The 57671-nt window shown below is 48.4% G+C and carries 53 protein-coding genes and 1 tRNA gene (1 of these 54 running past the window's edge); 29 read left to right on the top strand and 25 right to left on the bottom strand.

Annotated features, from left to right (window positions below; translation table 11 throughout):
- From JW984_14960 to JW984_14945, 4 genes are all read right to left on the bottom strand, one after another.
- Nucleotides 1-889 carry the 5' portion of a penicillin acylase family protein gene (locus JW984_14960; protein ID MBN1574495.1) on the bottom strand. It extends 1499 nt beyond the left edge of the window, so the window shows 889 of its 2388 coding nt (coding positions 1-889); it begins with the start codon at nt 887-889; its stop codon lies off the left edge, out of view.
- A 54-nt stretch (nt 890-943) separates the two neighbouring features.
- Nucleotides 944-1489 (bottom strand): CvpA family protein, encoded by a 546-nt coding sequence (locus JW984_14955; protein MBN1574494.1) that lies wholly within the window; start codon nt 1487-1489, stop codon nt 944-946.
- 117 nt (nt 1490-1606) lie between these two features.
- Complete coding sequence (locus JW984_14950) at nt 1607-2680, bottom strand: DUF362 domain-containing protein (GenBank protein MBN1574493.1); 1074 nt, start codon at nt 2678-2680, stop codon at nt 1607-1609.
- Between the two features lie 148 nt (nt 2681-2828).
- Entirely contained in the window at nt 2829-3899 is a 1071-nt protein-coding gene (locus JW984_14945) for a Gfo/Idh/MocA family oxidoreductase (protein ID MBN1574492.1), read from the bottom strand.
- A gap of 249 nt (nt 3900-4148) precedes the next feature.
- On the opposite strand from JW984_14945, the gene JW984_14940 reads away from it, so the two are divergent.
- The 3 genes from JW984_14940 to JW984_14930 all read left to right on the top strand — a co-directional run bounded on the left by JW984_14940 (nt 4149) and on the right by JW984_14930 (nt 7370).
- Nucleotides 4149-5204, top strand: a complete 1056-nt coding sequence (locus JW984_14940; GenBank protein MBN1574491.1) for a succinylglutamate desuccinylase/aspartoacylase family protein — start codon at nt 4149-4151, stop codon at nt 5202-5204.
- Nucleotides 5205-5216: 12 nt separating this feature from the next.
- Nucleotides 5217-6557, top strand: a complete 1341-nt coding sequence (locus JW984_14935) for an FAD-dependent oxidoreductase (GenBank protein MBN1574490.1) — start codon at nt 5217-5219, stop codon at nt 6555-6557.
- Nucleotides 6558-6677: 120 nt separating this feature from the next.
- The gene (locus JW984_14930; protein ID MBN1574489.1) at nt 6678-7370 is read left to right on the top strand and encodes a M23 family metallopeptidase; all 693 of its coding nucleotides are present in this window, start codon (nt 6678-6680) and stop codon (nt 7368-7370) included.
- Nucleotides 7371-7764: 394 nt separating this feature from the next.
- On the opposite strand, the gene JW984_14925 is transcribed toward JW984_14930, so the two are convergent.
- Entirely contained in the window at nt 7765-8517 is a 753-nt protein-coding gene (locus JW984_14925; protein ID MBN1574488.1) for a class I SAM-dependent methyltransferase, read from the bottom strand.
- Between the two features lie 318 nt (nt 8518-8835).
- On the opposite strand from JW984_14925, the gene pseB reads away from it, so the two are divergent.
- The 26 genes from pseB (at nt 8836) to JW984_14795 (ending at nt 34393) form a co-directional block, all read left to right on the top strand.
- A complete protein-coding gene (gene pseB / locus JW984_14920; protein MBN1574487.1) occupies nt 8836-9843 on the top strand; it encodes a UDP-N-acetylglucosamine 4,6-dehydratase (inverting) in 1008 nt (335 codons plus the stop codon).
- The gene (gene pseC, locus JW984_14915) at nt 9836-10978 is read left to right on the top strand and encodes a UDP-4-amino-4,6-dideoxy-N-acetyl-beta-L-altrosamine transaminase (protein MBN1574486.1); all 1143 of its coding nucleotides are present in this window, start codon (nt 9836-9838) and stop codon (nt 10976-10978) included. The genes pseB and pseC overlap by 8 nt, the downstream gene beginning before the upstream one ends.
- A 24-nt stretch (nt 10979-11002) precedes the next feature.
- Nucleotides 11003-12061 (top strand): UDP-2,4-diacetamido-2,4,6-trideoxy-beta-L-altropyranose hydrolase, encoded by a 1059-nt coding sequence (gene pseG / locus JW984_14910; protein MBN1574485.1) that lies wholly within the window; start codon nt 11003-11005, stop codon nt 12059-12061.
- Nucleotides 12062-12127: 66 nt separating this feature from the next.
- Entirely contained in the window at nt 12128-13054 is a 927-nt protein-coding gene (locus tag JW984_14905) for a methyltransferase domain-containing protein (protein ID MBN1574484.1), read from the top strand.
- Between the two features lie 77 nt (nt 13055-13131).
- Nucleotides 13132-13971, top strand: a complete 840-nt coding sequence (locus tag JW984_14900; protein MBN1574483.1) for an NAD(P)-dependent oxidoreductase — start codon at nt 13132-13134, stop codon at nt 13969-13971.
- A complete protein-coding gene (locus JW984_14895; protein ID MBN1574482.1) occupies nt 13968-14666 on the top strand; it encodes a metallophosphoesterase family protein in 699 nt (232 codons plus the stop codon). The genes JW984_14900 and JW984_14895 overlap by 4 nt, the downstream gene beginning before the upstream one ends.
- Nucleotides 14659-15666 carry an ATP-grasp domain-containing protein gene (locus JW984_14890; protein ID MBN1574481.1) on the top strand — a complete coding sequence of 336 codons (1008 nt, stop codon included), beginning with the start codon at nt 14659-14661 and terminating at the stop codon, nt 15664-15666. Before JW984_14895 ends, JW984_14890 begins: the two co-directional genes overlap by 8 nt.
- Before the next feature lie 35 nt (nt 15667-15701).
- The gene (pseI, locus tag JW984_14885) at nt 15702-16751 is read left to right on the top strand and encodes a pseudaminic acid synthase (GenBank protein ID MBN1574480.1); all 1050 of its coding nucleotides are present in this window, start codon (nt 15702-15704) and stop codon (nt 16749-16751) included.
- Between the two features lie 8 nt (nt 16752-16759).
- The gene (locus JW984_14880; protein ID MBN1574479.1) at nt 16760-17566 is read left to right on the top strand and encodes a methyltransferase domain-containing protein; all 807 of its coding nucleotides are present in this window, start codon (nt 16760-16762) and stop codon (nt 17564-17566) included.
- 240 nt (nt 17567-17806) lie between these two features.
- A complete protein-coding gene (locus tag JW984_14875) occupies nt 17807-18487 on the top strand; it encodes a PIG-L family deacetylase (GenBank protein MBN1574478.1) in 681 nt (226 codons plus the stop codon).
- Between the two features lie 80 nt (nt 18488-18567).
- The gene (locus JW984_14870) at nt 18568-19230 is read left to right on the top strand and encodes a serine acetyltransferase (GenBank protein MBN1574477.1); all 663 of its coding nucleotides are present in this window, start codon (nt 18568-18570) and stop codon (nt 19228-19230) included.
- A 372-nt stretch (nt 19231-19602) separates the two neighbouring features.
- Complete coding sequence (locus JW984_14865; GenBank protein ID MBN1574476.1) at nt 19603-20460, top strand: class I SAM-dependent methyltransferase; 858 nt, start codon at nt 19603-19605, stop codon at nt 20458-20460.
- A 165-nt stretch (nt 20461-20625) separates the two neighbouring features.
- On the top strand, nt 20626-21369 hold the full coding sequence (locus JW984_14860) for a glycosyltransferase family protein (protein ID MBN1574475.1): 744 nt from the start codon (nt 20626-20628) through the stop codon (nt 21367-21369).
- A gap of 119 nt (nt 21370-21488) precedes the next feature.
- Entirely contained in the window at nt 21489-23228 is a 1740-nt protein-coding gene (locus JW984_14855; GenBank protein MBN1574474.1) for an ABC transporter ATP-binding protein, read from the top strand.
- 116 nt (nt 23229-23344) lie between these two features.
- On the top strand, nt 23345-23998 hold the full coding sequence (locus tag JW984_14850; protein MBN1574473.1) for a class I SAM-dependent methyltransferase: 654 nt from the start codon (nt 23345-23347) through the stop codon (nt 23996-23998).
- 98 nt (nt 23999-24096) lie between these two features.
- Nucleotides 24097-24708, top strand: coding sequence for a hypothetical protein (locus JW984_14845; GenBank protein ID MBN1574472.1), 612 nt, complete (start codon nt 24097-24099; stop codon nt 24706-24708).
- Nucleotides 24705-25568, top strand: coding sequence for a hypothetical protein (locus JW984_14840; GenBank protein MBN1574471.1), 864 nt, complete (start codon nt 24705-24707; stop codon nt 25566-25568). Before JW984_14845 ends, JW984_14840 begins: the two co-directional genes overlap by 4 nt.
- A gap of 160 nt (nt 25569-25728) precedes the next feature.
- The gene (locus tag JW984_14835) at nt 25729-26301 is read left to right on the top strand and encodes a methyltransferase domain-containing protein (GenBank protein ID MBN1574470.1); all 573 of its coding nucleotides are present in this window, start codon (nt 25729-25731) and stop codon (nt 26299-26301) included.
- Between the two features lie 245 nt (nt 26302-26546).
- Nucleotides 26547-27848 (top strand): hypothetical protein, encoded by a 1302-nt coding sequence (locus JW984_14830; protein ID MBN1574469.1) that lies wholly within the window; start codon nt 26547-26549, stop codon nt 27846-27848.
- 111 nt (nt 27849-27959) lie between these two features.
- Nucleotides 27960-28916: an FkbM family methyltransferase gene (locus JW984_14825; protein MBN1574468.1), complete on the top strand. Its 957-nt coding sequence runs from the start codon at nt 27960-27962 to the stop codon at nt 28914-28916.
- A gap of 32 nt (nt 28917-28948) precedes the next feature.
- Entirely contained in the window at nt 28949-29695 is a 747-nt protein-coding gene (locus JW984_14820) for a class I SAM-dependent methyltransferase (GenBank protein ID MBN1574467.1), read from the top strand.
- Between the two features lie 79 nt (nt 29696-29774).
- Nucleotides 29775-30983 (top strand): glycosyltransferase family 4 protein, encoded by a 1209-nt coding sequence (locus tag JW984_14815; protein MBN1574466.1) that lies wholly within the window; start codon nt 29775-29777, stop codon nt 30981-30983.
- A 211-nt stretch (nt 30984-31194) separates the two neighbouring features.
- Entirely contained in the window at nt 31195-32418 is a 1224-nt protein-coding gene (locus JW984_14810) for a glycosyltransferase family 4 protein (GenBank protein ID MBN1574465.1), read from the top strand.
- A gap of 141 nt (nt 32419-32559) precedes the next feature.
- Nucleotides 32560-32635: transfer RNA gene (locus JW984_14805), tRNA-Arg, on the top strand.
- A gap of 26 nt (nt 32636-32661) precedes the next feature.
- A complete protein-coding gene (locus JW984_14800) occupies nt 32662-32952 on the top strand; it encodes a hypothetical protein (GenBank protein ID MBN1574464.1) in 291 nt (96 codons plus the stop codon).
- Between the two features lie 292 nt (nt 32953-33244).
- Nucleotides 33245-34393, top strand: a complete 1149-nt coding sequence (locus tag JW984_14795) for a pyridoxal phosphate-dependent aminotransferase (GenBank protein MBN1574463.1) — start codon at nt 33245-33247, stop codon at nt 34391-34393.
- Nucleotides 34394-34397: 4 nt separating this feature from the next.
- Here JW984_14795 and JW984_14790 read toward each other — a convergent pair whose 3' ends face one another.
- From JW984_14790 to JW984_14695, 20 genes are all read right to left on the bottom strand, one after another.
- The gene (locus tag JW984_14790) at nt 34398-34937 is read right to left on the bottom strand and encodes a Gx transporter family protein (protein MBN1574462.1); all 540 of its coding nucleotides are present in this window, start codon (nt 34935-34937) and stop codon (nt 34398-34400) included.
- A gap of 287 nt (nt 34938-35224) precedes the next feature.
- Nucleotides 35225-35605: a NusG domain II-containing protein gene (locus JW984_14785; protein MBN1574461.1), complete on the bottom strand. Its 381-nt coding sequence runs from the start codon at nt 35603-35605 to the stop codon at nt 35225-35227.
- A 3-nt stretch (nt 35606-35608) separates the two neighbouring features.
- Nucleotides 35609-36685 (bottom strand): FAD:protein FMN transferase, encoded by a 1077-nt coding sequence (locus tag JW984_14780; GenBank protein ID MBN1574460.1) that lies wholly within the window; start codon nt 36683-36685, stop codon nt 35609-35611.
- 4 nt (nt 36686-36689) lie between these two features.
- A complete protein-coding gene (locus tag JW984_14775) occupies nt 36690-37115 on the bottom strand; it encodes a TraR/DksA family transcriptional regulator (GenBank protein ID MBN1574459.1) in 426 nt (141 codons plus the stop codon).
- 127 nt (nt 37116-37242) lie between these two features.
- On the bottom strand, nt 37243-38607 hold the full coding sequence (rimO, locus tag JW984_14770) for a 30S ribosomal protein S12 methylthiotransferase RimO (protein MBN1574458.1): 1365 nt from the start codon (nt 38605-38607) through the stop codon (nt 37243-37245).
- A 146-nt stretch (nt 38608-38753) separates the two neighbouring features.
- Nucleotides 38754-39488: an outer membrane lipoprotein carrier protein LolA gene (locus JW984_14765; protein MBN1574457.1), complete on the bottom strand. Its 735-nt coding sequence runs from the start codon at nt 39486-39488 to the stop codon at nt 38754-38756.
- A gap of 17 nt (nt 39489-39505) precedes the next feature.
- Nucleotides 39506-41767, bottom strand: a complete 2262-nt coding sequence (locus tag JW984_14760) for a DNA translocase FtsK 4TM domain-containing protein (protein MBN1574456.1) — start codon at nt 41765-41767, stop codon at nt 39506-39508.
- A complete protein-coding gene (locus tag JW984_14755; GenBank protein MBN1574455.1) occupies nt 41739-41912 on the bottom strand; it encodes a hypothetical protein in 174 nt (57 codons plus the stop codon). Before JW984_14755 ends, JW984_14760 begins: the two co-directional genes overlap by 29 nt.
- A 198-nt stretch (nt 41913-42110) precedes the next feature.
- Entirely contained in the window at nt 42111-42965 is an 855-nt protein-coding gene (locus JW984_14750; GenBank protein ID MBN1574454.1) for an undecaprenyl-diphosphate phosphatase, read from the bottom strand.
- 205 nt (nt 42966-43170) lie between these two features.
- On the bottom strand, nt 43171-43788 hold the full coding sequence (locus JW984_14745) for a 1-acyl-sn-glycerol-3-phosphate acyltransferase (protein ID MBN1574453.1): 618 nt from the start codon (nt 43786-43788) through the stop codon (nt 43171-43173).
- Between the two features lie 36 nt (nt 43789-43824).
- Nucleotides 43825-44436, bottom strand: a complete 612-nt coding sequence (locus tag JW984_14740; GenBank protein ID MBN1574452.1) for a hypothetical protein — start codon at nt 44434-44436, stop codon at nt 43825-43827.
- Between the two features lie 318 nt (nt 44437-44754).
- Nucleotides 44755-46293, bottom strand: coding sequence for a hypothetical protein (locus tag JW984_14735; GenBank protein MBN1574451.1), 1539 nt, complete (start codon nt 46291-46293; stop codon nt 44755-44757).
- A gap of 68 nt (nt 46294-46361) precedes the next feature.
- Nucleotides 46362-48284: a hypothetical protein gene (locus tag JW984_14730; GenBank protein MBN1574450.1), complete on the bottom strand. Its 1923-nt coding sequence runs from the start codon at nt 48282-48284 to the stop codon at nt 46362-46364.
- 456 nt (nt 48285-48740) lie between these two features.
- The gene (locus JW984_14725) at nt 48741-49856 is read right to left on the bottom strand and encodes a hypothetical protein (GenBank protein MBN1574449.1); all 1116 of its coding nucleotides are present in this window, start codon (nt 49854-49856) and stop codon (nt 48741-48743) included.
- 214 nt (nt 49857-50070) lie between these two features.
- Nucleotides 50071-52755, bottom strand: coding sequence for a pyruvate, phosphate dikinase (locus JW984_14720; protein MBN1574448.1), 2685 nt, complete (start codon nt 52753-52755; stop codon nt 50071-50073).
- A 131-nt stretch (nt 52756-52886) separates the two neighbouring features.
- On the bottom strand, nt 52887-54974 hold the full coding sequence (locus JW984_14715; protein MBN1574447.1) for a glycine--tRNA ligase subunit beta: 2088 nt from the start codon (nt 54972-54974) through the stop codon (nt 52887-52889).
- A 95-nt stretch (nt 54975-55069) separates the two neighbouring features.
- Complete coding sequence (gene glyQ / locus JW984_14710; protein MBN1574446.1) at nt 55070-55975, bottom strand: glycine--tRNA ligase subunit alpha; 906 nt, start codon at nt 55973-55975, stop codon at nt 55070-55072.
- Between the two features lie 201 nt (nt 55976-56176).
- The gene (locus tag JW984_14705) at nt 56177-56689 is read right to left on the bottom strand and encodes a hypothetical protein (protein ID MBN1574445.1); all 513 of its coding nucleotides are present in this window, start codon (nt 56687-56689) and stop codon (nt 56177-56179) included.
- 267 nt (nt 56690-56956) lie between these two features.
- The gene (locus JW984_14700; GenBank protein ID MBN1574444.1) at nt 56957-57322 is read right to left on the bottom strand and encodes a hypothetical protein; all 366 of its coding nucleotides are present in this window, start codon (nt 57320-57322) and stop codon (nt 56957-56959) included.
- 189 nt (nt 57323-57511) lie between these two features.
- A complete protein-coding gene (locus JW984_14695; GenBank protein ID MBN1574443.1) occupies nt 57512-57649 on the bottom strand; it encodes a hypothetical protein in 138 nt (45 codons plus the stop codon).
- Between the last annotated feature and the right edge of the window lie 22 nt (nt 57650-57671).

Here is a 57671-nt window from a genome sequence, read left to right as displayed (position 1 = left end):
CGCCGCCGCTTAGGTGCACGACGTAAAAGAGGGACGGTATCTTCGGCTCCAGGTCGGGGCTTCCGGTAAAGATCGGGGCGCCGGTCGTCGTTTTTGAACCGGAGAAGATCATCCAGTTGCTGGCAGCAATCTCCGGCGGGATCAAGGGGAGGTTTCCATTCGAGACGCCCTCTTCCCCCCCGTTAAATCGAGTAAAGTGAGATCGGGCGACCCTGTTTTCTCCGTCCAGACCGCCAAGGCTTGAGACTCGTGGGGCAAAGTCGGGAAATGAGGGAGTGATGAGATCGAGCATATCCTCTCCCGCCGCCTCGCCGATGCGGTAGAGGATCAGGTCGGTCTTCTTCGACCTGGTGAGGCTGTAGGCCATCAGGAGCCCGGTGACGACGGTGTCTTCCACAACCCATTTTTCCGGTTTGACCCTCAAGATGGCGTATTCCCTCGGCAGGCGTTTTACGGAGTCGAGATATGCGTTGACGCCGTTCGTGTACGCGATCACCACCTCCTTGTACTCCTGGGGCAGCTCCTCGTATTCGAGCCTCGCCGTCCTGTAGAATCCAACGGTTTTGAGGAACCTGTCCATCTCTTCCGTGGCCTTGCCGAAGAGGGTCGAAAGCTCCCCCCTCCCCGCAAGCCTCGTCATGTCCATCTGGAACATCCTCTCCCTCGCGGTGATGTACCCCTGGGCGAAGAAGAGGTCCCTCTCGTTTTCCGCAAAGATGTGCGGTACCCCATATTCATCAGTCCTTATCTCGACGTCCACAGTCAATCCCTCGACATCGAGCGTCCCTGAGTATTTGGGGATCGAGACGCGAAAAAATACCTGAAAAAATACGGCGGTTGCAATAATCAACACCGCCGCGACTATAAAGGCGTATTTTACTATCTTCATATTTAACTCCTTTTTGCTTGTACCAAGCTTTAAAGGATGGATTTTGTCTTGAGGCTACTGGGATACTTTACTGTCATTCCTCTCGATAGTCCGTTCGTTGAGATTCTCAAGATTTTTCTTCTGCTCCTCGATCTTTCTCTGGTAGTCGGCGGGGAGGATGTCGGTCACAACCCTTATCGATCTCACGACATAGGGAGTTATCTTTGAAGTTCTGGCCGATGCGGGAAAGAGGGTTGTCACGACTATCACGAGAACGGCAACGAGGATATAACCCTTCACGAGGCCGAAGGTCCCCCCCGCTACCCTGTCGTAAAAGGAGAGGTCGGCGGTCTTGATCATCCTTGAGACCAGCATGCCCAAAAGGGATACGACTATGGAAACGGCGAGAAAGATTACCGCAAAGCTCACGATGTTTGCAATCTGCGGATTGGTTATCAATCCGGCGAGCATCTCGGCGCCGGTGGGGTAAAAGAGGAGGGACGCCACGATCCCCAAGATGACCGCCAATAGCGAGAAGGCATCCCTTATGAAGCCCTTGATGACGCTGTAGATTACGCTCGCCCCAAGGATAATTATGATCGCGATGTCAAGGTAGTTCATACAGAAAAAAGCCTAATTGTAGAATTTGAGAGAATTCAGCCGGAGTGAAAACCAACAGACTATTCAACAAATCTTCTTCTTTAAATTCTTCTTGCTCCAACCGTCGGGCGGACAACCTTACTGGAGGAACCAGGCTATCCGCTCGAATTTCTCCTCCTTTGAATCCGTATGGAGCACGATCTTGTCGGCGCGGTTTGCCCCCAATTTCAGCTCTTCGGCTCTGACAAATGTGGGCATCTCCCAGATGGAAAACCGTTTTAGCTCCTTTGCCACTCTCTTCTGCGTTTTCAAAAGCGCCACGCCCGCGGCGTCCACCGCCACAATATCAGTTCCGGCCATCATCACGCCGGTGTAGGGATTCGGGACAAAGGAGGGGAGCGGCTGAATCCTGTTGTTGGAGTCAGGCCCGCCCCTGATGATAAGCTCCCGTCCGTCGAGGATCACGAGCTTCGGGAGGGGAATAACGGTAAGGAGCTCCGGAACCCGGTTCTGGAGACTCACCCTGTCGAAGGGGGCGATTTTTTTAAGCCTGTAGCAGTTCTTGTGGGGAATGTTGTGAAAAAGACAACGGCTCTCGTTGTCGAGGAAACCGACGTAGCTCTTCATTCCCAGGGTGAATCTCCCCAGGAAGTGGGTCTTGACCGTCCCCAGCACGATGATGTGGTCGACCTTTGCGGGAAGCCCCTTTCCCTTAAGAAACGGGTCCTCCTCAAAGAGCATCTTGGGCGCCCTGATCATGTGTCTTGTGCGCTGGAGCTCCCACTTGTCCTTGATGTCTTTGGGGAAGTAGCGGTCCCTGTAGATACAGTCGTCAAAGTCGATGAGCCTGACCTTCGTGCCGGTATCCTTTTCCACTTTTTTTGCATAAGCGGCTATAAGCTCTTCAAATCCCGTATTCTTGAATATCTTTTTAGTCTTCCTGAAGAACGCCGACTTGTCCCCTACGTAGATTGCCGACGGCGATCTCTTTATCAAAAGCTCGATCAGCGCACTTAGAGTGTCGGGGCTTGTCGTGGCAGGATACTTTCTGTCGGAGTTCAGGGATACCTTGACAAGGACCGAGTCCCCTTTATTTACGAAGTCTATCCCGCCGGCGATATCGATCAGCTTTGCAAATTTCTCTTTAAAAAAGTCCGCGTTGTCCTTTTTCTCCTTTGGTATCTTGACCACGGCTATATCGATTTCCCTCATGACGCAAAACTCCCCCGTTTATACAATTATTTTGATTACTTATCTATATAACAGATTTGGGGCGGTGTCAAAGGAATTCTACAGCCCAAGGGATTGTAGATTTACGTTTTCATGCGGATCCCTTCCAGATACTGTTGGAATCGCTCCATCAAGGCACATCCTCAGGCTTTATCTCCCTTCCCTCGGCGTGGGAGAGCTCGGCGGCGAGCGTGAACTGGGTCACCTTGACCCCCACCTCCCCGGAGAGGATCGGATCCCCGCCGTCCTTCAGGCATTTGAAAAAGTGCCTGCCGCTGTCGACGAAGGCCTGGCCCCAGTCGTATATTATGCTGTGAAAGGCCCGGGTCTCGCCGTCCCTATAGAGGACTAGCGGGGGCTCGCACAGCATATCACCGGTGCAGCCATTTATAAATATAATCCCCTCGCTGCCCACAAGCTCAACCCTGTCGTCCGTGCCGTAGTAAGCAGACCTTATATGCATGTCGTATGCATGGGTCAGGTCGTACTGGCCGTAGCGGGCGCGCTCGCCTTCCTTGTATTTCCACATTATGAAAGAGGGTGAGTCTACGATGTTGTTTGTGTAGTCTATCCACGCGTAGACCTTCTCCACCTCGCCGCCGATGTCGTAGGCCTGGGAGAACTTGTGGTACCCGTCGTCGAATACATGAAGCCCGCCGCCCCCCTTTACCTTGTCCAACCGCCAGAGCCAGGCCTCCCCCGGGATATCCCAGCCGCCCCTGCCGGTCGTCATGCTCATCCTGACGGTGATCAGCTTTCCGATCGCTCCCGACTCCACCAGCTCCCTGGCCTTCACGTAAGGAGGATAGAAAACGAAGTTCTCAAACACCTTTAAGACGACCCCCTCTTCTTTTGCGGCCTCAACCATCTTCTTCGCATCGGCCACGCTTGTGGCCATAGGCTTCTGGACGCTGATATTCTTTTTGGCCTGGGCCGCCGCCACCGTCATCGGCATGTGAAGACCGTGGGGAACCAAAAGCTCGACCGCGTCGATCTCGTCGTCCTTCAACAGCTTTTCGTAGTCCGTGTAGACCTTCTTCGCTCCCCACTCTTCCCCTCTCCTTTTTGCGACATCCTCATTGACGTCGCAGACGGCGAAGATCTCAGCGTCGTCGCTCCCTTCGTAGGCGCGGGCGTGCAGGTCGCTGATCCTCCCGCACCCCACAATCGCAAACCTCAACTTGTCTTTCTCTCCTGCCATGGTTTTTTACCCTAAAAAAAGCTTATAAAATACCTGAAGCGTAATCATACAAATCATCTCTAATATAAGTCAAGTCTTTATTGTCGTTATGGAGACTAATTGAAACTTTCCAATAAAAACCGTTTTTGTATCATTTCGCCCGATATATTTATTAGAAAAGTTTATTTTAATTTTACTTGAAATTAGCCAGTAAATGTATTAACATTTTTCTCTTGGTTTAGTTTTGGGAGAGAAGGGGGTAAAAAGGCCGTGTCAAAGGGATCGAAGCTGAAGGACAAGGCGAAAAGGGGAAAGAAGGTATCCGGGCACCTGACGATCGCCGAGAGCGCCGACCGCCAGGAGATCCGCCTGAACTATTTCGCGGTCTGGGGGACAAAGGAAGGCCCCACGCTTCTTATAAACGCCGCCGTACACGGAAACGAGGTGGTGGGCGTAGAGGTGTTGAGGGAGATGGTGGACTACATCGACCCGAAGAAGCTGAGCGGAAACGTCCTTGCCGTTCCCATAGTCAACCCAATGGCTTTTAACTCCGGGCTTCGTTGGGATCCGTACGACAACGTAGATATGAACAGGGTATTCCCAGGGAATCCGGACGGAACGATGACCGAGAGGATCGCCCACAGCTTCTTTGACATCTTCGTAAAGGAGGCAAATTACATCATCGATCTCCACTCCGCCGAGTTCCCTGACGAGCTTATCCCCCACATAAGGGTGAGGGTGGAAAATCCATCCAGGGAGTATCTTGATCTTGTTGTTTCCACGGGGATCAACGCGGTCTGGAACGGCCCCACGCTGAAGGGGATGCTCCAGACGGAGGCGTTCAGGATCGGCGTGCCCTGCACGACGATCGAGATCGGGGCCGCCGGGAAGATCACCCGAAACAACGTGGACGTTGGAACAACGGCCGTAAAGAACGTCATGTACGTCCTCGGGATGCTTGAAGGGACGGCGGAGATACCGTCTCATCAGATCGTGCTGGCATCCAACAGGCCCTGGGTGAGAAGCCCCATCGGTGGGATATTCAAGCCGGCCATAAACCTCGGCCAATTTGTCAAGAGAGGGGAAAACATCGGGGACATTATCGATCCCACGAGCTTTGAGAACCACGACCTCACGTCGCCCTTGTCGGGGGTCGTCACTGGACTGACGAATCAGCCGATAGTTCGATCCGGCACGAGGGTCACCATGGTCATCGATTTTGACAGAGACGATATGAAAAAACACCTCGTGGAATCACCTGCGCTCCCGAACTCAAAATCGAAGGAGAACGAGTATCTCATCGCCCTGATGAAAGAGCTTAATTAAAAGGATGACGACATGTCTAAAAAGAGCCTGTCAATTCCGGAAAGGGATATCCCCATTTCAATGGAGGCCGACGTGGTCGTTGCCGGCGGCGGACCCTCCGGCTTCGCTGCGGCGTTGGCTGCGGCGCGTCGGGGCCTTTCCGTTATACTGATTGAAAGATACGGCTTTCTGGGCGGGATGGCGACGGCGGGGGCCGTGGGAACAATCTGCGGCATGTACCTCCATCACCCGGACAAGATCGAGTTCATCATAGAGGGGACGGCAAAGGAGATAGCGGAGAAGCTGACCGCCATGGGGGGCGCCTTCGGCCCCTTTATAAGGGAGAGCTTTACCGCCCTGATATACAATCCCTGGCACATGAAGCGCCTCTGTGACAAACTTATAGGGGACGAGCCGAAAATCAAACTGATGCTTCACTCATACGCGGCGGACGTGATTGTGAGCGGTGACGAGATAAAAGGGCTTGTGGTGGCAAGCCCCGAAGGGCTCTTCGGGGTACGCGGAAAGATTTACATCGACGCAACGGGGGACGCCGTTTTGGCCCTGGCCTCCGGCGTAGAGATAAAGAAGGGGGACGACAAGGGAGGCGGGGCGGTCATGACGCCCACCATGATGTTTTTCGCCCAGGGGATGGATCTGGTTCGCTACCAGCAGGAGGGGATGGCCGTTTTGAACGACAGGATCAGGGACGCGGTTTCGACCGGGAAATACTCCCTGACCGTAAGCCAAGGCCTTATAATCCCAACCTTCAGGCCCGGAGAGGCGATTGTGAAGATCTCGGCCCTTACCAAAGACGGCAGGGCGCTTGACGGGAGCCTGGTGTCCGACCTGACCTACGGGGAGCTCAAGGGTAGGGCCGATGCGGAGGTCGCGGTGGAGTTTCTCAAAAAGGAGGTTCCCGGGTTCGAGAACGCCTTTCTCGCGGACACCGCCGTTCAGCTGGGCATAAGGGAGACGAGGAGGATCGTCGGGGAGTATATATTGACCGAGGACGATGTGCTTTCCGGCAGGAAGTTCGACGACTCGATATGCTTCAGCTCCTGGCCGCTGGAGAAGTGGGAGGAGGGGATGACGGAGCCGGAGCTTGTTTTCCTTGACGAGGGATTGTATTACGGCGTACCGTACCGCTCCCTTGTCCCAAAGAGGATCGTAAACCTCTTGGTCACAGGCAGGGCAATCTCGATGGATCACGGGGCGCTGGCATCGGCGAGAGTAATGGGGGTGTGCATGGCGTGCGGCCAGGCAGCGGGGGCGGCGACCCGGATAATACTGAGATCGGGCGCAAGGACACGGGATATCGACGTCGAGGAGTTGATAACGGATTTGAAGAGGGACGGGGCAAGGCTCGATTAGCCCGATTGACCAATAGACTTTATTTTATCTTCTTTAACTGCAAAGAAAACCGACGGGTGGGAGGAGAAAAAATCTCCGATACCCTAAGGGATGGGGGTCGGCCCCCTTATTGATTTAGCTATGATTTTATTTAACAGGTCTCATCGACTTCTATTACTGAAGAGCGGCGCCATACTGATCTCCATGCTGCTTCTTCTTCCGGGATGTGAAACCCTGATGACGCTCGTACCGCAGCAAAAGGGCGTTTATCATACCGTTTCTCCCGGAGAAGATCTGTGGAGAATAAGCAGTGTTTACAAGGTCGATCCAAAGACAATTGCCGAATACAACCAGATCTATAATCCCGACGACATAGAGAGCGGGGATAAGATCTTTATCCCGGGGGCGAGAAAGGTCCTGGAGATTCCGCCCCCGACGCCGGATGAGCTTGCCGCAAAGGTAAAGAGGGGCCTCTTCATATGGCCCGTCAACGGCATGGTGTTCTCCCTCTTCGGCCCCCGGTGGGGCAGGTTTCACTGGGGAATAGACATCTCCGCCCCCAGCGGGACGTCGATCGTTGCGGCGGGACCCGGAGACGTTGTCTTTGTAGGGAGGAGGGGAGGCTACGGGATCACCGTCGAGATAAGACACGACGAGCATTATACTACGGTTTACGCCCACATGAGAAAGACCATGGTTGAGGAGGGAAAAAGGGTAAAGGTCGGGGAGGTGATAGGCGAGGTGGGATGTACGGGAAGGTGCACGGGCCCCCACTGCCACTTCGAGGTACTATACGACGGTACCCAGAGGAATCCCCTCTTCTTTCTCCCGTGAGAATTCGGTACAATCACTTATATTAGAAACATCACCAACATACTATTGGAACTTGGGACTCTATCGAACAACCCACAGCCTGCCGGACGCTTTTATCCTAACATGTTTTTTTGATCCTGAATTTTAAGCGCTCTTATAATGCAGAAGAGTTTTTGTGGGATGAAGAGCGCATTTTTGTCAATCCTATAATGCTCTCCATTAACCTATTAGAGTAAATCTTATTCTCTTATCGCCTCATTGCCACTTAGTATTAACGTTGATTTCTCGGCCTGGCCCCCAATAAAGGTAGAGACTAAAAAACAGTGCATCATCAATCTCAATTCCAAGCTGCGATCTAACAGCAAGATTTTGCGATAATTCAAGAGCTCAAAAGCAAAGGGGAAAAGATGTCATGTCACACAAAGGCGTGAATGACGAAATTCGAGGTAGTAAGGTACGAAAAGAACCGATTTGAAAGTAGAAATTTAATCCCTCTTAATTGATATGGGGTATTCCACCAATATCGTATGCGGGTGAATCCAGCTTCTTTAAGAAGGAGCTTCCACGTTCTCGGATGCTGGTGAATTTCCCAGTTTATATCCGACATAAAGGGATTTTTAATGCCGAGCTTGCCGAGTTTGGAATAGATATTAGTACGAGAGCAATCGGCAATCACAAAAACGCCCCTCGAATTGAGCATAGTATACGCCTTTTTCATCATCCCGAGATAATGCCCCCAAGACTCACTGTCATAGTGGAGCTTTCTGCACCTATCATCGTCCAGGTGGTTTATAGAATTGTAGGAAATGAGGATGTCAAACTCGTGAGGTTTTGAATTGAATTCCTGAAAGGTGCCGTTTATTGCAACGCAGTTTGAAAGCTCCAGCTCCTCGATGCTACGTTTAAAGATCAAAAAGCTGTTATCTGCAGATCCCGACAACATCGGCTCCAACCCGACTATCTTGTCGGCGCCCATCAGCGCCAGATACGTCGTAAGGTGACCGATCCCGCACCCTACATCAAGTATGGACATCCCGACGGGACTGATATCCTTCAGAGCTTCATCTATCCTGTATTTGAAGTGGTCATAGCCTTTTAACGAGTAAGGTCGATAAACACTACTTCTTAATAATTCATATTTCTCTCTTATATCATTATCTTTTGCCAACTGTCATCTCCTGTTATCTGTCAGGGGAAAAATCCGGCCCTTACATGGGAATTTCGTTATGAGCGATCCATTATAAACGGAGGGGCAGTTTACCTTGATCTTACACGACGCCCCCTATCTTCTCATTATCAGGTTCATACAATATCAAAAAGGACGATGTTGTCAAGTCTTTGTGTAGATTCCCATATTTTTTAACCGCACAATATATATTATGGGAGACCCCCACCTGCACCCCAAGTATAAAATTTACAAAGTGCTTGATTAAGTAAAAAAGACGATGTATAATTTGTTTCCTTTAATGTGAGTAAAAAAGGGATTATGTTTAACGATAAAACAGTATTAATCACCGGCGGCACCGGCTCATTCGGCAAAAAGTTCGTCAAAACCGTAATTGAAAGATACAAACCCAAAAAGCTCATCATCTTCTCAAGAGACGAGCTCAAGCAATTCGATATGAGCCACGAGCTTGACAACGGTAAATATAAGTTTCTACGCTTTTTTATAGGGGACGTCAGGGATCAGGAGCGGTTGTACGAGGCATTTCACGGAGTGGACTATGTTGTTCATGCCGCCGCACTAAAGCAGATTCCCACCGCCGAATACAATCCTTTTGAGGCGGTGAAGACAAACGTCCTCGGCGGGCAGAATGTCATACGGGCGGCCATAAATCAAAAGGTCAAGAAGGTTATCGCCCTCTCCACCGATAAGGCTGCCAATCCCATAAATCTGTATGGCGCCACTAAATTATGCTCCGATAAACTCTTTGTCGCGGGAAACGCTATGAGCGGAGATTCGGGGACCATCTTCTCCGTCGTACGGTATGGAAACGTAGTGGGAAGTCGCGGCTCGGTAATCCCATATTTCTTGGAGAGAAAGAAGACCGGCGTTTTACCTGTGACCGATGAGAAGATGACCCGCTTTTCAATTACTCTGCAGGAGAGCGTGGACTTCGTCCTCAATTGCCTTGATATAATGTACGGCGGTGAATTATTCGTTCCCAAGATCCCCAGCTATAGAATCATCGATATTGTAAAGGCCATCGCCCCCGATGCAAGGACCTCGATAGTCGGGATCAGGCCAGGAGAAAAGTTGCACGAGCTCATGATTACAAAGGACGACGCCCGAAACACCATGGAGTATGACGATTTCTTTATAATTCAACCAAATTTCGATTGGTGGACCAATAAAGAGGCATTAAAAAAGGCCGGTGGAAAACGCTGTCCGGAAGGTTTTTACTATTCCAGCGGAAAGAACACGGAATGGCTTTCAATCGAGGATATCAAGGAACTTGTAAAAGAATACTGCCTGGAGCACGGTATTGAATAAGTATATCCCTTATGGAAGGCAATCTATCGACGAGGACGATATCCAATCCGTCGAGGAGGTGCTCCGCTCCGATTGGCTGACGACCGGCCCGATGATCGGGACCTTCGAGAACGAATTTGCAAAAAAAGTCGGGGCAAGACACGCCGTGGCCTTCTCCAGCGGAACAGCGGCCCTCCACGCCACCATGTACGCAATAGGGATCGAGGCCGGCGACGAGGTGATCGTGCCCCCGATGACCTTTCTTGCAACAGCCAACACGGTTGTATATCAAAAGGGAATGCCCGTCTTCGCCGACGTCGAGAAGGATACCCTCCTTATCGATCCCGCTCAAATCGAAGAAAAGATAACTCCAAAGACCAGGGCCGTTGTCTGCGTCGATTATGCCGGGCAGCCCTGTAACTATGACGCCGTTCAAGAGATAACGAATCGTCACGGGCTTGTACTCGTCGGGGATTCCTGCCACGCCCTCGGGGCCTCATATAAGGACCGCAGCGTGGGGAGCATCGCGGACCTGACCGCGTTCAGCTTTCATCCCGTAAAACATATCACAACCGGCGAGGGGGGCATGGTAACGACGGACAATCTTGAATTCGCCGAGAGGATGAGGATATTCAGAAACCACGGGATCGACACGGACCAGAAAGAGCGCTCCGAGAAGGGCACCTGGATATACGAGATGGTCGGCCTGGGATACAACTACAGGATAACGGATTTTCAGTGCGCCCTTGGACTAAGCCAGCTGAAAAAATTGGACGGCTGGGTAAAAAAGAGACGGGAGATCGCCAAAAGATACGACGAGGCCTTTAGTGAGCAGTCCAATTTCAAACCGCTAGCCGTAAGACCCGATGTCTCCCACTCATATCACCTGTACGTAATCCTTTTGAACCTCGATCTACTGAAAAAAGGAAGAGAGGAGATATTTACCGGGCTCAGATCCAGGGGGATCGGCGTCAACGTACACTACATTCCCGTTCACCTTCAGCCCTATTACAGGGATAATCTCGGAACCGGGAAGGGACTCTGCCCCGTTAGTGAAGACGCCTACGAGCGGATCATCTCGCTTCCCATCTTCCCCTCCATGAGCGACGGGGACGTGGAGAGGGTGATCTCCGAGGTAATAGAGGGCGCGGCTTGATTGTAAATTTTAGAAATATCTTCGATGGATCTATCGGGTCAAACGCTTGTTATCCGCGCTGACGGCAACACCAGAATCGGCTCGGGACACGTCATGCGCTGCCTCGCCCTGGCCCAGGGATGGCAGGACAGGGGCGGGAGGGTCGTCCTCCTCCTGGGGGAAGAGACGGCGAGCGTAAGAGAAAGGTGGAGAGGGGAGGGAATGGAGGTGGAGGTTATCTCTGCCGACCCGGGGGGAGACAAAGACGCGGTCAAAACGGCCGATTTCGCGAGGGCAAGCGGGGCCGACTGGATCGTGGTTGACGGATATCGATTCGACGCTCGTTATCAGAGGATAATAAAGGAGACGGGACAAAGGCTCCTTTTTTTGGATGACTACGGTCACGCCGATCACTATTATGCCGACATCGTATTGAATCAGAATATCCAGGCCCATGAGGAATTATATAAGAAAAGGGAGCCGTACACGGTGCTCCTCCTCGGCACGGATTATGTTCTCCTGAGGAGGGAGTTTCTTAAACGGCGGGGATATGGGCGGGAGATCCCGGAGGTTGCGAAAAAGATATTGATCACCATGGGGGGAAGCGATCCCGACAACTGTACGATGAAGGTACTGGAAGCCCTGTCGCTGCTGAAATTGAGGGACATTGAAGCTATGGTCGTGATTGGGGGAGAGAATCCCCACTATGAGGACTTAAAGTCAAGAGTCACCGGCGCCCCTTTCTCTATAAGGCTTGAGAGGAATGTAACCAACATGCCGGAACTTATGGCATGGGCGGACTTGGCGATATCGGCCGGCGGAAGCACGGTCTGGGAGCTGGCGTTCATGGGACTCCCGGCCATTATCGTTGTGCTTGTCGATAATCAGAGAGGGGCGGCACTTGGAGTTTCCGAAAAGGGCGCGGGAATAAGCTTGGGATTTTGCAGTCGGGTTGTTCCTCAAGAAATCGCGGAATCAGTATATAGTTTATTAAATAGCTACGAGGATCGTTTGTCTATGAAAAAAAACGGCAACAAGCTTGTCGATGGAGATGGAGTAAAAAGGGTAATATCCGCTCTTGTATCAAAAAAAGCTCCTATATAATTTGTATAATTATATCACTATGTATAAGAACAGAAAGTACACGGTAAGTCTTGATTGGAGAAAAAAGTGAGTTCCAATTTTGAGAAGGGCAAATACAGCGTTATTAAAGATCCTGAATACGGGTATATGAGAATAGACCCTGTCCCCACAAAGGAATATCTGGCCGACTATTATAAAAGCAGCTATTACGATCTCATAAAGAAAGGAGAGGGTGCTGAATCGATAAAACGCCTGCATGAACGCAGCGATGAGACAAAAAGCGAGGTCGAATGGCTTCAAAAAACCTTTTACAGCGATATCGATCATATACTGAGAGACCTTTTGCCGGGAGAAGACTCCAGGAGGATTTTGGAGGTGGGATGCGGTACGGGGGACCTGTTGAGCTTCATGGTCGATAAGGGTTGGGATGCAATGGGGATTGAGCCGTCCGCGGAGGCGACCGAACATTACGGGACACAAGGGAAGCTGGTCATATATAATTGCTTTTTCGATGAATTTGTAAAAGAACATGGAAACTTTAAAGGGATTTTTGACGCAATACTCCTTATGAACGTTCTCGAACATGTTCCCCATCCCGATGAATTTTTAAACATGGTAAAGTCCTTACTGAAACCGAAAAAAGGTATCGTTTGTATCAAGGTCCCCAATGATTTCTCCCTTATTCAAGAGCTGGCGACGAAAGTCATCCATGAAGATCGCTGGTGGGTCGCCATTCCGGATCATGTCAACTATTTTAATATCGACACCCTTAATTCATTCCTGCAGAAATTGGGATTTGTCGTTCTCGAAAGACTGGCGGACTTTCCGATGGAACTATTTCTCCTGTTGGGTTATAATTACGTCAAGGATAGAAGTTTAGGGAAAATGTGCCATAAAAAGAGGAAAGATTTCGAGATGTCGCTTCCGGGTGATCTTCGAAGGTCTTTCTACAGGAAAATAGTTAGCTCGGAACTGGGCCGTAATATTACCTTTTTTGCACAGATTTCGGAATGAAGCGGGAATAAGGACTTGGCAGTAAAAGGGACTTATCGGTGACGTCAACTTTCGTGATTACAGGTGCGTCCGGGTTTTTGGGCCGGAATATCGTTAAGGCTCTATCGGAGTCGTCTCCGGATTCAAGAATTATTCCCGTATATTCACCCCGTCAGGGCGGAATTGACTTGACCTTGCCCGGTGCAAAGGAGGCATTAGAGAAGAAGATTCATATTGCCGAGCCAAAAGAAGCCGTACTCATTCACGCCGCGGCCGTTGTGGAATGGGACTCGGCTGACGGCTTAATCGATAACACTTTAATGGCAATTAATGTTGCCTCATGGGCAAAGGATACGGGCATTGGTTTCTCAATATTCGTCAGTACAGTAAGCGTATATGATGATATCCCCTATGCCGATATCGCCACGCCGTGCAACCCGACGACTTTTTACGGCATCGGCAAATTGACGGCGGAGCATATATTGAGGAACATGATATCGTGGGAGCGAAGGGCTATCGTGAGATTATCAGGTATCTGGGGATGGCAAAAAAGCCCCACATTGTTCTGGAACAGGCTTTTACTGGCGGCCGTTCGTGAGGTACCGCCCGAATCGAAGCCTATCGTAAAGCGCTTCAAAAGCAGGAGAAACTATATATCTGCACGGGAGGCCGCAAACTGTATTTTGTATCTCGGGGAAAACCGTATTCCGGGGCTTTTCCTGGGGGCCGGAAGAGACGTTATAGATACACGTTTTTTCGTTGAGGCGGTACAACATTTGCCCGGGTCCAAACTGTCGGTGATATGGCAGGATGACGGCGGCTCGGACGAAGTTATTTATAAACAGAGCCCGGAGTTTGTTCCCCTTTTAAAACCCTTTTCGGAAGAGCTGATGACGATCTGGGAAAACAGGCCGGAATGGGTAGTGAATATTCAATGAGAATCGGCATTATATCGGACATTCATGGAAACAGCTTTGCATTTAAAAAGGTGATGGCGCTGCTGTTCAATGAAGCGGACAATATTTTCTTTCTGGGCGATTTATGCGGATATTATCCGTTCGTTGAAGATTGCATTTCCATTTGGGAAAGGAATCGCATAACAAGTATTTGTGGAAATCATGACATCATATTATTGGAATGTATAGAGAACGGGATCGGTCCGGGCTATGAATACGAAAAAAAGTACGGTACGGGTCTTACAAGAGCCTTAAGAGATTTATCTCCATCGTCAATATCACTATTAAAATCGTTTCCATTATCATTGAAAAAGGAAGTAAACGGGATCTCATTCAATTTGTATCACGGCACACCCTGGGACCCTCTCAATGGCCGAATATACCCGGACTATAAGGACTGGGAACGTTTTCAGGAAGTGGCCGGAGACGTGATACTGCTGGGGCATACACATTATCCTTTTTTCAAGCGATACAAAGATAAGCTCATTATCAATCCGGGCTCGGTTGGACAACCGAGAGATGGTATAAGCGCTGCAAGTTATGCGATATTTGATATTGATTCTGGAGAGGTTAAGCACAGACGTGTTCATTATGACCCAGAAATCATTATTGACGACGCCATGAAGCACGATGAGAATGTCCCGTATTTAGTCGAGGTTTTAAAAAGAAATGGCTGAGGCAATTCATGTTCTAATTACAGGAGTAGGTGGAGACTTCGGGCAGGCTCTCGTAAAGGCGTTACGGTTGAGTAAAAAGCCGATCAAGATATATGGATGCGATTGCGATGTCAAGGGCGTGGGGAGCGTTTTCGTAGACAGCTTTCACGTAGTTCCCACTGCTCATAATCCATCATATATTGATACCCTGCAAAACCTATGCGATACATACAAAATTGATGCTGTGATTCCAGGCACGGAGATCGAGATGTACACCCTCAGCGAAATAGGAGATCCTCCCATGCTGAATGGCCGTATACCTGTTATATGCCAGGAGTCTGAATGGTTAAACAAATATGGAGATAAGCTCACATGTATGCAAGCCTTAAAGGGCAGGATCGAATTGGCACCGTTTGCAGACGTTTCCAATTCTCAATCATTGGATGAACTAATAAAGGAGACCGACTTTCCGATCGTTATCAAACTGCGTCGTTCAAGCGGATCACGTTTTCTCAAAATAGTAAACGATGATAAAGAGCTTGTTTTAGCAAAGAAAGAAGCAGATTCGAAGATTGCACAGGCATTTATTGACGACTCCGAAGGCGAGTTTTCTGTAGGCGTCTTCGTTTGTGACGGTTTTACCACAGCCATAGCCTATGAACGTGATCTGGGGCCTTCAGGTGCTTCATGGTTCGCCGAAACATCATCGGATAAGTCCGTAATCGACTATGCCTTGAGAATAGCATCTTTGACTGGCTTAAAAGGAAGCGCCAATATACAGGTGCGAAAGAGCTCGAAGGGAGTCCGGCTTCTTGAAATCAATCCCCGCTTTTCAAGCCTTGTAGCTGCAAGGGCCGCCTGCGGATTTATCGATCTGGAGTGGTCCCTGGAGCTGGCCTTGGGCATAGAACCAAAAAAACCCGATCTCCCCTATAAAAAGATCAAGTTTTGCCGCTTTTTACACGAATTGATTGATTTCGGGGATGGATTTACCCCTATCGAAGAATGGTCTCCTCGCTGATTTCGTTCAAAAACCATTGAAGAGGCAAATTTAGTATGATAAAAGCGATTGAAATCAACGACAGATCGATCGGTCTCGACTTGCCCGTTTATATCATCGCAGAGATGTCCGCAAATCACAATCAGGATTTTGATCAGGCCGTCAAAATAGTAAAAGCAGCGAAGGAGGCCGGAGCGGACGCGGTCAAGCTGCAGACGTATACGGCGGATACACTGACAATCAGTAGCGATAAGGATTATTTTAAAATCAAAGGGACCATTTGGGAGGATCGCAATCTCTTCGACCTGTACGGTGAAGCACACATGCCATGGGAATGGCAGCCCAGGCTGAAAAAAATTGCCGATGATCTGGGGATAACCCTCTTTTCTACTCCCTTTGATGATTCAGCTGTTGAATTCCTCGAAGAGATGGATGTCCCGGCATATAAGGTGGCCTCCTTTGAAGTCGTCGATATACCGCTGCTAAAAAGAATAGGTAAAACAGGGAAACCGGTAATAATGTCAACGGGCATGGCGACGCTGTCGGAGATAGACGAGGCCGTGAAAACGATAAGGGAGGCGGGCTGCTTGGAGCTGGCGCTTCTTCACTGCGTGAGCGCGTATCCCGCCCCGCCGGAAGAGATGAACCTGAGGACGATCCCCCACATGAGAGAGGCCTTCGGGGTCCCGGTGGGGCTTTCCGACCACACCCTGGGAATATCCGTTCCCATTGCGGCGGTTGCGTTGGGGGCATGTATCATAGAAAAACATTTCACGCTTTCGAGGGATCTTCAAGGGCCGGACAGCACCTTCTCCCTGGAGCCCCATGAGCTCAGATCGACAGTAGAAGGAATAAGGACAATAGAAAATGCGATCGGCTCGGTTGATTACAATTTAACCGATAAGGAAAAGGAAAACCAAGTCTTCAGGCGCTCGTTATTCGTAGTCAAAGATATAAAGGCCGGAGAATTCTTCACCTCCGAGAATGTACGCTCGATCCGTCCCGGCCACGGACTACATACCAGATATCTCGAGGTGATAACAGGCCGCCGGGCGGCGAGGGATATCGAAAAGGGCACCCCCCTAACCTGGGAGCTTATAGGATGAGACGAAACATGAATGATAAAATGATTCTAAAAAAAGCAAGAAATGCAAAAATGCTTGAGGAACGCTTGGCAAAAAATATTAACTTCCAAAAAATCGATCTGGTTGAATGGATTTTTGACAAGACAGAAATCATGGAGGGCTCTAATATACTTGAATTCTGCTGCGGTGTCGGAACTCAAACACTTCATTTAGCCAATCTGGCCGGTGTAAACGGCCATATATTCGCCCTTGATGTCTCCCGGGAAGCACTGGAAAAACTATCGGGAAAAATAGAGCCCGGGCTGCGTAAAAGTGTAACGATCATCGAATCGGAAATGGATGTATTTCATATTGCTTTGAAGAATGAACATATTTCTCCGCCCTATTTTGATTTGATATTTTGTTCATATGGTTTGTATTACAGTAATAATTTAAAAGAATTATTAAAAGAAGCGAAGTCCTGGTTAAAGCCGACGGGAAAATTCGTTGTTATAGGCCCATTCGGTCCAAATAACAACCAGGTTTATGATTTTTTAGAAAAAGGTGAAGTAATAATACCGGACAGTGTGAAATATGTAAGCTCGGAATTTATGCACAGTAAGGCCATACCATGGTTTTCAAAGCATTTTGAAACCGTAAATATAAGCACGGTCGTTAATGAAGTCCGTTGGGAAGCACCCGGCGAATTTATTACATACTGGAAGAACTCCACCTTTTACGATCCCAAAAAGAAGCGAATAATAGAAGAACTATTGGACGAGCATTTCAAGAATTTTCCAAGTTTTATCAATGAAAAGTGGGTTATAATGATCGAAGCAAAAAATATGCGATCATAGTATAAATCCCCATGTTTCAGTATTTGATTGGTTGGGTCAGTAAAAGTGCTGCAAATATAGAACAATAGATTGACGAGTCATTATTTTGCCTCTAAGATAATTATATGAGAATCCTTGACGCCGAGGGATATCCCCGTGCATTCATCAACCACAAGGGTTTTCGATACGAGTTTTCCCGGGCAAATCTTTACGATGGTCGAATCGTCGCCGATGTCACTATAACTCCAATTGAGGAATAAAATGAATATCCTCGTCTTGGCCGCCCACCCGGATGACGAAGTCTTGGGTTGCGGCGCCACAATCGCAAAGCTCGCCGATGAGAAACATGATGTATTCATTGCAATCCTCGGCGAGGGCATCACGTCGAGATATCAGGATCGAGAGAAGGTCGATAAGAGTCTCCTCCGCGGAATTCAGGACTGCAGCCGAAACGCGGCCGGTATTCTCAACGCAAAGGATGTCTTTTTCTACGACCTGCCGGACAATCGATTCGATACGGTCCCTCTCCTGGAGGTCATAAAGATCATCGAAGATTTAGCGGGAAAAGTAGAGCCCGATATCGTCTTCACACACCACGGCGGTGATCTCAATATAGACCACGTTATCGTTCATCGCGCCACACTAACGGCGCTGAGGCCTGTCTCAAAAAAAGTCATTTCTCGCATCTGCTCCTACGAGGTGCCCTCTTCCACGGAATGGGCCTTTAATCAATTCGAGCCGTATTTTCGCCCAAATATGTTCGTGGATGTATCCAACACGCTTGAGAGAAAGATAGAGGCCATTAAAGCTTATGACACGGAAATCCGTCAATTCCCGCACCCCCGCTCACCGGAAGCCCTGAGGTCAATCGCAAATCGGTGGGGCAGCACGGCGGGATTGGAAGCGGCGGAGGCCTTCGAAATAATCAGATTAGTCTGTTGATACGATCTCAATAATGACATCTTATCTTTTAAAACTTTAGAGACTAGATATATTACATAAGAAGCGGTATAACCATGCGTATGTCACTTTCGACAGAGGAGCTGACCGAATATCTTGCAAGGCAGCTGAACAATTTCTTCCCCGACAGGAATGAAGTGAAGCCGATGGAGCTCTCCTCGCCTATAAAGAGTACACTCGAGCGCATAGAATACTGTTTTTCGAATATCCACTCAAAGTACTTTTTCGACGGCAAGGACACCATTTTTAATCACCTCTGCTCGGATCAGTATTCAATGTTTCTATACATGTTGAGCAGTTCTCTATATAAACAGAAGGAGACGCCCCATCTTTCGGAAAAGGTGTATTGTCTCAACAAGGCGCTGCACGCCATAGATGTCTATTATGAAGTCGAGCTCCCCGATATCTTCATGTTTACTCACTGTGTCGGAACGGTAATAGGTCGTGCAAAATACGCCGATTATCTCATTATCGCTCAAAACTGCACAATAGGAAACAATCACGGCATTTATCCCGCTTTCGAGGGAAGAGTCTTTTTATTTCCCAGGTCTTCCGTGATAGGGGAATCAACGATTGGTGGAAACACACTTGTTTCGGCAGATACTTATATATGCGATCAAGACGTTGAGGGCGATTGTATTGTTTCCGGGAGATCTCCAAACTTGGAGATCAGGCCGTCGGAAGAAAGTGCATATAGAACCTTTTTCAAATATTTTAACTTGTAACATCTATGCTTTCCCCCACTTGAACCGAACAGGTATTTCTGAAATTAATATTGAAGATACCACCGATATGGTCAAATGAGTTTGTTGAACAGCGGGATGGTTTTCCTGAATAGAGAGAGCTAAATTAAATTGGCCGCCTTGATTTTTAACTTGAATTTTGTACTAATAACAAATATAATTTGAAGGAGGCCGGGGGTCTCATTTTATATATGTAACACCGTTATTTTCGCAGTGGCCTGTTTTGGTAAAAAAGGGCGCTTCCTATTATGGAAGGGATAGTGTAAACGGCTTTTTGTGAATTTGTAAGGTTTTTTAGAGAACCTGTGTAGATAGAGGTCCATTTTCAGTGAAAGATAATTCTATATAGTAAACATGAAAAAGATTAAATTAAATGACCTTCCCAAGTGGACCCAATGGCCGGATAGACTACTGGGCTTATCCGAGTGGAAGGCCGCAAAACGCACTATAGATAAGGTAAAGAAAGAATACGACGATGGAAAGTATTCAGAGATTCTTGAATATTATATGAGTAAAGACCATCCGCTGAGCCCCGAAGAAGTCAGAATACATGAATATTCCTATTACAACCTGTATCCGGATACCAAAATCTGTATTTCAAGGGGCGAGAACCTGTTTGAAACCGATTTAAACAGTGCCCGCAAGCTGTTATATAATTTTCTTCGCGATGTTTTAAGTAAGTGCACCAAAAGAGTTGATCACATATTTGAATTGGGTTGTGGGCATGGGTACAATTTATGGCGATTGCATAAAATCGCTCCTAATATAAAATACACCGGAGGGGAGTTTTCCGAAAACGCCGTCAGCCTGGCGAATCATCTTTATAAAAGTGACCCTAATTTAAATGTAGTGAGGTTTAACTTCTACGATCAAGTCTATGAAATCCTCGAGGCATTGGAAAAGCCCGCCGTTATTTTTACATTTCATGCCGTGGAGCAGCTTCCATCTGCAAAACACTTTTTAACTGTGCTCTCGAAATACAGAGATAGGATTGATCGTGTATATCACTTCGAGCCTGTTTACGAGTTCTACGATGAAACGCTTTTCGGCATGATGCGTCGTCGCTATACCCAAATCAATGATTACAACAGGGATTTATTATTCGAACTAAAAAGTCGAGAAGATAAAATCAGAATTGTCGACCAAAAAGAAAATGTGATTGGATTAAACCCGCTGAATCCTCTATCTCTTATTGAGTGGACATTTATTTAATAAGCTTAAGCCATAAACATATTCCTATAGTTTATTACGATCCCGTTGATCAAGTTTCGGGATTTGGCGCCGTAATTACAAATCGATGAAGATGCACAGCAGGATCGGCAATGATGGAAGACTTTATTAAGCACTCGGATAAACAAAAAGATTTTCTATTCAAATATTACAAAAAGCAAATTGAGAACAGTTGCAATAATACAAGCCAGAACGGGATCGACGAGACTTCCCAAGAAAATATTGATGGATCTTTCAGGCAAATCAATGCTTGAAAGGGTCATTTCTCGTACCAAGAGGGCCGAACTTTTAAATGAAGTAGTTGTAGCAACAACCACAGATCCGGAAGACGACCTCATTGTCAATTTACTTGAGAAGGAGGGTCTTCATTACTTCAGGGGAAGTCAAGAGGACCTGTTGGATAGATATTATCAATCGGCGAAGGCTTATAAGGCGGATATAATCGTCCGTATCACCTCGGACTGTCCGATGATCGATCCCGAAATAATAGACAGCATCATTGGCGCTTATGTCAAGGGACAACCCAAAACCGATTATGCATCAAATGTTTTTCCCATCCGCACATTTCCTCGAGGTCTCGATGTCGAAGTATTTGGTTTTGATGTTCTTTCAGAGATCTGGGCAAAAGACGGTGATCCGAGGAGGCGGGAACACGTAGTCCCGTATATTCATCAAAACCAGAATGAGTTTAAAATAATAAATGTTACAAACGGTGAAGACCTCTCTTTCATGAGATGGACGGTTGATACAGAAGAAGATTTCAGGCTGGTAAAACTTATATATGACCACTTTGGTCACGACTCCTTTCACTGGATTGATGTTGTAGAATTGTTGAAGGAAAAGACTGATTGGCTGGAGATAAATCGCCATATTATCCAAAAAACAATTTAAGGCAATTTGTGACAGCTTAAAAAACTATCACTTCATTAGATTATTTTTCGAAATAGTCTCTCTGCGTAGAAATTTTTAAATTTTAGTTCGATAAACATATTAAAGTATAGATAGAAACCATGAAAACCATCTCCTTGATCACCAAACTAACATCCAAATACCCGAGGTATACCGCGGTTATCGTGGCTTTGTTATTTGTAGCCACCCTCTCTGAAAGCATCGGTATTGTGGGCTTGCTTCCGGTAATACAGCTCACAATCAGCACTGAACCAAACAACAACAGCACATTAAAACTATGGATAGATAAACTTTTTTCCTTTTTCAATTTTGAGCCAAATCTCTTATCCCTTTTAGTAATAATTGTTTTGCTGATTACATTAAAGGGTTTTCTGACTTTCATCGCTATGAGGCAGGTCGGATTCACTGCCGCCCAAGTATCCAAGGATCACCGCATCTCTCTATTTCAGGCCCTCTTGAAGACGAGATGGGAGTATTTTGTCAGCCAACCTGCGGGGTTTTTTATCAACTCCATCACCACAGAGGCGGAACAAGCGGGCAGCTCCTATGTCATGATATGCAAATTTATGGCCGACATCATTCAGATCATTGTCTATGCGGTCTTGGCCCTCCTCTTATCCTGGAAGGTTACGATTGCCGCCTTTATCTTTGGGATTGTTATTCTATTCTCTTTCGGCTGGCTGGTTGAGATGGCCCGCCAGTCCGGGAGAGAACAGACTAAATCGTTTAAAACGATCACATCATTCATAACGGATATGATTCAGGGGATAAAGCCCTTAAAAACGATGGCCATGGAAGACCGCCTGGAGCCGATCCTCGAATCGGGTGTGAATAAACTGATGAAGGCCCACCAAAAAAGGATCATCAGCAATCATGCCTTGACATCCTTTCACGAACCATTCATCGTGCTCGCGCTGGTATGCGGTATTTACGTTTTAGTCACCATGTGGAAAATGCAATTCGACAACATTATGATACTCGGGATTCTCTTCTGGCGGATGATCAAAAACATCGGGGTTTTGCAGACTAATTATCAATTCCTTGCAAGATCGGAGAGCGCGTATTGGTCTTTAAACAGAATAATAGAGAATCTAAAAGCAGAAAAAGAGACTGTATTGAATAAGGACGGTGTAACTCCCAAGCTAAAGGAATCCATTAGATTTGCTGATGTCAGCTTTTCATACGGTCAGAACAACATTCTTGATAACGTTAATATAGAAATAGAAAAAAATCGTTTTTACACATTGGTTGGGCCTTCGGGCGCCGGCAAAACAACCACTATAGACCTCATCACCGGTCTCTTGAGGCCCCAATCGGGTGATATCTGGATCGATAAAATCCCTTTGGCCAAAATCAACATGAAATCCTGGCGGCAGATGATAGGGTACGTTCCCCAGGAGATGATCCTATTTCACGACACTATATATAACAACGTTACTTTGGGGGATCCTTATCTATCAATCGGTGACGTTAATGAAGCTTTGAAAGACGCGGAATGTTGGGACTTTGTGTCTTCCCTGCCGAAAGGAGTCGAGACGGTCGTCGGAGAAAGGGGTGGGAAGCTCTCCGGGGGACAGCGTCAGCGAATCGCGATCGCAAGGGCCTTAGTCAGAAATCCTACATTGCTAATCCTCGATGAAGTTACTTCATCCCTTGATCCCAAGACGGCCATGGAGTTGTGTAATACACTTAAAAGACTGCGCTCCAAAACAACCATTATCGCAATTTCACACCTGCCGGAATTGGTTGAGATAGCGGACTACCTGTATCAGGTAAAAAACGGCAAGATCAACAGGATAAAGCTGGAAGGAAATACCTTAAACAGCTTAATGTACTTGTAGCGGGTTTTAGAAATACGACCCATTACGAACAAGAAAATTATTTGAATGCGATTAACGGAAAAAAAGGTACGCTGTAAATTCGATACGGCCATTTAAAAAATAGAAGGTTATCATGTATGACGCCAAAAGAACTGCAAATAATGATCAAGGATTACAACAAATGGATCTCCTGGCTTCGTGAAAGACAAATAGACAATAATCTAACGTTCCGATTTGACAGCCAGCTCAATTATTACAAGCATTGGAATCCGTATGCAAATATCCACGTCATCAGAGATGTCTGGTACTATTATAAGCGTTTTGTGAAGCTCGCAAGGTCGATCGGAGCGAAGAGAATAATGGACCATGGATGCGCATTCGGCGTAGGCTCCTGGATAATGGCGGTGTATGGATTTGACGTCACCGGAGTAGAGATCATCCCCGAATTTATCTCCATCGGAAAGAAGCTTTTTGAAGAGGTAAAATTCGTTCAGGCCTATGAGGGGAAGGATCTTGAAGTGGACGGCAAATTCGACCTTGTTCTGAACTGTTTTTCTCAAAGAACCATTACGGAGAAAACAATCCAATTTTACAGCAAGTATTCCGATACTTGCGCCCATATTATCGAGGGCCCACATAAAATCGAAGTCCCTGGGCGATACGTGGATAATTTGACCTATATAACATCGCCGAAATATGTTGTGAGATCGTATTCTATGAGATACTATTTGCATACTTTATTGAGGAATAGTATATTACGTAGCTTAAGGAAAGTATCTAATACAGGATAATATTTGAAACGTCATGGGGAGTTAAATTGCCTGCTTACTAAATGGTGGTGAAAACAATTCCCCCGCAATTTTATATAAAACCCTGTACATCTTCAATTATGGAAACAAGAACAACCTCTACCGATGTCTCGATAGAAATACACGCTGATTATGTAAAAAAATCATACCATACAAATATCGGGAATTTCCCTCTTCAGAGGGTGAAATTCCTCCGTGAATTAGAAGCCTACGAGAGGTTTAAAAAAATCGGTGCTGAATTCGTCCCGAATCTCATAGCCTACGATATCGATTTACAGTCGATCACATTGGAAAGGATAGAAGGTATCGATATATGTGAGATTCTTGAAAATTGTTCCGAATATGATCTTAACCGTATTATAGATCATATAATCCATATAGATTCGTTTTTATACAAGAACAACATAAACTGTCTGTATACATCGCCGAAAGAGCTAATTTATCAAGTAGAAATGGATAAGCTTTTCCTGTTGGATTTCGAGTACACTTTTGTCAACGAGTACTTCCATCAGATACTCCTTGAGAATATCTATCAAAATCCAAAAATGAAAAGAATAAACAATGTGCGCTGTCTTGACGAATTCGTCGAGTTGTCAAAAAGGCGGTTGATCGATGTCGAGAAGTATCATTACAGGAAGGTAAAAACCTACTTGCTTTCAAAACTTGGGATGATTAGAAAGAAGGGAACATGAAGACAAAGGGGCTTTGCGACATTATCGGCAGTGATTTCAAATCATATCACCTGATATCTCTGAGGAAGAGGATAAGAAACAACCTGAAGCGGCCGGAAGCAAGGCAGCCTTCGGTGTATAAGATTATAACAAAGGATAACAGGATCTATAAGCTTTTACGGGCCGAGAAGGGAAACAAAAAACTTGTCCGTATTCAAAAAAAAATGGACATCTTCAACGAACTGGACTATGTGCCAAAAATTATTTTTTCCAATGATGATGTCATTCTATTGGAATTTATTAAGGGGAGATCCCCGGATATTTCAGGAGCGGATTTTGCCCGGGCATTTGGTGAGATACTTGCGGATCTGCACAACAGAAAAGTTGGTTACAAACCGGAGGAATATTTAGCCGAAATCAAAGGGAACCTGGATTTTCTTAGAAGCCAAAATGCCATTGACGATCAGAGTGCAGAAGAAATCTGGGGGAAGTATCTCTCGATAAAACCGGATGTAATTCGCACCAGTATGGTCTACGCCGACATCAATAAGCCTTCAAATTATATTTTTACACAGGAAAAGAAACTGTTTCTGATCGACATGGGTTCTTTTCAAGAAGGCCGGGTTACAGGGGAGTTTCTCTTGGGTGGTCCGATCTACAAAGTAATAGACAGGGACGTTTTTAAGGATGCATACCTTAATTCCGGTGGAGCACGATTCATCTTTGATCACCAACAATTCATCGTTATCGGAAATCTGATTCGCCTTGCTGCATATTATCTCAAGAGTTATTCCGGTCTTCCATTTATTTTAAAAATCCAGTTAAGGGGAAGGCTGGACTATTCGAGGGAGCTCGTTGGAAGACTGAAGGAAAAGTGTTAGACTATATGTAATGTGACGATTAAAGAGTTTTATCTCGAAGGACAACAACTGCCACGCGTTTTAAAAAATGGAAATACTGAAAAAAATCAGAAAGATCCCCCTATTTCTCATAGGTCAATATAATACCAGGATTTTAAAGGTTTCACATCAAAGGAAGAATATGGAAAGGGCGCGGTCGAAATGGGAGATTATTAGGGCAAATCTCCCAGAAAATCCTGGCACAGTGCTGGACATCGGGTGTAATGAGGGATTTTTCACAATAAACGCCGCAAAAAAAGGCTGGTTCGCATGGGGATTCGATCTGCTCGAAAATGCGATAGACTATGCGGTCGGAACAGCACGAAAAGAGGGCCTGAACAACGTCTTCTTCTCCGAAGGTGGAATAACCCCGGAAAACGTCAAGAAATTTCCAAAATTCGACGTGATCTTCCTGTTATCGATCTTTCAGGAGATATGCTCAAAATTCAGCATAGAAAAGGGATATGAGGTATTCGACGACCTTTTGAAGATATGTAAAGGCAGGCTCTTTTTTGAGCCGAGCAGTATCAATAGAAAATACTGCAAGGGAGAGAGGGTCTTTGCCGTCGATAACGATTTTGAATCGATAAATAATTGGGTAGGTCAACTCGTATCGAGATCTACGGGCTGGAAATTTCAATACATCGGGAAAACGGCATATACGGACAACGAGCCGTATCGATTCATGTTTTTGATCGAGAAGAAAGAGCAATAACACATAGCTTTGGTTAGATCCATCGGTTTTAAAAAATGAGATTGTTTACTATATTCACACCGAACTTCCTTGAGTGGCCGCTGGCGATTTGTAAAGAATTGCAGAGCAGATACCCCGATACGAAAATAAGTGGTATAGTAACATCAAACAGGGATTTATTTAACAGGGTGTCTTCACGCAACGATTTAGTCGCAACACCGCTGGATCGCCTTGACACCTTGGAACGCAAATGGTTGTCCGGCCCATTGGATGAAGAGCTGTTACTCAAGTATGAAGAGATGCTGGGGACCGAGGTACTCAGAAGGCTCATTATCGCCGATCGTAATGTGGGCTATGGTTTGGTGAGCGGTGCCGTTTCCCCCCGGGTAGAGCTCGTCAAAATAACACGGGATGTCGACATGATACGTCGATATTTGGTCGGATTGATCGATTATATCTTCAACACGCTTAAGAACATGAATCCGGATCTTGTTTTTCTTCAAGGAGTGGCCGGGTCTCTTTCATTGGCAATATACGAGATCAGTCAATTTTTAGGGCTTAAATTCAGAGTGCTCACCACCACAAGAATAAAATCCCTGTATATCTGTGACAATTCCCCCTTCTTGGAGTTGAAGAAAGTTAAAAATATTTACAGAGATTCCATTACCGATCCTAATATCCTTGAGGATTACATCTCGGCCGCCCGTGAGTACATAGAGAGTTTCCGTTCCAAGCCGACCAGTCCCGATTATTCCGAGTTATCAATTTCTTTAGCGCAAAAGAAGCTCTCTTTATTTAGAATTGCGAAGCAATTATTATCCGATTTAAAAGGAGTCGTCTACACATCTCTCAAAAAATACGAATTCCCCCTACAATCTCAAACAGCATGGCAGGTTTTACAAAGAAATTTTAAATTGAGCTTAAAAAAACGATACCTTTACAAGAACGATAAATTACTGAAACAAAAGGATTTACCTAAACGCCCTTATTGTTATTATACACTTCAAGTTGAACCGGAGGCGTCAACAATGGTCTTGGCACCGATGCATACGGATCAGATAGCGGTAATTGAATCAATAGCAAAAAGCCTTCCTATAGGGATGAACATGGTTGTAAAGGAGCACATTCCGATGCTCGGTCTTAGACCTAAAGGCTTTTATAAACGTATTAAGAATATTCCCGGTGTTTTCTTGGTTTCCCCCTTCGAGGACAATTTCGAACTGATAAAAAATGCGGATATAGTCTCGGTAATTACAGGAACAGCGGCTCTCGAGGCGATAATACTGGGCAAACCGATATTGATCATAGGTGATTCTCCAATCTTGGCGATAGGAGAGGGCGCGATACTCTGCGGGGATTTATCAAGATTGACCGGAGCTATCAAACAGGCCCTTGAAAGCCCGCCGGTGGACGATAAAAAGCTTACTCACTATATCGCCGCGATACTGTCAAAATCGTTTGAGATGCCCGCCGAGATCATTTTTGAATCATATTCAAGAGTAAAAAAAGAAAATATACATCGAAACCTGGAAACTATTAGGAAGCTATGCGACAATTTGCTTGAATAATAGCTCGTAAAGAAATAGATACTTTTGGCAATGTTTTTTGAGATAATATATAAAATGAAAAATCAATGTTTAGGGTCATCGGAATTAAGAAAACTACTTCTCGATCATCCGATGAAATGTCTTGATATCGGCAGCCGGGGGGGATTTGTCGAGGATCTGCTGCCAATGGCTTTTGCCGTTGACGCCGTCGGCTTTGAAGCGGATAAAGCCGAATGCGACAAGATGAATAAGCTGACATCGGAAATGGAAATCCCCTGGCGCTCTCTAAAATATTTGCCGATTGCACTGGGTAAAAACAAGAAAAAGCAATCCTTAAATATATACAGCAACAGGGGCTGCAGCTCACTGCTTGAGGCGGACGTCGAATTAGCCGAATCGTTTTCAAGGGGGGACTATTATCAACTCGAAAAGACTGTTGAAATAGAAACTGTATCGCTTGACAAGGTTGCAGAAAAGTACAACTTGACCGATGCCGTCTACATGAAAATCGATGTACAAGGCTCGGAGATGGATATTATCAATAATGGGAAGCAGTTACTAAAAAACAGGATTCTTGTCGTCAGAATTGAAGTGATGTTCTATCCTTTTTATATAAATCAGTGTACATTCAAAGACCTGGACGGCTCTCTCAGAGATCTTGGTTTCATTCCCATGATGTTTTTGGAGCAGCATCACTGGCGCCGTACCACAAAGGTCAAGCTCCCCCTATTGTCTGAGGGACAATTTCCCTATTCTCGCGGTCAGCTTATGCACGGAGATGTCCTGTACTTCAAAGATCCCGATATTATGCCGGACGGTACATCGGAAGAAATAGAAATACTGCTCAAGGCCTCATTTATAGCACTTGCGTATGGTTATGTGGATCACTCATTGTTTATAATGCAAAGGCCTTCTGTTAAAGAATATCTCGCTTCAAAATATGACATAGTACCCGAAAAAATGCTCGGCGACGTTTCGCGGTACTTCGCGGCTCTGCATCTCAAAAAAAAATGGAGGCTTTTATTGAGTGATTTCAAATCCCAATTGAAACAGTCAATAGGTCTGTTTCTCGCCGGGAAAAGAAAATAATCGTGAGATTAGAAATAGGATAAAATTAAAACATGCCAGACAACATTATCGATATAAATATTAAGTATAACACCCTGAAGGGCATCAATACATGGAGAAAACTATACCTAAAATTGATTTCCTCGTTCAATGTTGATTCCGTTATAGAATTTGGCAGCGGGGACCCCGCTTTCTTGTTCGAGGTCTCCAAGGTTGCCAAAGACGTTTGCGGGATTGACGCAAACCATAAATTGGAGAAAATGTATAAAGAGAAAGGGATCGATTTCCATTGCATAGATTTAAACAGTGCGGAAAATTTGGATGTAAACAGGAAATTCGATATCGCAATATGCTCGGATGTTTTTGAACATGTTTTATACCCCATAAATACGTTGAATCTAATAAAGTCCGTACTCAATAATGAAGGCTACCTGTTAAGCCACGTCCCCAATGAGTATGGTTTTTTTAGGACGATGAAAATAATGCTCGGAAAGTCTGAAACTGTTTACTGGCATAAATGCGAGGAGTGGGAAAATCCCCATCTAAGAAATTTTACCGATATTGGATTTGAGAAATTTCTAAAAACTAATTTTAAGTACAACTTAAAAATAGACGACATGAACTACAGAAGATCCCTACGTACCTTAAGCTATATCGGCGTCAAAATTCCCTACTGCTTTTTGACCGGTCCCACATATATAAGTACAAACAATGCTAGTTCATACGATAGGGCAATAAAAATCAAAAAAGAGATAATGTCGAAAAACCTGTTTAAGCCAAATATATGGGCAGATAACTGAATCGCTTTTCAAATGCAACTTGCAAATATCTCTAGTTCTCTCGCTTTTTCAAAGGTACTAAATAAAAAGAATAGTTGAAATGGAAAATAATAAAAAGAATATTTTGATTGTCGAGTCCGGAGCCGGCGCAGGCGGAACGTTTAGAATTCTTTATCAGCATTTAAAGATTATCAATCAAACAAGATTCATTCCAGTCGTAGTTTTCCTCAATGAAAATATGTATATAGAACTAGTAAAGGAATTGGGCTTTCCGGTCCACCTTTTGAATGACCTGCTTTACACACAAACCGTACCGAGTCTTGTCAGGAGAATACTGAATAAAATCTTGGTCCTTTCCGAGAAAAACGCTCCATCGTTTTATCTATTTTTTGCCCGTATTATTCACAGGCGCCTGGTTAGATCATTGAAGAAGATAGTTCGTGAGAATAGTATTGATCTCATACATCTAAACGATCAGGTCAATCGTGACCTGTTCGGTCTTTTTTTGGCGGAGGAGACGGACATCGCCTGTGTATGCAGCTTACAATCGATACAGAGCGGCGGCTTTGACGGTTACCGCGCTGAATATGCGAACAGAGTTGTAAACCTGTTTTTTGCAAACACAGACTACACAAGAAACCACTGGCTCAGAAAGGGGATTAATAAAGAGCAGACCAGGGTGGTTTATAACGCCACAGAGATAGAAAAACCGATAACTCCATTGAACTTATATTCGGCTTTTGGAATTGATAAAAAGGTGAAGTTTTCGATTGGAACCGCGGGTCGCCTGGTAGATTGGAAAAGCCAGGACCTCTTGATAAAGGCCTTCGCATTGCTTGCAAAAGCACGAAAAGATGCGGTCCTTCTTATTGTGGGCGACGGGCCTATGAGAAAGTATTTAGAGGATCTGGTTGGCTCTCTTGGAATTGACCGGGAAGTCGTTTTTACCGGTTTTTCAACAAAGGCCAGAGAGATAATCTCCGCCCTCGACATTTTTGTGCTCCCATCCCTGAACGAGCCGTTTGGTATTGTGATTGTGGAAGCCATGTTTATGGGAACGCCAGTAGTGGCCACAAATTCGGGAGGTGTTCCGGAGATAGTCAAACACGAGCATAACGGCCTTCTGGTGGAATACGGCGACGAAGAGGGTCTGGCAGAAGCGATGGAAAGGCTCATTGTCGACAAGAACCTTTGCAAGAGGATCGTAGAGAACGGATACAGAACGGTGGAGGAGAAGTTCACCATAGAGCGCTACGCAAGGGAAGTGGAGAATATCTACGAAGAAGCGCTGAAAAGCAACTTGAAATAAAGTTGATTTTGCTGCGAGTCAAAGATAGAAGTAAATTTTTTCGTCTCTTTAAAGCCCCTCTTTTGATGATTTGGATTCCGCTTGCTGTTTGGACATAAAATTGGAGAGGGTGATCTTGACGCCTTCAGACAAGCTTGGTAAAGCCGCTTTCCCGAAAATCGAATGGATATAATAGAGATTGGCGGTTATCGACCCCGAAATAGAGACTCGTATGGATAGATTGTCTCAACCCCGAATCCTGATGGTAATTTCCCAGTTCCACCCTAACAAGGGCGGGGCGGAAAGGCAGATGCTTCGCCTGTCGGAGGCCCTCGTGAAAAAAGGGGTCCCCGTCATGATCGTGGCGGGGGCCTACCCGAACGAGGAGAGGGAGACCAGTATAGGCGACACAGTTATTCACAAAAACCGTATCTGGGGGATAAGAGATAAGAGGGGCAATTACCGCCTGGGGTCGTATACCTACATGTTAACCCTCCTTCTCTTTCTTATTATTCATCGAGAAGAGTACGACATCATCCACGCCCACATAGCGGGACACAACGCCGTCTTGTGCGCGCTGGCGGCGGCCCTGCTGAAGAAGGGATTTCTGATTAAGGTCGCCAATTCGGGCCGGGGCTCCGACCTGTCAGGGCTCGAGAAGACTCCCCTCTTCGGAAATATATTTCTGAATCAAGTCAAGCGGGCCGACAGGATAGTCGCCATCAACCCAAACATAAAGGACGAACTTTTGCAATATGGATTTGACCTGGACAAAATTGTCGAGATACCCAACGGGATTATGCCCGTCACGGTCGTAAAGGGAAAGAGAGACGAGATTCGAAGTTCTCTTAAGATCGCGCCGTCTTCGAGGGTGGTCGTTTTTACCGGCACGTTCAGCGAGCAGAAAAACATCAGGCTCCTCATCGAGTCGTGGGAGGCAGTGGTCTCGCAAGTAGACGACGCCCTTTTGATAATGCTCGGAGACGGTCCAGAATATGAATACGTAAAACGAGCCGCCCGGAATATAAAGGGTGTCCTGACGCCTGGCCGCGTCTCCAACGTATATGAATACCTCGCGGCTGCCGATATCTTCGTGCTGCCCTCAAGGTACGAGGGTATCTCGAACTCGCTCCTGGAGGCGATGTGCATGGGGCTGACGGCCGTGGTGTCCGACATCCCCGGAAACCTGAGGCTGATCGCGAAGGAGGGGGAAGAGCCGAAATATATATATGAGGAGGATTCGGTTAAAATATATTCATCCGGCATAGCCGTCTCAGAGGGAGACACTAAATCTCTAACGAGGGGTCTCATAAGGGCGATAAAGGACGTTAAATCCAGCGACAATATGGCAAAAAGGGGGAGAAGAAGGATCGAGAAAGACTTCAACCTCGACAATATAGCAGACCTCTATATCGACCAATACAATACTATTCTAGGCAGAATCAAACAAGATTAAGGGTTTATGTTGATCCAATATTTCATGCAATCCGCCTTGAACAAATAGAAAAAATTTCTCTTAATCTCATATATCATTAAACGGGGTTTGACTACAGCGAGGTTTTGTGATAGATTTATCCGAAAGACAACCCAAGATTTTGCGCCCGTAGCTCAGGGGATAGAGCACAGCGCTCCGGACGCTGGGGCCGCAGGTTCAAGTCCTGCCGGGCGCACCATAACTTTTCTATCACGGGGAAACAGGATGAAGGCAAAGGCATTTTCCAACAATCAGGAGATAAAGCTGAATCCGTTTATCGAAGAATATGTCGCCGAGGTCTTTGCGGCCGCCATAAGGCCTCTCAAAGGGGTCGATAATCCCAAGGTTATAGAATTTGTTGTAAAGGGGCGAAAAATCGACATAAAGGTCGACGACAAACAGGTCGAGTTTCATGGATTCGCAAAGGTTATCGTTACAGACACCCTCATCGCAACATTAAAACACCTGAAAGGCTTTTCCGAAGAGGATGAAAAGAAAATCGTCATTGAATCCTGATTAGATCGCTTTAAGCTATTCAAGAGCTCGAAACAGCAATAGGGAGCATCATATATATATCATGACTATTTCCCCCGCCTTGAAACAAATCCCGGTCAATACCAGACAGTCGAGTTTTGAAGATACCCCTTTCGAGGGGAACGCTCCTGTTGATATTCGTGCCGAAATGTGTTATTTTCTATAAGATTGGAACGTATAGGGACATTTCGTTGTAAGTTTTAGGTCGAGTGATCAAAGGGGTTGCCATTAGCCCCCTTTTTGTCAGCACTGATTGAAACGGGAACCAAGGAAAATGGTATCAAGAAGATCGGATAGAATAACTCCCTTTATAGTGATGGAGGTGCTGGAGAGGGCCCAAGAGCTTCAGAGGGAGGGGAGAGACATCATCCACCTGGAGGTCGGGGAGCCGGACTTCGACACCCCCGAAGTGATAAAAGAGGCGGCCATTGATGCCCTTAGGGAGGGAAAGACCCAGTACACCCACAGCATGGGGCTTTTCGAGCTTAGGGAGGCGGTATCCGAAGACTATAAAATGCGCTACGGTGTTAATGTCTCCCCGGATCAAGTCATTATAACTAACGGCACCTCCCCCGCCATGCTCCTCATCTTTTCCGCCCTACTGAATCCAGCCGACGAGGTGATCCTGTCCGACCCTTGCTACGCATGCTATCCAAACTTCCTTGAGTATGTCGACGGCCATCCAAAACCGGTCGATGTCCATCAGGAGGAGGGATTTCAGTTCGACCCAGACAGGGTAAAGGGAAAAATCACGAAAAAGGTCAAGGGGATTCTTATAAACTCCCCGTCAAATCCAACCGGAAACCTCCTCTCTCCCGAGAGGATGAAAAGTCTTTCGGAGCTCGGCCCCTACATAATCTCCGACGAGATTTACCACGGCCTCGTCTACGAGGAGACCGAGCACTCAATCCTCGAATTCACCGACCGCGCCTTCGTCATGAACGGCTTCTCCAAGAGGTACGCCATGACGGGCTGGCGTCTCGGCTACGTCATATCGCCCAGGGAATTTGTCCGCCCGATGCAGAAGATGCAGCAGAACTTCTTCATCTCCGCCAACAGCTTCGCCCAGTGGGCCGGGATAGCCGCCCTTAAGAAGGGGGGGGAAGAGGTCAAGAGGATGCGCTCCATTTACAATGAGAGGCGAAAGTTTATCGTAAAGAGGCTCAAGGAGCTCGGCTTCGGAATCACTGTAGACCCGGGAGGGGCCTTTTATGTCCTGGCAAACGCAAAGTCCTTCACCAAAAACTCCTACGAACTCGCCTTCGCCATCCTGGAGGGAGCGGGCGTCGGCGTCACCCCGGGGATAGACTTCGGGAAAAACGCCGAGGGATATATCAGGTTCTGCTACGCGAACTCGATGGAAAATATCAGAGAGGCGATGGACAGGATCGAGTCGTTCCTGAAGAGCTACGATCGGCTATAACCTTTCACAAATCAAGAGGGAAATACCTCCCCTTAAACCCGAGCGCTTTTTGACCGTATCCGTTCAGATAGTAGACCGCTATCCCGTTTACGATTCCCATCGCCACGGCGAAGATCAACGAAACGGGGAGGAACAGGAATATCTCCCGGTGTCTCGCAAAGAGCACCGCCGCGATGAGCATCTGGACGAGGCTGTTTACCCACGCCCCGGAGACGCTGATACCCACGATACCCAGCCCCCTCCCCTTGAGCACGTAGAGGAGGCCCGCCATGACGACAAGGGCCGAAAATCCGCCGCATAGGCCAAAGAAGAAGGTGGGGGAGAAGAGCCTTCCCACGATGAGGGAGCCGATCAGGGTCCTGACAAGAAAAATCAGGAGTGCCTCTCTGTAGCTAAAAAAAAGGAGGACAAAGAGAATTATGATGTGGGAAAAGCCGTACCGGAGCCAGGGGACGGGCGAAGGGATGAAGGACTCCAGGGCGTAGATTACAACTGAAAGCCCCGCAAGGAGCGATATCGTCACTATTTTTCTCTCCCTCTCCACCCTTTACCCTGACCTTTCAGTTCCGACTGATTTAAAGAACTCAAAGTGAATTTAACGCAAAGTTAATATGAGTATTTCAGCGAGATGAATCGCTTCTACATTAAAAAACCCGGTTCTCCTCCGAGTTTTTAAAGAGACTATTTTATCAAGACCTATATTACTGAGGCTACCTGGCCAAAGGCCCTCCCGCCACCTAGTTCGAAATCCCGTTCCCTCAATCATGAATATATTAAAAAAACATTCTACCCCTCGGCCCGGGCTCTCAATAATCGGATGAATCAGACTATTTACCTTGTGATAAAGTCTATTCCCCTCCCTTTGGCCGACTTCCCGTTGGCGCCGATAATCCGAACCGTAACGTCATTTGCCTCACATCTTAAAACCTCCCCCTCTTTTTTTATGCGGCCCGCCTCGATGCAGTTTTTGTCCACGCAGGGGGAGTCCACGAACCTCACCCCCTTCTCGTCGAATCTTATAACCGAATCTCCGATCTTGCCGGGAACTGTGATCTCCTTGTCGAGGCCGAGTCTCACAACCCTTCGCTCCTCGCCGGAGACCTCTATCGAGACGAACGTACCCCCCGAAAAGAAGTGCCTTATCGCCGGGTAGCTTAACGCAGAGACGACGATAAGGGCGACGATGAGAATCTTGTCCGCCCTGGTGAACAAAACCTAATCCAAGTACTCCATGATTTTACTAAGGCCCTCGGTTTTAAACAGTTTTCCCTTAGGCCCTACGATCAATGCCTCGACGGAATTTTCCCCGTCGCCAGTCTTTTCGGCAAAATCCTTAACGAGTCTGAGTCCCCTCTCGGGCCCGAGGACGAAGATCGCCGTTGCCAGGGCGTCTGCCAAGGCGGTGTTTTTGGCCACCACCGTTACGGATATCGAGGAGTCGGAAGGGTACCCGGTTTTCGGGTCAATGATATGGTGATACCTCTTTCCGTTTTCGATGAAATACCGCTCGTAATCCCCGGAGGTCACTACGGAGGCATCGTTGAGTCTCAAGACGGCGATGAGTCCTTTCGGATTCCTCGGGTCTTGAATCCCGATCCTCCAGGGGTCTCCCCCTTTTTTACCTCCTCCTTTGTATCCTATCACCGCTATGTCGCCGCCGGCGTTGACGACACCGCTCTTAATCCCCAGCTTCCGAAGAACCTCCGCCGCCTCGTCCACGGCATAACCCTTGGCTATACCTCCAAGGTCGAGCCTTGTTCCGGTCTTGCGAAAAGAAACCTCTTTTGTTCCCTTCTCGACTGCCACGTTTCTGTAGTCAACGAGCTTGAGCCTCTTTCTTATCTCATCTTCATCGGGAACCCTTCCCTTCCCATCGGAGCTGAAATCCCAGAGATCGATGATGGGGGCCACCGTGATGTCGAAGGCCCCGTCCGACCTCTCGGAAACGATCCTCGACAGGTCAAGCATCTCGATTATCTCATCCGAGACGGGAATTGGGCCCAGCTCCCCTTCTTTCGCCATGCGGTTCAACTTCGATATCTCGCTTTTGGCTGTATGCCTGTCGGCGATGGTCTCAATTTCTGCGATCTTCAGGAAGGCCGACTCAACGGCCTCATAGAGGATATCCCGCCTCTCTCCCGCCTCTCCCATCACCGTTATCTCAACGACGGTCCCCAGCATAAGGCGGGTATCGGTGACTGTTACGGTCCTCCTTTTGAAATACCATACCGAGAAGAGGACTGCAACAACGATAAAGGGAAGGATATATTTCAGGATGGATTTTAACTTCAATGAATCAACTCTCTTCCTCATCAGTGGATGTAAAGGCAAGCTTCCTGTATTCTCTCTCTTCTTTAAATCCTTTCTCGCTGATTCCCGACTTTTCTATTTTCGATTTGCAGTGCACGCACAATTGAGCGAAGGGCATAATCATCAGCCGCTCTTTCGGGATTTTTGCCTCACATTCCATGCATATCCCGTAGGTGCCGTCCTTGATCCTCTCCAGTGCCTCATCGATTTCCTCGATCTTATCCATATCCCGATCCGAAATAATGATGTTAAGCTCCCTGTCCCGCTCATCACTGGCAAGATCGTATATGTCCCCCACATCTCCCTTGGTCTTGATATCGCTCTCCGATTTTATTTTTTCTTTGATTTCCTTCAGAAGTTCATGTCTCATTTCTTTAAGGATTTCTTCAATCTCTTTTAGACTCTCTGTCATCTTCCTCTCCAAAAGCCGTCATCTTTAAGTTAAAAAAATGAAACTTCGTAGGCTAAAAAAAACAGTATCGGAAAATATATACTTATTTCCACCTTTGTCAAGACAAAAAAGAAGGAGAAAATGAGATTCATTCAACTATTTTTTTGACCACTTCGCCGAAAAGGTCGTAATGACCGGCACCGGTTATCAAAACATCCACCACATCCCCGGAAGACAGCCCAACGCCTCGAATTTTTATATTGCCGTCCACCTCAGGGGCCTGCCCGTAGAATCTGCCCCTGAAAACGGCGGGGTCTTCGCTTTCGTCCTCCCCTTTTTCACTAATCCCGTCAATTAGAGCGACGACCCTCTCCCCCACGAGCCTTTCGTTTTCCGCAAGCGAAATCCCCCTCTGAAGCTCCATTATCGCCCTGTACCTCTCTTCGATGACATCCTCGGGAAGGTGGCCGATCATATTGTTGGCCCGGGTTCCCTCCTCCCTTGAATAACGGAAGACTCCGAGATTCTGAAATTTCACGTCCCTTACAAAATTGTAAAGTTCCTTGAACTCCCCTTCCCCCTCCCCGGGATACCCGACGATAAGGCTTGTCCTCAGATAGATCTTCTCTATGCGGCTTCTTATCTCATCGATGAGCGTCAGGATACCTTTTTTCTCTATACCTCTCCCCATCGACTTCAGTATGGTATCGGAGCAGTGTTGAACAGGGACATCCATGTAGCTTACGATCCGCTCCTCTCTCGCAACGAGGTCTATAAGGTCGCTTGTAATATTTTTCGGGTGGAGATAGAGGAGGCGGATCCACGGGATATCCGTCCCGTCAAGGAGCGACCTCAAAAGCCCCGGAAGCCCGTAAAGACCATTCCCGTTAAGCAGGTCCAATCCATACGAGGCCAGGTCCTGGGCAACGAGGTTGAGCTCAAAGATCCCCCCTTCCCTGAGGCATCCCGCCTCGGCGACAATATCATCAACCGGGCGGCTCCTTAGCCCGCCCCGAACCAAGGGGATTACGCAATATGAACAGCGGTTGTTGCATCCTTCCGAGACCTTCAGGAATGCGTAATGACGGGGGGTTGAGGGTATCCTCTCCATCGTGTTGCTTTCCATCATGTTGATATCCCAATCCTCGGGGGAAGAGACCACGATCCTCTCCCTGCCCAGCCATTCGAGCAGCTCTGTGTGCTTGCCGACCCCGAGGATCAGATCCACCTCCGGAATCTCCTTTGCGAGCTCATTCGGATACCTCTGGGCGAGACAGCCCGACACGACGAGGGCCTTCCCATACCCCTTTTGGCTCCCCAGCTCAAGGATCGTATCGATCGACTCCTCGGTGGCGCCTTCGACGAAGGTGCAGGTGTGGACGATCATTATATCGGCCTCGGCCGGATCACCGACGGGACAATATCCCTCCCTCTTGAGGCGCCCGGCCATTACCTCGGCATCGATGATGTTCTTGTCGCACCCCAAGGCTATAAGAAAGTAACCCTTTGACAAGATTCCCCCACGCAAAGCGAAAAGACCCCGGAAAAGGGGCCTTGCATTAATAGAGTTATACAACAACGCGAGATGAAACGGGATTTATCTCCCGGACTCGATTCACTTCGGATTCAATCCGCAAAAACAAGGAGGGTCCCAAGTTCTCAATCGTCGTTTTCCAGTATTTTTACGTCTACCTTCGTCTCCGGAGGCCCTGAGTATTCGATCTTTTTCCTGATTATCTCGACTCCCGATGGAACCTGGAAGTTGAAAAATGAGTCACTAAGGCCCTGATTTATCTTAATATCCTCAAAGGCTATCCTGATGACACTTTTCGTAACGGAATATATGTTCATCTGCTTGATCAAGAACGTATCCTTGTCAATCACCAGGAGAATCCACTCGACGCCCGTGTCGGGCTCTTTCGGCACCAGCGCCATGAGGTACGAGTTCTTCGCCTCCTTCATTGTCGACTCCTTCATGGCCACCTCAAAATTTTCTGTCAATTTACCCTCTCCGAAGAGGAACGGGAGAAAAAACTCGTTTTCCAAGGCTTCACCACTGTCATAAATAATCACTTGCTTCTCGTTCGGCCTATAGTACCATAATGTCTTTCCGTTGGTTATTAAATCTTCACTAAAGGTATCGTCGGCTATAGAACCGATATGCTTCCTGAATTTCCCCGGCTTTTTAAAAAAAACCTCGCCATTTTGGATCGCCGGCGCTCCGAGAAATTTTGCCTCTGTCACTTGGTTGAACTTCGCCGAAAAGTCAATGATATCATCATAGTTTTTTTGAAGTTTGTTTACGATCGTCTCCAGTTTATCTTCCGCCGTAACCGTTGTAACGGCCAAAAAAAGAAAGGCCGCCGCAAGCATTAAAGTCGTTATCCTTTTCACTTTTTTCTATCTCCTTTTCAAATCTTGTTTATTAATACCTCCCGGGGTTTTACTCCATCGGAAGGTCCTATAATTCCATCCTCCTCCATCTTTTCTATGATCCTTGCGGCCCGATTGTAACCGATCCTCAAGTGCCTCTGTATCATGGAGATGGAGGCCTTTCTCGTCTCGGCCACCAGGGCCACGGCGTCGTCGTACTTTTCGTCATATCCGTCATCAAGCTCGAGATGGGTCTCGTCTCTCGCCTTCAAATCCACTTCCATGTAGGTCGGGCTTCCCTGTTCCTTGATGAACTCGACCACTCCGATTATCTCGTCTTCCGACACGTTTGCGCCGTGCACCCTTATTAGATTTGACGTTGTCGGGGGAAGAAACAGCATATCACCCATCCCCAAAAGGTGCTCCGCCCCCGATACATCGAGAATCGTCCTCGAATCGACCCTCGATGACACCTGAAACGAGATCCTCGCGGGGAAGTTCGCCTTTATCACCCCCGTTAACACATTCACCGAGGGGCGCTGGGTGGCCACGATCAGGTGAATCCCCGACGCCCGGGCCATATGGGCAAGCCTCGTTATCGACTCCTCCACCTCCCGGGTTGATGTCATCATGAGATCCGCAAGCTCGTCTATGATTAGGACGATAAGGGGTATCTTCCGATGGGGCTCTCGATCGCCTTCCATAGTATCCGTCGATACGGGCTTCATCTCGGCCACCTTTCTGTTATACCCGGTGATGTTCTTTACCCCCAGCTCCGCCATCACCCTGTATCTTTGCTCCATCTCTTCCACGGCCCACCTCAGGGCCACGGAAGCCTCCTTCGAGTCTGTGATCACGGGAAGGAGGAGGTGGGCGATCCCCCGATAGAGGGAGAGCTCCAGCATCTTCGGGTCGATCAGCAGAAACTTCACATCCTCGGGCGACGCCTTGTACAGGATGCTGAGAATAATCGAGTTTATGCAGACGCTCTTTCCGGAGCCGGTGGCGCCGGCGATCAGAAGGTGCGGCATCTTCATAAGATCGGCTGTTACCGGCGCACCGAAGATATCCTTGCCCAGGGCGAAGGTCAGTTTTGACTTTGAAGCGTCGAAATCATCGCAGCCTATTATCTCCCTCAAGGAGACCGTATCCCTGGTCGGGTTCGGTATCTCGAAGCCGACCACGGATTTCCCCGCTATGGGAGCTATTATCCTCACAGAGAGGGCCGACATCGCCATAGCTATGTCGTCCGCAAGGCCGGCGATCTTGTTTATCCGCTCTCCAGGGGCGGGCTCGAATTCAAACATCGTGACCACGGGGCCGGGCCTCACCTCCGTGACCTTACCCCTGACGGAAAAGTCAAGAAGCTTCTTTTCGAGTATCCTCGCCTTCATGATGAGGGACTTTTTGTCGGCCACGGAAGACTCGTTCTCGGGAAGCTTCAGGAGGTCGAGGGGCGGAAAGACATACTCCCCCGATCCCCGGCCGAAATCGAAGCGGGGCTGCCTCTCAGGAGAAATATCCCGCCTTACCCTCTCCAGTGGCCTTACCTCGACGATCTCCGGCGGGAGGGTGGCCCTCACCTCCCCCTTCAATTTCGGCGGGCTCTTTACACTTCCCTTTTTCTTTCCCCTTATTCTCGACATACAAATCACCCCATCGGCCAAGAGGGCAAATATCGTTTTCAATCCCTTGAAAAGTCGAGACGAAAATACCGATGCAAAAACCAGGGCCTCCCTTACGGTCTTGCCTAAGATCAGAATGGAAGAGAGGACAAGGACAAGTAGGGATAAGATCGCCGTTCCCGCAACGCTGATGTACTTCCACAAAAACGACGCGAGATATATCCCCAAAATCCCCCCGGCGTAGACCGTCCGGCCGTAGAGGATCTTATTCTGGCCGAAGACGGCTCCCAAAAGGACCATTATCGAAAAGAAAATGAAAAGGGAGTAAAGGGATCTTAGAAAGATATTCTTGATGCCGTCGCTAACCAGGAAGTGGAGCGAGAGAACAAATATATATAGGGTCAATAAATATGCCCCTATCCCTAAGAAAACCAGAAGAAAATCGGAAGCGTATGCCCCTATGATCCCCCCCCAGTTAGTGGTCAAAACCCCTGGGGCCACCCTGTTGTAGGACGGGTCTCCGTGATAGTAGGAGATCAGGCTTATCGCGAGGAATATCGAGACCGCAAGGAGAACAAAACCGTTTATCTCCCTTACCATCCTGTTCGATATAAGGTAAGACCCAGACGACTCCCCGTCTTCCCCCCTATTTTTCCTTTTTTTTGGTCCAGCCATTTCTAAGCAGCCCGGAAAGCCCGGCTCCCGCGAATTCCCATACCTTAAATATTATTCTATTTTCGAGTTGAAAAAGTCCTCTCGACCTTATATCAATTTCCAAATTTTCACTTATGAGATACTCCCATCTCCCCCTAAACTCCATAGAAATCTCCTTCCCCCTGACATATCTTCGCTAAATCTATATCATTGATTATTTTATTTCTTCCAAACTCTTAAGCTAGCAAAAAAGCCTTCCCACAACCTTTTCAAAGACATTATTTTTATAGTATTAAAAATCGTCCGCATTCGCTGAAACCTGTAAAATCAGCGGATCACCCATTTATGCAGACCAAGAGCACCCTCAAAACAAGAAATTGAGAAATACGAGGGTAACTCCCAGGATCATGAGATACAAAGAGAATATCCAAAGCTTCTTCACGACAACGGCATTTATGGTCAGCTTGATCGCCAACAAACCCACACCGGCCGCCAGCAAGACCCCGACTATATACGGGAAATTGATCGAATCGAGATTTTTCAGGTTCAGGATAAACGCCCCTAAAACTGCCGGTATCGAAAGGAGAAACGAGAAGCGGGCGGCGGTCTCCCTCTTCAGCCCCAGGATGAGCCCCAGGGCGATGGTGGAGCCGCTCCTTGAAATTCCGGGGATTATAGCTACGGCCTGGGCCAGACCTATGACAATCGCATCCACAACACCGATCCTCCTCTCCTCGACCTCTACCTTGCTCCTCTTTTCCGCAACCAGAAGCAGAGCCGCGGTTACCAAAAACATAAATGAAACCATCTTGATATTGGAAAAGAGCGCCTCGAAGAAGTCCATAAACGCAATTCCCACGATGCCGGCGGGAACGCTCCCCAGGATTATCATCCATCCGAGCTTTCTGTTTTCCCTCTTTTCTTCCGTCCCACCACCGAAAAACGAGGCGATAATCGCCTTGATGTCCTTAAAAAAGTATATCAGCAGCGAAACAAGGGTTCCCCCGTGGAGAAGGACGTCAAAGGGGAGTGGAGGGCCCGTGAAATCGGAGAGATAATGCTGCATCACGACAAGGTGTCCCGACGAGCTTACCGGCAGAAACTCCGTCAGGCCCTGGACTATTCCGAGGATAACGGCCACATAGCATGGTATGGCCGGCGAGGCGGGCAACACGGCCTTAGTAATATTGAAAATCGCGATAATTTCATTAATTGTCACTTCGATCGAAGTCGAAGCCAACAACATGGAACCTAACAATATCGAACCTCACTTTGAAACACATTGTACAATAAAAACAAAAACCTGTCAATTAGTTGAAACAGGTCTTTCATTTAACATATCTATTTTTTAAAAGGCCGTGCGGCCTTGAAAAAACAAATCCTTAAATCAGCGTTGGGCTCTCCCCGACCCGCTCATCACGGCCCTACTCGCTCAGCTCCAATATTGCTTTAACGATCTTATCATTCAGGTCATCGATATCGCTTTTTTTCTGATCCTTCCCCTTGATCTTTTTTACCTCTATCGGCTTTCCGAAGCTGAGTACTATGGGAGGCTTCCCTATCCTACCTCCCCACCTCGGCTGGTGCTGGTAGGCGTTCTTTATCCCCGCGGTTATTACAGGGACCCCCGTCGACAGGACAAAGCGAATCGTTCCCCTCCTCAAGGACTGGAGCTTGCCGTCCCAGGTCCTTTCTCCCTCCGGGTAGATTCCAACCATCCCGCCATACTCGATAATCCTGTAGGCGTTCCTCAACGCCCCGGGGTCAATATCGTACCTCCTGACCGGAAACGAGCGGGAGAGATAGAAGAATATCCTCTTGGCGGGCGACTCGAACTCGGTGCTCTTTCCCATGTAATATATCTTCCTCGGCACGTTGCACCCCAAAAGGAAGGAATCGACTATGGTAGTGTGATTAGACAATAAAATAATTGGGCCATTTTTGGGGATGTTCTCTGCCCCTTTAATCGTAACACTATATTTTAACTTCAGCCCCACCTTTACCAGCAACAATATTATTGCGTATATTACATCGAGTATCACTGCGTTCCCCCTAATATCTTTTATAAATTCCTATTCCTAAAAAGCTATCTTCGGCTGAAACTCCCTGATTTTCTTTACTCCGTAAAACTCCACCAGCTTGTCTCGTATTATATCCTCCCACTTCTTTCCGCTCTCCTCCAAGAACTCGAAAGAGAAGGCATGCCCTCGTTTGGTATTCACGATTACCATATGGGACTCTATGGTACACGACGAGAGCTCATCAAGGCCTATGGAGTGTTCCCCTTGCCCTATAAAAAGAAGCCTTCTGTTTGAGAGGTAGAGGTTTCCTTCGTCTATCTTCTTGAATTTATACAGCTTCGCCCTGATTCCCTTAAATCCCTTAAAGATTCCCGCCGGCACCTCCTGAAAAAGCTCCGCCCGCTTGCTCCTTGCAAAGAGCTTTTCTCCCTCAATCCTCGGGAATGAATCGTCCTTTATCTCCTTTAACTTTTTGCCCCTAATCGATTCGTACCATTCCGCCAAGGTTCTTGTCTTCTTTTTACCGCCCTTTTCGGACACGAGGTTGTATTTATCGTCAAAATAGTAATTCGCTCCGCATTTTGTACATGAAACAGCGTCTTGATCGTCAGTCATTATTGCGTCAAACTCACCGCATTCGGGGCAGGCATAGAAAAACTTTTCAAGCATATTATGCTCCATAATACTATAATGATACTTTTTATAAAGCTATTTTTTGATAAAGTCAAGGATATTTAAGAAAAAGACTAAGTAATTACACCTGCTAATGTCATTTACAGGAAGCGAAGCTACGAGGCAATTTTGTTATGTATAGACAATGGGCTTAAGGAGACAATGGGCTTAAGCCCATTGTCTTAAGTGCCCTATTGCCTCGGTCGACTTTATCATACTCGCAATGACGAGTAATTACTCAAAAAAAACCCCCGGCGGTTACCCGCCGAGGGTTTTTACTCTTAGATGTGGTTCTCAGAATTCCTTAAGAATTCCTTAGAACTCATACAGCAGCTGATTGGTGATGGACCAGATCTCTCCCCAGTCGCCACGGGTGCCGTCAGCCTTCTCGTAATCCCACGAGTCGCCCGTGAAGAGCACACCCGCGCTTAACGAATAGGTCAGGCCTTCCATGATCTCGTAGGAGAAACCGAAGTCAATTTCCCATCCGAGGTCGTCGTCTGCATTCCATGACTGGTATGTGTAGTTGCCGTATCTTGCCGCAGGATGCGGATATGCGGAGCCCTTGGCGCCAACTATAGCCGCCCTGGTTCCCAGCCAGTTCTGGCCCACATCCTCGGTCCACTTCGCCCATGTAACTGAAGCGTTAAGCGTCAGCTTCTCCACGGGGCAGATCTCAAAGTAGAGCTTTACAGCCGTGAGGTTCTCAATGCTGCATTGATCTCCTAATATTGTCCCGCCAGCGGTAGCTCTCCAAACAGAGTTTGTGCCGCCTTCACCAACAATAATCTTGTTAAATCCAAATTCATCCGCGCTGATGTAGTTCATGTTGACGTTGTCGTAAACAGCGTCGTTCCAGTAGTGGTGCTGTCCGCTACCCATTATGAAGGCCACGCCGACCCTGAGAAGGTCGTTGTAGTAGGAGACATCCGCGTAGACGTTCCAGCCGGATATAGAAGCGCTGTCAACAGCTACGGTAGCCGGGAGTGCAAGACCGGGGCCGAAGTGCCTTGTTGCGTGTCCAAATATCCAGCTGTTCTCTAACTTGATGTCGATCATATCGGCTATGGTTCCCGTGTAGGCAATACCCGCAAAGCCAATGTCAGCTCTATAATCGCCGGGACCTACGGCAATGGGGCTATTGGCGAGATTCCACGAACCGGCCCATGAGTTGGCCAAAGCGCCGCCAACGCCGCTTACGCCAGTGGCGTCATTGTCCTGAAGGTATCCGCCGAAAAGCTCGATCACGTGACTTTCTGCGGGCGTGATCTTAAGATTCATGGCGTAAAGGTTTGCATCCCAGTTGTACCAGACATTTGCGGTGCCCGCGGTTACCCTGTCCGCCACCTTGGCGTAAAGTACAGAAGCCGCAACAGGACCCCAGGCGTTAGCCCAGCGAAGTCCTGTGAGGCCGATGGTTCCGGTTCCGCCATCGCTGAAGGCGAGTCCGTAGCCGTAAGTCTCGGGGAACTTGCCAACGGTAAACGTCCCGATCTGGGGAAGCGTGAACTCGATGTAGGCCCAATCGATGAAGTTGCCTGCGCCGCTGTTGTTAATAAGCAGGTTTCTCTGCTGTCCCCAGGTATCCTCGACGATGTCGAACCTGATTACAGCCTTCAAGAACTCGCTTCTTGTGTGAGTGATCGTGAGGCGGAACCTCTGGTCGAACCAACCGTCATACTGGGCGTTATCGTGCCCAGGAAGAGCGGTTACATCCTCAAGCTTCTTGTCGAAGTTCCACTCGTTCCAAGCCCTTACCCGGTATTGACCGGAAAACGTGGTGTCTGTCGCAAAGGCCGAAAAGGCCGTAGCAACGAAGACGATCACGAGGGCCAGCGTCATTAACTTTTTCATTTATTTCCTCCAAAAATTAACCTAAAAAGGTAAAGTCACAAATTAACTTCAAACTTCTTAAGGTTTTTTTAGAACTCAAACGTAAGCGTATTTACCCAGCGGTAAATCTCGCCCCATTCTTCCCTCTCGCCGGTAACGGTATTCCTGTAGTCAAATGCATCTCCGGTGAAGAGGACGCCGAACTCTGAGTTAAGTGTCAATCCTTCCATGATTGTCCAGGTAACTCCGAAGTCGATCTCCCAACCGAGGTCATCGCTGACGCCGGCGGGGGTAATTGCACCACCTGTCGGGGTTGAATAATTCCCCATTGCATAGTTCATGGGGTGCCCGTAGAAGGCGTTCCAGTTGTCAACGAGATTTCCGTTCGTATCCGTGGCGTATCTGCCTACAGGCTCGCTGTACTTCGCCCAGATAAAGGCTCCGTGAACGTCGAGCTTATCGAAGGGGCATACCGACCAGTAGAGCTTAACGGAGGTGACGTTCTCTTCGGTGTTTCCAAGGCCTAGCGGATTGCCGGGGCCGTTCAGGAACTCCCTGCCGCCCGAGACGATGATGTTGCTCCAACGGAACTCGTCGATACCGGTGTTGTTCAAACCAAGGTGACTCTGAGTAAAGGGATGCCACCACTTCTCACCAGAGCCGTAAAGGAAGGCCGCCCCTATTGTAAACAGGTCGGTGTTATAGGAGACATCCACGTATGCGTTGACCGTATCTACTCCTATTTTCTCGGGAATTCTCTGGCCCGGAAGCAGAGTAGTGGCAGCAAGAAATGTTGGAGTTAATGTCGGTAGTGTCACAGGACAGACAACCGTACCGTTCGAAATACTATTCAGAAAGGCATTGTAGCCGTGTCCGTAACTGTTCAAGTGGGCGGAGCCGAAGATCCTGTCAAACTCACCCTTTACCTCAAGCTTTCCATCGAAGAACTTGAGATCGACATAGGTGCCGAGAATGTAGACGTTGACGCCGTACATCCCCATCGCGCCGATACCGAGGTTGTAGCCTACATTGTTGATGAAGGGATCCGGGAATGGAGCTCCAAGGTTTAACGCTAACGGATATGCCGTTGCAGGCATTGGAAGCAGTGGCATTCCATAAAAACGACCGGCACCATCGGTAAAGGTCGCTGTTGGTCCCGCGTATCCACCTATACCGGCTTCACCGGCAAACGTAGAGTCGGGGAATATGGGCTGGTTGGCAATACCCTTGGCCAAAAGCGCGGCGCCATTTGCTCTGGGGTCTAAGACCCACTGGAAGAGAATACCCGCCTTGATATTTTCCGAGATGTAATGGGCCGTAAGGACAAAGGTATCCGTGTCGATATTGTAATTGGTACTGCCCACGCCGCCAACTTCATCCAGTGTTGGCCTGCCCGGCCATGTCCTTATAGCGGTTCCCGCAGGTGCCACACCGCCAAGGGCGTTCAGGATAACAGGCTGAACTAAGTCGATATACTTGATGTACGACAGGGTACCTATAAAATTACCATCACCCACCGGCAATTGGATAGCATAGGTAAGTCCGTAGTTGTTCGTGCCGTCCTGATCGAACATATCGCCGCTTGACCAGAGACCATAGCCGAATCCTCTCCCGACGCTCGCCCCGGCAACGATCATGCCTACAGGCGTTATCGCCTCTATCCAGGCCTGGTCGATCCAGCCGTCTCCTACACCCGTTGAGTTATTCCAGCGGAGGTTTCTCTGCTGACCCCAGGTGTCGTCGACGAGACTCGCCACAACCACTGCCTTCAGAAACTCGCTCCGGGTGTGGGTAATCTTCAACTGAAAGCGCTGGTCGAAGTATCCCGTATAAAGGGCATCGTCATGACTTGGACCTAAACCAGCACCATCTTTCATCTGCTTATCCCAGTTATAGTCCATTACTGAACGAACCCTGTAAATACCGGAAAACGTTGTCTCTGCGGCAAAGGAGGGTAAGGCAATAGCAACCACAAGAGCTGTGGCGGCTATTAAAACCAAAAATTTCTTCATTAGTTACCTCCTAATGAAATTTTGTCCAAATTTACTTCCGGTTGAACAAAAAAACTCTAACAAAAAATGTTAAAGCTACAAACAAAAGTCAATCGAACGTAACGAACGATTGACCGCCTCTAAAAATCTTAATATCACCTCCTTTCTAATTAACACACCTACAATTAATTATGCTTAGGCTATCAGAAAATCGGGATATCTCACTAAAGCTAAAATAAGTAATGAGTCAAGCTATAAGAAACAAAATTTATCAAATCCCTGATAAATGCGAAAAACCGCTATTTTCCTGAAAGCCAAAGCGCATCTTTTATTATCCATTTTTTACCATTAAAATGGAAGCGATGTCAAGAAAAAAATTAAAAAAACCTAATTGATTTGTTTTAATAAATGGTTAAAAAATAGCGTGATCCAGCTCGGGAGACACGGGAAGGGCACGGGAAATCTATAATAATATCATTACTTTATATAGATTTCCGTGCTGTCGATCTGCCATTTCAAAAGAGAGGTTAGGATGAATGGTTGCGGAACAAGGATTATCAGCAACATTAGGAGCACCCCGAACGATTTAATGGCATAAATCGCCCATAAGGCGCTGATGATTCCGCTTTTCCCAAGAATATAGATCAAATTGCCCAAAATAGAGCCGGTCAGTATAAAAAACGCCTCGAGCGCGGCCAAAATATAGATCCTGCCCGCGCCCCCCTTAAATTCAAACTCGACGCTCTTTTCAAGGCCGATAATGTTGAAATACCTCGCAAACCAGGCAATAAGTCCCTTAAAGACGAATGGGAATACCAAAACGACCGAAGCAATAAACATACCTATTATGTACCAGAAGAGAGATCCTCCGGTGCCCGAAAAAGAGGGACGATACTCCTTCTTTCCGACCGTTACGATTGTCGATCTGGAAAACCACTTGACCGCCGCCACGATGATCCACGGCAACGGAATGAAAAGGAGGAGCGCAGAGAGTACGGCAAGAACCGAGTATCCAAGGAGGGAAAGTCCCCTGCCGTTAAAAGAGAGTCTTGCGACGTTTTCCTCCCCGACCCCCCCGAGGTTCACGCTGAGGTTCTTCGCTATGTACTTCCTCTTGCCGACCCAAAGCCATGGGATTGGAGCAAGGACCAAAAGACCCAAATCTGTCAGGAGGAACCCGACGAGGAATCCCTTCACGCCGGACACCGATCTCGACAGACCGAGAGAGAGGAATACAACCGCAACAATTATAAGTATAAGAGACGGTATCCAATATTTAAGGAGGGCCAGGCCGCTTCCCGCAAAAGAGACGTCTATCTTCTTACCCTCAACATCGATGCCGAGGTTTTTGAAAAACCAATTTCTCAGAGAAACCGTAACAAACGGGACGGGAATGAAGAGGAGTATGCCCGTAAGGGGAAAGAGGACAAAATAGAGGAACATCTGAAATCCGCTGCCGCGAAACTTCATCGTGCCCTGAGGCTCCCCCGTTTTGTCCTTAGCCTTAGTCTTCTTTTCGTCCCCCTTTTTCTCTTCCCCCTCTTTTCCCTCCTCCTTTACAGCCGCCTTGGTGAGTTCATCTGAAACTGCCACGGTAAAATCCTCCAATTACTAAATTGAGCACGTATAACTGCCCTTATTAATTCCCGAGCCGATCTCTACCCATTCGGCCCCCCACCCCCCTGATCTCCTTTAGCTCCATTAACCGATAGGGACTGTATTATATCACAACTTTTTGACCAAAATTCAAGATCATATCAGTTTAAAACGGACTTTCCCTGTTTCCCATTATTAAGGGATGGAATGTCTATTTATTCCGCTTCTCCTTGATAACCGCCTGGGCCGCGGCGAGCCTCGCTATGGGAACCCTGTACGGGGAGCAACTTACGTAATTGAGGCCGACCTTGTGACAGAACATAACGCTTGTGGGCTCTCCCCCGTGCTCGCCGCAGATGCCGACCTTGAGGTCTTTACGGGTGGACCTTCCCTTTACCACCGCCATCTCGACAAGCTCCCCAACACCCCTCTGGTCGAGGGCGACGAAGGGATCGACGGCAAGGATTCCCAACTTCACGTATTCCGGCAGGAACGAGCCGGCGTCGTCCCGGGAGAGACCGAAGGTCGTCTGCGTGAGGTCGTTGGTGCCGAAGGAGAAGAACTGTGCAACTTTCGCGATCTCGTCCGCGGTCAGGCATGCCCTGGGAAGCTCGATCATCGTCCCGACGAGGTAGTCCACCTTGATCCCCTCCTCCTCAAAGACCTTCTCGGCGGCTTTAATGACAACCTCCCGCTGCAGCTCCAGTTCCTTGACGATCCCGACAAGGGGTATCATGATCTCCGGGTGTACGTCGACGCCTTCCTTCTTCACCACGCACGCCGCCCTTATGATCGCCGTGGCCTGCATCTCCGATATCTCGGGATAAATTACCCCGAGGCGGCATCCCCTGTGTCCGAGCATCGGGTTGAACTCGTGGAGCTCCTCCACCTTCTCCTTTATACTCTCAGGCTTCACCCCCATCTTCTTTGAAAGCTCTTTGATCTCGTTGTCTGTGTGGGGAAGAAACTCGTGGAGGGGTGGGTCGAGAAGCCTGATCGTAACCGGACGCTCCTTCATGACCCTGAATATCCCCTCGAAGTCCCCCTGCTGCATCGGTTCGATCTTCTTCAGCGCCTTTCTCCTCGCCTCACCGTCGTCGGCCAGAATCATCTCCCTTACCGCATCTATTCTGTCCCCCTCGAAGAACATGTGCTCCGTTCTGCAGAGACCGATTCCTTCCGCCCCAAAGTCGACGGCCACCTGGGAGTCGTTGGGGGTGTCGGCGTTGGTGCGCACCTTGAGCCTCCTTATCCCGTCGACCCAGCCCATGAGGGTCCCGAAGTCCCCGGAAAGCGCCGCCTTAACCAGGGGCATCTCGCCCGCCATCACCTCGCCGGTGCTTCCGTCAAGCGTAATAAAGTCCCCCCTCTTGATCGTTCTGTTTCCCACGGTGAGCGTCTGCTTCTCGTAGCTTACCCTGATGTCGCCGGCGCCTGCGACGCAGGGTTTTCCCATCCCTCTCGCCACGACCGCCGCGTGGGAGGTCATCCCCCCCCGGGCCGTCAGGATTCCCTGGGCGGCGTTCATGCCGTGGATGTCCTCTGGCGAGGTCTCGATCCTCACCAGGATCACCTTCTCTCCGACCTTCGCCTCCTTCTCGGCGTCGTTGGCGGTAAAGACGACCTTTCCCACCGCCGCTCCGGGGGAGGCGGGAAGCCCTTTGGCGATCACATCCCTGTCAGCCTTCGGGTCTATCATCGGGTGGAGTAGCTGGTCGACCTGGTCCGGGTCGAGGCGAAGCACCGCCTCCTCCTTTCCTATCAGCCCCTCTTTCACCATCTCCACGGCTATCCTCACGGCCGCCTGGGCCGTCCTCTTTCCGGTCCTCGTCTGAAGCATCCAGAGCTTTTCGTTCTGAATCGTAAACTCGATATCCTGCATCTCCTTGTAGTGTTTTTCGAGCTTCTTGTATATCCCGACCAGCTCGCCGTACTGCTTCGGCATCTCCTCCTCGAGGGAGGTCATCGACTCTTCCCTCTTCTTCGCCCTGTTTATCGGCTGGGGCGTCCTGATTCCGGCCACCACGTCCTCCCCCTGGGCGTTCTTCAGGTACTCGCCGTAGAAGACGTTCTCGCCCGTCGAGGGGTCCCTCGTAAAGGCGACTCCGGTGGCGCAGTCATCACCCATGTTTCCGAAGACCATCGCCTGGACGTTGACCGCCGTTCCCCAGTGGGCGGGGATCTTGTTGAGATTACGGTATGTTATGGCCCTGGGATTGTTCCACGATCCAAAGACCGCTCCTATCGCCCCCCAGAGCTGATTCATCGGGTCCTGGGGAAAATCGACTCCCAGCCTCTCCTTTATGGCCCTGACGAAGCGATCCGCCAGGTCCTTAAGATCCTCCGCAGTGAGGTCGAGATCCAGCTCTATCCCCAGCTCCTTCTTCTTCTTCTCGATTATCACCTCGAAGGGGTCTTCCTCGTCCTCGCTCTCCGGCTTTAGCCCCATCACTACGTCGCCGTACATCTGGACAAGGCGCCTGTAGGAGTCGTAGGCGAAGCGCTCGTTTCCGCTCTTCTTTATCAGGCCCTTCAGGGTCTCCTCGTTCAGCCCCAGGTTGAGGACGGTGTCCATCATACCGGGCATGGAGGCGGGCGCGCCGCTCCTGACCGAGAAGAGGAGGGGATTTTCCGGGTCGCCGAACTTCGCCCCCATCGCCTTCTCGACCCTGGCGATGTTCTCCTTTACCTCCTTCTCGAGCTTCGCCGGGTATTTGCGGTCGTTCTCGTAGTAGTAGCTGCAGACCTCCGTAGAGATGGTAAACCCGGCGGGAACCGGGACCTTGATGTTTGTCATCTCGGCCAGGTTGGCCCCCTTCCCCCCCAGGAGGATCTTCATCGAGGCATCCCCCTCCGCCTTCCCCTCGCCGAAGAAGTAGACGTATTTGTCAGCCATATCTATATCTCCTTGACAAAATATTCTAAATCTTTATTAATCATTTCTGTCTCATCCCTGTTACGGTCCTAGCCGCTGCTTTTACAAGATTTCCCCCTGAAGCCATGAAAACCGTTTTTACGCGCCGTCAATCACTTCTCCTGCTCGATCTTCTGAAAATCGCAGATATTCATAAACAACCATTTTATCCTGCCCAGAATCGAGAGGCGGTTTTGGCGGACATCAGGGTTTTCGTCCATCACCATTACATCGTCGAAGAATTTGTCTATCGGCCCCTTGAGCTCCAAAAGCTTCCCCACCGCCTCATTGTATTTCTCTTCCACGATCAACGCCCCGACGCCCTTTTCCACCTCCTCCAATCTCTTTAAGAGCTCCCGCTCCGCACTCTCGGCGAGAAGCTTCTCGTCCACATCACCGGCTCCCTCTTCCGCGTCCTTTCCCTTTATGATATTCCCCACCCTTTTTATTGAGGTCGCCAAATCGCTGAATTCAGGGCGTTTTTTCCACACCATTATCGCCTCCGCCCTTTTCTTTACCAAAACGAGGTCGTCGATAGAAACCGTCAATACGGCGTCGACAACGTCCTGGGGGAAACCTGTGTCGGCGAGGAGGACGGCGAGCCTCCCCCGAAAGAAATCGGCAACATCGGCCTTCAGCTCATCCCTGCCCCTCGTCGCCTTCCCCTCGAGAATCTCAATCGACCTGTCTATGAAATCCACAAGCGAGAGCCTGATCCCCTTTCCCAGAATGATATTAATAATCGCTATTACGCTCCGCCTCAGGGCGTAGGGATCGGCGGTCCCGGTGGGGGTCATCCCCACCCCGAAAAATCCGCAGATCGTGTCCATCTTGTCGGAAAGCGACACGATTGTCCCGATCTCGCCCTTCGGGATGTCATCCCTCGCGCCCACAGGCATATAATGCTCGTAAATAGCCTCGGCGATCTCCGGGGCTATCCCGTCCCTCAGGGCGTACTCCCTCCCTATCTTCCCCTGAAGCGACGGGAACTCCTGGACCATCCCTGTGTCGAGGTCGGCCTTCGCCAGATAGGCCGCCTCCATCACCGCCTCCTTTTTTTCGGGGAGGATTTTATCGGCGAGCCAGCCGGAGAGCTCCCGAAATCGCATCACCTTCTCGTAGGAGGTGCCGAGCTTGGAGTGAAAAACCACCCCCTTGAGGTCCTCGACCCTGTTTTTTAACGGGACCTTCGTATCCTCCTCGAAATAGAACTTTGCGTCCTCGAGCCTCGCCACCAGGACCCTCTCGTTTCCCCTGGAGACCACCCCGTTGTCCTTCGCCTTTGTGTTGCTCACCGTGACGAAATGGGGGAGGAGTTTTCCGCCTTTGTCGACCACGCCGAAATAGCGCTGGTGGGATCGCATCGAGGTCACCAGCACATCCACCGGCAGCTTCAGGTACTCCTTCGGGAACGACCCCCCCACGGCTACCGGAAACTCGGTAAGGTAAACCACCTCGTCGACCAGCTCCGGATTGGGAAGTGGCGCCCCCCCGAAAGCCTTCGCGACATCGCCAACTCCTTCCTCGATGATCTTTTTCCTCTCCTCCGGGTCGCAGACTACGAACGCCTTTTCCAGCTTCTTGAGATAATCCACGAAATCCTTTACGGCGATCTCCCCAGGCGCCATGAACCGGTGCCCCCTCGTTTTGTCGCCGCTCTTCACGTTTCCGAAGGATACCGGGACGACCGCGCCGTCGAAAAGGGCCAATATCCAGTGGACCGGCCTCCCGAACCTGACGTCGAGGTTCATCCACCTCATGCTCTTCTTGAAGGGGATCTCACCGATCAGCCTCTCTATCATTTCGGGCAGAAGCTCCACGGTCGGCCTTCCAGCATCCTCGATTACCGCCGCGAGATACTCCCCCTTATCCGTCTCTATCCTCACAAGGTCTTCGACCTTGACGCCCTGCCCCTTTGCGAATCCCTCCGCCATCTTGTTCGGCTTACCATTCTCGTCAAAGGCCTTGGAAGCCGGCGGCCCGATCTTTTCCGTCCTCCGGGGGCTCTGGGATTTATCGAGTCCCACAGCCGTAACGGTAAGGCGCCTGGGAGTCCCGATGGTTCTTATCTTTCCCGAGATGCCGATTCTGTACTGGGAGAGGAGATCGGTCAATATCCGCTCCATCGCCTCAAGGGCGACCGGCACGAATCCCGCCGGTATCTCCTCGGTTCCAATCTCTATTAGAAGTTCGCCACTCAACTTGTCGTTCCTTATGTTTCTTATTTATTTCAAGTACTTACCGGATCAACACCCATTCCCTTATCACAAATACCGTCGACCTCAACCCCCCTCCCCTACCACTTCAGTCCGGCCCACCTGCCCATCATCGGGTAGCCCATCTCCTCCCTTACAGCGAGGTAGCCCAGGGCACACCCCCTGGCCAGGTCGCGGACCCTCCCTATGAACCTCACCCTCTCCGCCACGCTGATGGCGCCCCGGGCGTCCAGCAGGTTGAAGAGGTGGGAGCACTTCAGGCAGTAGTCGTAGGCGGGAAAGACGAGTCCCCTTTCTATCATCCTCGCCGATTCCGCCTCGCACATGTCGAACATCTTAAAGAGCATCTCCTGGTTGGATTCCTCGAAGTTGTACCTGGAGTTCTCCACCTCCCCCCGGTGGTGGACGTCGCCGTAGGTCACGCCGTGGGCCCACTGAAGGTCGTAGACGCTGTCTACCCCCTGGATGTACATGGCGATCCTCTCGATCCCGTAGGTAAGCTCGACGGAGACCGGGTTGAGGTCGACCCCCCCGGCCTGCTGGAAGTAGGTGAACTGGGTGATCTCCATCCCGTCGAGCCACACCTCCCAGCCGAGGCCCCAGGCCCCGAGGGTGGGGGACTCCCAGTCGTCCTCGACGAACCTGATGTCGTGGGCTAAGGGATCGATGCCGAAGCTTTTCAAGCTTTCGAGGTATATCTCCTGCACGTCCATTGGGGAGGGTTTTAAGATCACCTGGTACTGGTAGTAGTGGGCGAGCCTGTTCGGATTTTCGCCGTAGCGGCCGTCGGTGGGTCGCCTGGAGGGCTCCACGTAAGCCACGTTCCACGGCTCCGGCCCCAAGACCCTCAGGAAGGTCGCCGGGTTCATGGTGCCCGCCCCCACCTCAATGTCGTAGGGCTGCTGGATGATGCAACCCCTGTCCCCCCAGAAACGCTCCAGGGCGAGGATGAGCCCCTGAAAAGTAAGGGCCGAGTCTTTTGCCATTGATGTCTTCTCCACGGGAAAACCCGCCTTGACAAAAACGCGAGCTCCCCCAAAGTAAGGTTAAATTTAATTAATTATCATCAATGGGAGATAATGTCAAGAAAATTTAGGGAGGGTGGGAAAAAGTCCAAAAAAAGAGCCGGTCTGTTACTGCCGGCTCTATAAAAGTCTACTATTATTGGTCGGTTTTTCACTTTGCTCTCATCTTCCTATCATCCGCCCGGTGCTGTTCCTGTGCTCGCGTATCATCCTTAAGCAGAGTTTATTGTATATATCGTCGAACGTCATGGCCTTTTTCTCGATAACGTCGATAAGCTTGTTGAGGAGGCTTTTGATCTCGGCAATGTCGCTTTTAACGGAGCGCTTCGAGTCCCTGATCTCGATGCCGAGGTCTTCGTTGGTGACGGCGGCCTGCTGCTCTTTTCCCGCCTGCTCCACCCCTTTCTCCTCGTTCTGCTTGTTGACAATCATGGTCGAGATGTTGTTTGCGCTTTCATCGGTGAGGGAGACGGTGAGGATTTTCCCTTCGCCCGCTTGAGAAGCGAAGGCGCTCATGATGTTGTTGAAGCCGTTCCTTATCTCCTCCATTATATTGACCTCATCGGCGGGAAGGGATGCGGGCTGGAATTCTCCCTCGATCTTTGACGTATCCGCCGGAGTCTTGCCCTCCTCCTCCGGTTGTTTTGGTTTCAGTTCCTCGATGAGACCCTTCATCTCTTCCAAGGTATCATTGATTTTTTCAATATCCTCCTTTATGGCACTGATGTCGTCTTGTTTATCTTGAACCTCTGTTGACGGCTGAAAATCTGTTTTGAAGTCCTCCAGCCTTTTAAGGGTTTCTGCGTTAAAGGGCGATACTACCTCTACTTCAAGATCTTCTTCAGAAGCTTTATGACCAACCTTTGATTCATCCTTTTCTGATTTCTTGCTATCCTTATAAATAGTCAGAGGCGGATCTTCGGGGGTTCTTAAACCTTGACTTTAATAGTACAAATCCATAGTACGCATGTACGTATCCATTGCTAGAAGCCCTGCATCCTTAATACGGGAATTAACTTCCGTATCCCATTCTTTGTTGATATCCTCTTTCTTCACAAAACCTGGGGCTTTTTCCATGTATGTTTTCAGAATATCTATCCCCTCGAGAATTCGATCTTGCTTCAAATCGACTGTGGAAGTAAGATATTCCCATATCCACTCAACAATCATTAGTATAATTGCGGCGGGAATTGTTGAGCTTCCACCCCCTTTTAATGCTGAACTTGGGATTAAAACCTGTGTGCGCTTACCGTATTGAAGAACGACTCTAGCTCCTGGAACCTGTACATACTCAGCTATTTCAGTCATTTTTACATCCTCCTTGGATTTTACGGAATTTGGTTGATTCAATAGAAATCAACCAGACATTAACTATTAATCCAATTATTTCAGAATATAGGAGGATATATAAAAAATATTAACATTTGTAGCGATTTACAAAATAAAAAAAGTGGGAATAGATACCCACCTTGATAAATTAACTTAAGTATTTATCAGCTATTCTTTTGCAATCAACTTATCGCACGCTTTTTCTTCTCCATAAGTACACGCTTTTTTAAAGTCAGCAGCGGCCTCTTCCTCTTTCCCCAAGCCTTCATAGGCAAGGCCTCTCCAGTAGTATGAAGTGGACCCAATATGGTAGACAGTGAAACGGGGG

Source organism: Candidatus Zymogenus saltonus, assembly GCA_016929395.1.
Classification (GTDB): domain Bacteria; phylum Desulfobacterota; class Zymogenia; order Zymogenales; family Zymogenaceae; genus Zymogenus; species Zymogenus saltonus.
This window is presented reverse-complemented; position numbering and strand designations above follow the sequence as displayed.

Coding starts and splice junctions, on each gene's coding strand:
- JW984_14955 (MBN1574494.1), bottom strand. CDS start 1,489: ATGAACTACCTTGACATCGCGATCATAATTATCCTTGGGGCGAGCGTA.
- JW984_14945 (MBN1574492.1), bottom strand. CDS start 3,899: ATGGCAGGAGAGAAAGACAAGTTGAGGTTTGCGATTGTGGGGTGCGGG.
- JW984_14825 (MBN1574468.1), top strand. CDS start 27,960: ATGAAATGTCTTGATATCGGCAGCCGGGGGGGATTTGTCGAGGATCTG.
- JW984_14755 (MBN1574455.1), bottom strand. CDS start 41,912: ATGGAGTTTAGGGGGAGATGGGAGTATCTCATAAGTGAAAATTTGGAA.
- JW984_14810 (MBN1574465.1), top strand. CDS start 31,195: ATGGATAGATTGTCTCAACCCCGAATCCTGATGGTAATTTCCCAGTTC.
- JW984_14700 (MBN1574444.1), bottom strand. CDS start 57,322: ATGACTGAAATAGCTGAGTATGTACAGGTTCCAGGAGCTAGAGTCGTT.
- JW984_14870 (MBN1574477.1), top strand. CDS start 18,568: ATGTCACTTTCGACAGAGGAGCTGACCGAATATCTTGCAAGGCAGCTG.
- JW984_14845 (MBN1574472.1), top strand. CDS start 24,097: ATGGAAACAAGAACAACCTCTACCGATGTCTCGATAGAAATACACGCT.
- JW984_14740 (MBN1574452.1), bottom strand. CDS start 44,436: ATGCTTGAAAAGTTTTTCTATGCCTGCCCCGAATGCGGTGAGTTTGAC.
- JW984_14850 (MBN1574473.1), top strand. CDS start 23,345: ATGACGCCAAAAGAACTGCAAATAATGATCAAGGATTACAACAAATGG.
- JW984_14930 (MBN1574489.1), top strand. CDS start 6,678: ATGATTTTATTTAACAGGTCTCATCGACTTCTATTACTGAAGAGCGGC.
- JW984_14820 (MBN1574467.1), top strand. CDS start 28,949: ATGCCAGACAACATTATCGATATAAATATTAAGTATAACACCCTGAAG.
- JW984_14855 (MBN1574474.1), top strand. CDS start 21,489: ATGAAAACCATCTCCTTGATCACCAAACTAACATCCAAATACCCGAGG.
- JW984_14935 (MBN1574490.1), top strand. CDS start 5,217: ATGTCTAAAAAGAGCCTGTCAATTCCGGAAAGGGATATCCCCATTTCA.
- JW984_14835 (MBN1574470.1), top strand. CDS start 25,729: ATGGAAAGGGCGCGGTCGAAATGGGAGATTATTAGGGCAAATCTCCCA.
- glyQ (MBN1574446.1), bottom strand. CDS start 55,975: ATGGCAAAAGACTCGGCCCTTACTTTTCAGGGGCTCATCCTCGCCCTG.
- pseG (MBN1574485.1), top strand. CDS start 11,003: ATGGATCTATCGGGTCAAACGCTTGTTATCCGCGCTGACGGCAACACC.
- JW984_14895 (MBN1574482.1), top strand. CDS start 13,968: ATGAGAATCGGCATTATATCGGACATTCATGGAAACAGCTTTGCATTT.
- JW984_14795 (MBN1574463.1), top strand. CDS start 33,245: ATGGTATCAAGAAGATCGGATAGAATAACTCCCTTTATAGTGATGGAG.
- JW984_14705 (MBN1574445.1), bottom strand. CDS start 56,689: ATGAAGGGTCTCATCGAGGAACTGAAACCAAAACAACCGGAGGAGGAG.
- JW984_14950 (MBN1574493.1), bottom strand. CDS start 2,680: ATGAGGGAAATCGATATAGCCGTGGTCAAGATACCAAAGGAGAAAAAG.
- JW984_14735 (MBN1574451.1), bottom strand. CDS start 46,293: ATGAAAAAGTTAATGACGCTGGCCCTCGTGATCGTCTTCGTTGCTACG.
- JW984_14730 (MBN1574450.1), bottom strand. CDS start 48,284: ATGAAGAAATTTTTGGTTTTAATAGCCGCCACAGCTCTTGTGGTTGCT.
- JW984_14720 (MBN1574448.1), bottom strand. CDS start 52,755: ATGGCTGACAAATACGTCTACTTCTTCGGCGAGGGGAAGGCGGAGGGG.
- JW984_14815 (MBN1574466.1), top strand. CDS start 29,775: ATGGAAAATAATAAAAAGAATATTTTGATTGTCGAGTCCGGAGCCGGC.
- pseB (MBN1574487.1), top strand. CDS start 8,836: ATGTTTAACGATAAAACAGTATTAATCACCGGCGGCACCGGCTCATTC.
- JW984_14840 (MBN1574471.1), top strand. CDS start 24,705: ATGAAGACAAAGGGGCTTTGCGACATTATCGGCAGTGATTTCAAATCA.
- JW984_14775 (MBN1574459.1), bottom strand. CDS start 37,115: ATGACAGAGAGTCTAAAAGAGATTGAAGAAATCCTTAAAGAAATGAGA.
- JW984_14760 (MBN1574456.1), bottom strand. CDS start 41,767: ATGGCTGGACCAAAAAAAAGGAAAAATAGGGGGGAAGACGGGGAGTCG.
- JW984_14890 (MBN1574481.1), top strand. CDS start 14,659: ATGGCTGAGGCAATTCATGTTCTAATTACAGGAGTAGGTGGAGACTTC.
- JW984_14875 (MBN1574478.1), top strand. CDS start 17,807: ATGAATATCCTCGTCTTGGCCGCCCACCCGGATGACGAAGTCTTGGGT.
- pseI (MBN1574480.1), top strand. CDS start 15,702: ATGATAAAAGCGATTGAAATCAACGACAGATCGATCGGTCTCGACTTG.
- JW984_14865 (MBN1574476.1), top strand. CDS start 19,603: ATGAAAAAGATTAAATTAAATGACCTTCCCAAGTGGACCCAATGGCCG.
- JW984_14880 (MBN1574479.1), top strand. CDS start 16,760: ATGAATGATAAAATGATTCTAAAAAAAGCAAGAAATGCAAAAATGCTT.
- JW984_14800 (MBN1574464.1), top strand. CDS start 32,662: ATGAAGGCAAAGGCATTTTCCAACAATCAGGAGATAAAGCTGAATCCG.